The 57,671-nt window shown below is 48.8% G+C and carries 50 protein-coding genes (2 of these 50 only partly in view); 17 read left to right on the top strand and 33 right to left on the bottom strand.

All coding sequences use genetic code 11. From position 1 onward, the window contains the following. The 13 genes from DFR27_RS03140 to DFR27_RS03080 form a co-directional block, all read right to left on the bottom strand. Positions 1–310: the 5' portion of a hypothetical protein gene (locus tag DFR27_RS03140; protein WP_121875990.1), read on the bottom strand. The gene continues 260 nt to the left of window position 1, outside the view; the window shows 310 of its 570 coding nt (coding positions 1–310); it begins with the start codon at positions 308–310; its stop codon lies beyond the left edge, outside the window. A 950-nt stretch (positions 311–1,260) separates the two neighbouring features. Continuing rightward, positions 1,261–2,529 carry a type II toxin-antitoxin system HipA family toxin gene (locus tag DFR27_RS03135; RefSeq protein ID WP_121875989.1) on the bottom strand — a complete coding sequence of 423 codons (1,269 nt, stop codon included), beginning with the start codon at positions 2,527–2,529 and terminating at the stop codon, positions 1,261–1,263. After that, entirely contained in the window at positions 2,526–2,879 is a 354-nt protein-coding gene (locus tag DFR27_RS03130) for a helix-turn-helix domain-containing protein (RefSeq protein WP_121875988.1), read from the bottom strand. The genes DFR27_RS03135 and DFR27_RS03130 overlap by 4 nt, the downstream gene beginning before the upstream one ends. Before the next feature lie 791 nt (positions 2,880–3,670). Then, entirely contained in the window at positions 3,671–4,684 is a 1,014-nt protein-coding gene (locus DFR27_RS03125) for a S41 family peptidase (RefSeq protein WP_121875987.1), read from the bottom strand. Beyond that, the gene (locus DFR27_RS03120; protein ID WP_121875986.1) at positions 4,684–5,118 is read right to left on the bottom strand and encodes a hypothetical protein; all 435 of its coding nucleotides are present in this window, start codon (positions 5,116–5,118) and stop codon (positions 4,684–4,686) included. Before DFR27_RS03120 ends, DFR27_RS03125 begins: the two co-directional genes overlap by 1 nt. 148 nt (positions 5,119–5,266) lie before the next feature. Continuing rightward, a complete protein-coding gene (locus DFR27_RS03115; protein ID WP_121875985.1) occupies positions 5,267–5,908 on the bottom strand; it encodes a glutathione S-transferase family protein in 642 nt (213 codons plus the stop codon). Between the two features lie 92 nt (positions 5,909–6,000). Further along, complete coding sequence (locus DFR27_RS03110) at positions 6,001–6,381, bottom strand: hypothetical protein (protein WP_121875984.1); 381 nt, start codon at positions 6,379–6,381, stop codon at positions 6,001–6,003. Then, complete coding sequence (locus DFR27_RS03105; protein ID WP_121875983.1) at positions 6,381–8,039, bottom strand: S41 family peptidase; 1,659 nt, start codon at positions 8,037–8,039, stop codon at positions 6,381–6,383. Before DFR27_RS03105 ends, DFR27_RS03110 begins: the two co-directional genes overlap by 1 nt. Positions 8,040–8,309: 270 nt before the next feature. Next, positions 8,310–9,194, bottom strand: a complete 885-nt coding sequence (locus DFR27_RS03095) for a DUF2306 domain-containing protein (RefSeq protein WP_121875981.1) — start codon at positions 9,192–9,194, stop codon at positions 8,310–8,312. Positions 9,195–9,280: 86 nt separating this feature from the next. After that, on the bottom strand, positions 9,281–10,438 hold the full coding sequence (locus tag DFR27_RS03090; RefSeq protein WP_245962590.1) for a helix-turn-helix domain-containing protein: 1,158 nt from the start codon (positions 10,436–10,438) through the stop codon (positions 9,281–9,283). Positions 10,439–10,496: 58 nt separating this feature from the next. Next, positions 10,497–10,628 (bottom strand): hypothetical protein, encoded by a 132-nt coding sequence (locus DFR27_RS12715; protein ID WP_281269003.1) that lies wholly within the window; start codon positions 10,626–10,628, stop codon positions 10,497–10,499. Then, positions 10,625–13,537 carry a prolyl oligopeptidase family serine peptidase gene (locus DFR27_RS03085; RefSeq protein ID WP_121875980.1) on the bottom strand — a complete coding sequence of 971 codons (2,913 nt, stop codon included), beginning with the start codon at positions 13,535–13,537 and terminating at the stop codon, positions 10,625–10,627. Before DFR27_RS03085 ends, DFR27_RS12715 begins: the two co-directional genes overlap by 4 nt. Continuing rightward, the gene (locus tag DFR27_RS03080) at positions 13,534–14,199 is read right to left on the bottom strand and encodes a hypothetical protein (RefSeq protein ID WP_121875979.1); all 666 of its coding nucleotides are present in this window, start codon (positions 14,197–14,199) and stop codon (positions 13,534–13,536) included. The genes DFR27_RS03085 and DFR27_RS03080 overlap by 4 nt, the downstream gene beginning before the upstream one ends. A gap of 291 nt (positions 14,200–14,490) precedes the next feature. Between DFR27_RS03080 and DFR27_RS03075 the strand changes: the two genes are divergently transcribed. Then, positions 14,491–19,047, top strand: a complete 4,557-nt coding sequence (locus DFR27_RS03075) for a PKD domain-containing protein (RefSeq protein ID WP_121875978.1) — start codon at positions 14,491–14,493, stop codon at positions 19,045–19,047. 50 nt (positions 19,048–19,097) lie between these two features. On the opposite strand, the gene rsgA is transcribed toward DFR27_RS03075, so the two are convergent. The 3 genes from rsgA to DFR27_RS12485 form a co-directional block, all read right to left on the bottom strand. Then, positions 19,098–20,135, bottom strand: a complete 1,038-nt coding sequence (rsgA, locus tag DFR27_RS03070; protein ID WP_121875977.1) for a ribosome small subunit-dependent GTPase A — start codon at positions 20,133–20,135, stop codon at positions 19,098–19,100. 192 nt (positions 20,136–20,327) lie between these two features. Beyond that, positions 20,328–21,323: an alpha/beta hydrolase gene (locus tag DFR27_RS03065; RefSeq protein ID WP_121875976.1), complete on the bottom strand. Its 996-nt coding sequence runs from the start codon at positions 21,321–21,323 to the stop codon at positions 20,328–20,330. 127 nt (positions 21,324–21,450) lie between these two features. Next, a complete protein-coding gene (locus DFR27_RS12485) occupies positions 21,451–21,648 on the bottom strand; it encodes a hypothetical protein (protein WP_147434505.1) in 198 nt (65 codons plus the stop codon). 113 nt (positions 21,649–21,761) lie between these two features. Here DFR27_RS12485 and DFR27_RS03060 point away from each other — a divergent pair, with 113 nt between their 5' ends. Further along, entirely contained in the window at positions 21,762–22,361 is a 600-nt protein-coding gene (locus DFR27_RS03060; RefSeq protein WP_121875975.1) for a hypothetical protein, read from the top strand. A gap of 34 nt (positions 22,362–22,395) precedes the next feature. Here DFR27_RS03060 and DFR27_RS03055 read toward each other — a convergent pair whose 3' ends face one another. Continuing rightward, positions 22,396–23,232 (bottom strand): sterol desaturase family protein, encoded by an 837-nt coding sequence (locus DFR27_RS03055; RefSeq protein ID WP_121875974.1) that lies wholly within the window; start codon positions 23,230–23,232, stop codon positions 22,396–22,398. An 89-nt stretch (positions 23,233–23,321) separates the two neighbouring features. On the opposite strand from DFR27_RS03055, the gene DFR27_RS03050 reads away from it, so the two are divergent. Beyond that, positions 23,322–23,969, top strand: coding sequence for a Crp/Fnr family transcriptional regulator (locus tag DFR27_RS03050; protein WP_121875973.1), 648 nt, complete (start codon positions 23,322–23,324; stop codon positions 23,967–23,969). Positions 23,970–24,085: 116 nt separating this feature from the next. Here DFR27_RS03050 and DFR27_RS03045 read toward each other — a convergent pair whose 3' ends face one another. The 4 genes from DFR27_RS03045 to katG all read right to left on the bottom strand — a co-directional run bounded on the left by DFR27_RS03045 (position 24,086) and on the right by katG (position 29,757). After that, positions 24,086–26,260 carry a S9 family peptidase gene (locus DFR27_RS03045; RefSeq protein ID WP_121875972.1) on the bottom strand — a complete coding sequence of 725 codons (2,175 nt, stop codon included), beginning with the start codon at positions 26,258–26,260 and terminating at the stop codon, positions 24,086–24,088. 362 nt (positions 26,261–26,622) lie between these two features. Beyond that, a complete protein-coding gene (locus tag DFR27_RS03040) occupies positions 26,623–26,841 on the bottom strand; it encodes a helix-turn-helix transcriptional regulator (RefSeq protein ID WP_121875971.1) in 219 nt (72 codons plus the stop codon). Next, on the bottom strand, positions 26,831–27,232 hold the full coding sequence (locus DFR27_RS03035) for a hypothetical protein (protein WP_121875970.1): 402 nt from the start codon (positions 27,230–27,232) through the stop codon (positions 26,831–26,833). The genes DFR27_RS03040 and DFR27_RS03035 overlap by 11 nt, the downstream gene beginning before the upstream one ends. A 332-nt stretch (positions 27,233–27,564) precedes the next feature. Next, positions 27,565–29,757, bottom strand: a complete 2,193-nt coding sequence (gene katG / locus DFR27_RS03030) for a catalase/peroxidase HPI (protein WP_121875969.1) — start codon at positions 29,755–29,757, stop codon at positions 27,565–27,567. A gap of 494 nt (positions 29,758–30,251) precedes the next feature. Here katG and DFR27_RS03025 point away from each other — a divergent pair, with 494 nt between their 5' ends. Together DFR27_RS03025 and DFR27_RS03020 are read left to right on the top strand one after the other, a co-directional pair. Next, positions 30,252–30,500: an HP1242/YdcH family protein gene (locus DFR27_RS03025; RefSeq protein ID WP_121875968.1), complete on the top strand. Its 249-nt coding sequence runs from the start codon at positions 30,252–30,254 to the stop codon at positions 30,498–30,500. 215 nt (positions 30,501–30,715) lie between these two features. Continuing rightward, positions 30,716–33,571: a M16 family metallopeptidase gene (locus DFR27_RS03020; protein WP_121875967.1), complete on the top strand. Its 2,856-nt coding sequence runs from the start codon at positions 30,716–30,718 to the stop codon at positions 33,569–33,571. An 80-nt stretch (positions 33,572–33,651) separates the two neighbouring features. Here the strand turns inward: DFR27_RS03020 and DFR27_RS03015 are convergent, their stop codons facing one another. The 5 genes from DFR27_RS03015 to DFR27_RS02995 all read right to left on the bottom strand — a co-directional run bounded on the left by DFR27_RS03015 (position 33,652) and on the right by DFR27_RS02995 (position 39,571). Continuing rightward, positions 33,652–34,743, bottom strand: coding sequence for an energy transducer TonB (locus tag DFR27_RS03015; RefSeq protein WP_121875966.1), 1,092 nt, complete (start codon positions 34,741–34,743; stop codon positions 33,652–33,654). Between the two features lie 275 nt (positions 34,744–35,018). Beyond that, entirely contained in the window at positions 35,019–36,092 is a 1,074-nt protein-coding gene (locus DFR27_RS03010; RefSeq protein ID WP_121875965.1) for a type 1 glutamine amidotransferase domain-containing protein, read from the bottom strand. 57 nt (positions 36,093–36,149) lie between these two features. Further along, positions 36,150–37,364 (bottom strand): sensor histidine kinase family protein, encoded by a 1,215-nt coding sequence (locus tag DFR27_RS03005; RefSeq protein WP_121875964.1) that lies wholly within the window; start codon positions 37,362–37,364, stop codon positions 36,150–36,152. Next, positions 37,357–38,034, bottom strand: a complete 678-nt coding sequence (locus tag DFR27_RS03000) for a response regulator transcription factor (RefSeq protein ID WP_121875963.1) — start codon at positions 38,032–38,034, stop codon at positions 37,357–37,359. The genes DFR27_RS03005 and DFR27_RS03000 overlap by 8 nt, the downstream gene beginning before the upstream one ends. A gap of 121 nt (positions 38,035–38,155) precedes the next feature. Continuing rightward, positions 38,156–39,571, bottom strand: coding sequence for a M24 family metallopeptidase (locus DFR27_RS02995; RefSeq protein ID WP_211327544.1), 1,416 nt, complete (start codon positions 39,569–39,571; stop codon positions 38,156–38,158). Positions 39,572–39,716: 145 nt separating this feature from the next. Between DFR27_RS02995 and DFR27_RS02990 the strand changes: the two genes are divergently transcribed. Next, positions 39,717–40,442 carry a pseudouridine synthase gene (locus DFR27_RS02990; protein ID WP_121875962.1) on the top strand — a complete coding sequence of 242 codons (726 nt, stop codon included), beginning with the start codon at positions 39,717–39,719 and terminating at the stop codon, positions 40,440–40,442. Between the two features lie 58 nt (positions 40,443–40,500). On the opposite strand, the gene DFR27_RS02985 is transcribed toward DFR27_RS02990, so the two are convergent. Next, entirely contained in the window at positions 40,501–42,045 is a 1,545-nt protein-coding gene (locus DFR27_RS02985) for an AbgT family transporter (RefSeq protein ID WP_121875961.1), read from the bottom strand. A gap of 311 nt (positions 42,046–42,356) precedes the next feature. Here DFR27_RS02985 and DFR27_RS02980 point away from each other — a divergent pair, with 311 nt between their 5' ends. Continuing rightward, on the top strand, positions 42,357–42,947 hold the full coding sequence (locus DFR27_RS02980; protein WP_121875960.1) for a dienelactone hydrolase family protein: 591 nt from the start codon (positions 42,357–42,359) through the stop codon (positions 42,945–42,947). Positions 42,948–43,090: 143 nt separating this feature from the next. Continuing rightward, the gene (locus DFR27_RS02975) at positions 43,091–43,612 is read left to right on the top strand and encodes a DUF4823 domain-containing protein (RefSeq protein WP_121875959.1); all 522 of its coding nucleotides are present in this window, start codon (positions 43,091–43,093) and stop codon (positions 43,610–43,612) included. A gap of 188 nt (positions 43,613–43,800) precedes the next feature. On the opposite strand, the gene DFR27_RS02970 is transcribed toward DFR27_RS02975, so the two are convergent. Both DFR27_RS02970 and DFR27_RS02965 read right to left on the bottom strand, forming a co-directional pair. After that, positions 43,801–44,346 carry a helix-turn-helix domain-containing protein gene (locus DFR27_RS02970; RefSeq protein ID WP_121875958.1) on the bottom strand — a complete coding sequence of 182 codons (546 nt, stop codon included), beginning with the start codon at positions 44,344–44,346 and terminating at the stop codon, positions 43,801–43,803. A 42-nt stretch (positions 44,347–44,388) separates the two neighbouring features. Beyond that, on the bottom strand, positions 44,389–44,880 hold the full coding sequence (locus DFR27_RS02965; RefSeq protein ID WP_121875957.1) for a hypothetical protein: 492 nt from the start codon (positions 44,878–44,880) through the stop codon (positions 44,389–44,391). A 411-nt stretch (positions 44,881–45,291) separates the two neighbouring features. Between DFR27_RS02965 and DFR27_RS02960 the strand changes: the two genes are divergently transcribed. Next, positions 45,292–46,125 (top strand): DUF2306 domain-containing protein, encoded by an 834-nt coding sequence (locus tag DFR27_RS02960; RefSeq protein WP_121875956.1) that lies wholly within the window; start codon positions 45,292–45,294, stop codon positions 46,123–46,125. Positions 46,126–46,182: 57 nt separating this feature from the next. Here the strand turns inward: DFR27_RS02960 and DFR27_RS02955 are convergent, their stop codons facing one another. Then, positions 46,183–47,070: a glycoside hydrolase family protein gene (locus DFR27_RS02955; RefSeq protein WP_121875955.1), complete on the bottom strand. Its 888-nt coding sequence runs from the start codon at positions 47,068–47,070 to the stop codon at positions 46,183–46,185. Between the two features lie 52 nt (positions 47,071–47,122). After that, positions 47,123–48,271: a sterol desaturase family protein gene (locus DFR27_RS02950; protein ID WP_121875954.1), complete on the bottom strand. Its 1,149-nt coding sequence runs from the start codon at positions 48,269–48,271 to the stop codon at positions 47,123–47,125. 291 nt (positions 48,272–48,562) lie between these two features. Here DFR27_RS02950 and DFR27_RS02945 point away from each other — a divergent pair, with 291 nt between their 5' ends. Next, positions 48,563–49,984, top strand: a complete 1,422-nt coding sequence (locus tag DFR27_RS02945; RefSeq protein WP_211327543.1) for a DUF1254 domain-containing protein — start codon at positions 48,563–48,565, stop codon at positions 49,982–49,984. Between the two features lie 195 nt (positions 49,985–50,179). On the opposite strand, the gene DFR27_RS02940 is transcribed toward DFR27_RS02945, so the two are convergent. Together DFR27_RS02940 and DFR27_RS02930 are read right to left on the bottom strand one after the other, a co-directional pair. Beyond that, positions 50,180–50,728: a hypothetical protein gene (locus DFR27_RS02940; RefSeq protein WP_121875952.1), complete on the bottom strand. Its 549-nt coding sequence runs from the start codon at positions 50,726–50,728 to the stop codon at positions 50,180–50,182. 389 nt (positions 50,729–51,117) lie between these two features. After that, the gene (locus tag DFR27_RS02930) at positions 51,118–51,984 is read right to left on the bottom strand and encodes a restriction endonuclease (RefSeq protein WP_121875950.1); all 867 of its coding nucleotides are present in this window, start codon (positions 51,982–51,984) and stop codon (positions 51,118–51,120) included. 180 nt (positions 51,985–52,164) lie between these two features. Here DFR27_RS02930 and DFR27_RS02920 point away from each other — a divergent pair, with 180 nt between their 5' ends. The 7 genes from DFR27_RS02920 to DFR27_RS12635 all read left to right on the top strand — a co-directional run. Beyond that, positions 52,165–53,169, top strand: coding sequence for an RDD family protein (locus tag DFR27_RS02920; protein ID WP_121875949.1), 1,005 nt, complete (start codon positions 52,165–52,167; stop codon positions 53,167–53,169). A 195-nt stretch (positions 53,170–53,364) separates the two neighbouring features. Beyond that, on the top strand, positions 53,365–53,724 hold the full coding sequence (locus DFR27_RS02915) for a hypothetical protein (RefSeq protein ID WP_121875948.1): 360 nt from the start codon (positions 53,365–53,367) through the stop codon (positions 53,722–53,724). Between the two features lie 114 nt (positions 53,725–53,838). Further along, positions 53,839–54,189 carry a nucleotide pyrophosphohydrolase gene (locus tag DFR27_RS02910; protein ID WP_121875947.1) on the top strand — a complete coding sequence of 117 codons (351 nt, stop codon included), beginning with the start codon at positions 53,839–53,841 and terminating at the stop codon, positions 54,187–54,189. A gap of 3 nt (positions 54,190–54,192) precedes the next feature. After that, complete coding sequence (locus tag DFR27_RS02905; RefSeq protein WP_121875946.1) at positions 54,193–56,223, top strand: DUF2075 domain-containing protein; 2,031 nt, start codon at positions 54,193–54,195, stop codon at positions 56,221–56,223. 165 nt (positions 56,224–56,388) lie between these two features. Further along, complete coding sequence (locus DFR27_RS02900) at positions 56,389–57,405, top strand: hypothetical protein (RefSeq protein WP_147434504.1); 1,017 nt, start codon at positions 56,389–56,391, stop codon at positions 57,403–57,405. Continuing rightward, positions 57,402–57,611: a hypothetical protein gene (locus DFR27_RS02895; protein ID WP_105216139.1), complete on the top strand. Its 210-nt coding sequence runs from the start codon at positions 57,402–57,404 to the stop codon at positions 57,609–57,611. The genes DFR27_RS02900 and DFR27_RS02895 overlap by 4 nt, the downstream gene beginning before the upstream one ends. A 28-nt stretch (positions 57,612–57,639) precedes the next feature. Then, positions 57,640–57,671 carry the 5' end (the start) of a hypothetical protein gene (locus DFR27_RS12635; protein ID WP_211327542.1) on the top strand. The gene runs 199 nt beyond the window's last position, so 32 of the gene's 231 nt are visible here — the first part of the coding sequence; it begins with the start codon at positions 57,640–57,642; the stop codon falls past the right edge of the window.

The following is a 57,671-nucleotide window of genomic DNA, read 5'->3' as shown; positions in this document are numbered from 1 at the left end:
GAGGCTTAAACTTCTTTGCGGGGTTAAAGCGCAGATGAGGGCGGAACGCCAACCTATCCATTTCTTCTCGCCGTTTATTCAAAGCCTTAGCCTGCTGATCTATTGCCAATCGAAATTTACCCTCGTCTTCCCCCAGAATGGAAAGAAGGCGATCTTGAAAACCTAGGTTATCTGTAGGGTCAGAGAAATAGCAACCCAGGCGCTGCAATCCCTTGTTGATATTTCGATACCCCAGTTGCGCTACTAGCTGAGTTTGAGAAATACCAACCTCACGAATTCGACTATAAATGTATGACTTGATAATGCTCATGTTCCCTCCATAGCGAAGTAACAAACATGGCGCTGACTACACAATGATTAGATCATTGACGTTATAAAATAAGGCTGATGAGGTTCCAAAGGTGTCAGCAGGATGCTGACCGGAATTAGTGAGTCTCAACGCTTTAGCCATGTTTATTCACCTGCAAGTTGCTGTTTAAATCGGTGATGGTTTCTTTAAAAACCGTTAGCTAATCTACCTCGATAGCGCATAAATGTAAAGGAGCTAGCCGGCCCAGAGAAACCACATCGGCTCTGGTTACACAGGCTGACCAATAGGCTCCTGTATCAACTATTAGCTACGTCATAGGTTGCCTCTAATGGAGCATTCTTCACATGTGCGGACTGTTTTGACACGTTTTGACAGTGATTAAGAAGGTCGCCGCTTAGCTACACCCCAGTAGAACAGTATTCTCCCATCTTAAATTAATAGAGCGTCTCTTTTCGTCAAGCGGGTACAAAGCGTTGATCTAACTTAAATTTTCGCGGGTAAAGTAATTTGAATTAATGAGGCGAGGTCTCAGCACTGTCGCAACTGAATCAAGATGCTCTATACTTAGAACAACACTAGGAAGAGCGTTTTATTATGGACCCCTACTCATTTCTACTCGGCCTTTCAGTAATGCTTTTATCAGCTTCGGTAGTCGCTTTATCTGTAGAGCATAGCTGCAAAAATATCGGCATCTATCTCGATGAGGAAGACATTAAATTGCTCGAGGGTGAGTCGCGTAGAAAGTAGCCGTTATTATTAGCGCCTTCAATTAAACTACGTTTTGCCAGCTTGCTCTCGACTGATTTTGACTCCTTGGAAGTAGCTAGACTTACTCTCAGAAAACTCCTTTCCTTAATTTTAATGGAATTCTCTACTTAAAACCGCTCTCTTTTCTCGGGGGGATTACAAAACCAGCCTAACGCTAGTTGCCCTATCCATCAACCTACCGTCTACAGTTTAAAATCTTGATTTAGATTTTTCCAATGCTCAATTAACTTTTGTTTGTGCGCCTCATTCATCGGAAGATCCGCAATAGCCGAATGCCACTGTGCTCGAGCCTTATCCATTACATCTTCCAAATGAGGCTTTATTGCTCGCCAAGGTATACCTGACTTTTCTGACCATGCCTTAAAATCTTCGAAAGATACAGCATACCAATCCTTCGTTTTTCCTAAATTCAAAGCAAAGTTGCGTTCCCCATCGATATACACACTTGTTGTTACTATGTCATAGGCTGGGGATAGTCTCGGCGTCACCTTATCTTCGTATAGTAGGCTCCAGTTTTTTAAATGCGCATCACCATTGGCCAACAAGATATTCACTAGCAATCGTCTTGCGAACTGCTGGACGTCAGCTAAAGCATCGCCTGAAAACTCGTACAGGACACGGCCAATCTGCTCATAGTTTGCAGAGTTATATTTTTCATGGGGATACTTCACTAACACTTGGGCGAAGTCTTCCATGTGAACTCTATTGCTCTCCTGTCGATCAAAACGCTTTATTGCAAAAGCAAAGGCTTCGTCTGGCAAATTGATTTGTGGCAGGTTATCCAGCTGGCTCATATCAACCAGCTTAATTTCGGGTATATCTACTCCGACTAATGACGCTAGAGTCATCGCCGAGAACTCATTAACAGGAACGTCTTTATGTTTTGTCGATGGTGTTTTGATTATCCAATCACCTAAATCCCCAGATTTAGAGAGATTATAACGCCCATCCTTTTCCTTCATTGAAAACTTCATCTGGACACCAGCTAACGAAAATTTATTTTCTCGTTCTAATTTCTCGAACTTCACAACTTTAGTGTCTCGATTATGTCCGCCAGAAATAAGCGACATTACATTATCAGGTACATCTTCAGGACCTAAGGGTGTGGCAACAATCGCACCCGGCAAATCTTCCCCTAGATAAGAGAAGATGTGAAACTCGTTATCTACATGTACCTTTAATCCTTGCGCAATAAGCTCTCGTAGCGACCCTTCTGGCAATAGGTTTGATAATGTTGGATGTAAGCGTTGATTTCGTGCCCAAGGCTCTGACAACAATTTGTTAGAGTGAGGGAATGCTGGATGGGTGATCAAGCTAAACGTCGAGCGGTGAGCATTACTGCTAAATTCATCGGCAAAAATAAGTACGTTCCTGCCATTCAGGTAACCAGCCAAATAACCTACCAGTTCTCCATGGAGCGTTAACTGAATAACGTTTACAGCGTTGCTCACGAGTCATCTCCAAGCAAATCTTGCCACGGATCATCAGACAGGCTTTTCTTGCTCGCTGCCTTGGTTGTGCTTCGTTGGCCAGAGCCCGGACCTTCTGAACCTGCTTCCCACTCATCTGCAGATTTACCTTCAAGAACGGCGAAAACAGCCCCGATCTTCTCCTTGGGAATAAGCATTAACTCGCTATTCAAACCTTTCGCTATCAATTCGAGCGTATCCAGCCGTGGGTTCCCTTTAGACTCCAAACGTTGATATTGCTGACGAGACACGCCAACACGCAACATCATGTCGTTTTGTTTGAGACCTAAATCTAAACGCCTCTTTTTGAGCTGCTGAAGTAGAGTATTCATGCCATCCTGTAAACATATGCGTTGCTTTTACCTGTAAAGAAACATATTAGTTTCACCTACCACAAAAAGCAACTAATATATTGCTTTAAGTTCAAGCTGATCCAGAAAGCCCCTAAAGCAACTTATTTATTGCTTTAGCAATTTGCGTAATGGCGTATAGTTATACCCAGGGTTTAACTATGGAGAAAATCCTAAACCAATGATAAAAATAAACACCAACCACTACAGATTGTCGAGTTGGAAAAAAGTTGCCTAGCGATAATGATATCAACTGGATCAGTCCGACACATAGAGCAAGCGCTTTTCTATCCGACTCTCGCATCAAAACAGTCAGGTGGTTAGCAAAAAGCTCGACCCACGAAGATTTACTCCACATGATATTGAGAAACTTCATTTTGCGGAGCTTGACGAAGTTTATATAGCGACCGACGGGTTCTGGGACCAGTCAACGCCTGAGCATAATGATGATGCAAGCTTTATCACACTCGCCTTAAATGATAGGAATGGCACCACTTCGGAAAACACTACTCAATTCAGTTATCAGTCGACCCTATCGACAGCAATATCGACAGACTAATCACTCTCCATTCAATTCCCTTCTGGGAGTTGAATCATGCGTCCCTTGAGGTGGGATACATTGCACAGAATTGAGTTAGTCAACGCCTGAAAGCACTGGAACTAAAGGGCGCCGTATTTTTTGCTCACTGCACAACGGGCCTTGATTGAAAAGGATTTCGGACTTCCAGTCCTAATCACTGCTTACCTTACCAACCGGGTAACCAACGCTTTAGCTAGTTTATTGTACGCAACCAATCCAACACTGCTTTGTCACTACCGCGATCTAGATCGTTTGGAAAATGGATTGTTGGGCTATAACTCCCGCCATCTGGTCTGATACGATCTCGATACACTTTGATTGGTATAACCGCTCTAAAGCGATATCCAGGAAGGAACGTCCGTCTAACCTCGATATAGTTTGTATCGGCACTCGTTTCTTCGCCAACGAAACTAATTCCCTCAAAAGAACTAAGTAAGTCGAGGAAATCTAAGCAGGCACTGACGCATGCTGAATCCATTAGAACGATAACGTTTCCGGTCAAAGGAGCATCAATATCTCTGCTTGGCTGTCGCTGGGGAATATCTTGACGGAGAAGTGCACCACCGTCCGGAATTGAAGCCCGCATCGTTTGCGCTAAGTTCAGTCGCCCGAAGGACTCGACATGCGCTGCGTTATCCTCTGAAACTCTCCACTCAACGGACGAAGCGGAAGAACGTCTATAGGCCTCGACATATTGAGGAGACCAGATAAGCTGCGAAAACTTCACCCCCCACTGGCTGTTGCCGCCGCCGTTACCTCGGACATCTAATATAACTAAGGGGGCTGTTCTTAGCTTATCGAGGTCTGACTCAACCTGAGAATAAAGAGCCTGTAATTGCGTCGCAACGCGATTATTGAAGCTTGGGAGCTTGATCCAAGCCACATCGTTGTGATTGATATATTCAAATTGGCCGCCCCATTTTTGTTGTCCTGGCGCACCGGAACGCCATCCTGAAGAGTCAATCGAAGACCATTCAAGCCTGCGGGCGCTATCATCCCCCACAACCTGGCAGGATATAGGAGCATCAACAAATGGGTTACCGTGCTGAGTAAATAACCAGGGGGCAGCGGCATTTTCTCTCGGTGTAATACCCGAGCCTCTGAATTTAAAAACCGTATCCTCTAACAACGTTGTAATCGATTTATCGTCGCAGGCGAGAATGATATCACCCTCGTTAAATCCTCCACCTGTAGAGACCACCTTCATTACCGATTTACCGATTCACCGTTGTCACGCTGATCGAGCGACGCGTAGAATCCAGTCCATTGATAAGTGGTGAATGTGTTTTCTAGGAACCTGTCAGGAAGTCCAATACTGGCTCCTCCTAAATGTGGGTCATTATATGTCGCCTCGTAACGTTCCATGGCCCAGATATAACCCGCTCGCGAACCAATCTCTTCGGTCAGCGCAATTGCTTCGTCGCGCGCATGCTCCATAAGCGCGATGAATTCAGGGTTTTCTTCGTCAACCGGGCCCGGGTGATGCTGCAAAATCAAGGCATGCCAAGCGTTAATATCTTCGCGGGCAGCCTCTCTCCAATCGGTCAACGCTAAGCGCATCGAGTAAAGTGCAATGAGAATAATAGTGATCGAGAAATAGAGGATAATCAGCCACTTTAATCCCTTGAAAATCGACTTCATTTAATGCTCCGTGAAAAAGTGAGTGAAACCCACAATTAACTGCTAAGACCACTTGGTACGGTCCTGGAAATCTAGACTCTCACTAGCTCACTCGAACCCTGCCACTGGTTGCGGAAGGCGACTAGCAATCTCCTTAATCCTGAAAGGCCTACACCTCATCCTCAACTACAATCTCAGTATTCTCTAGCGCCTGTTTCGTCCACATCTGGTACGAGGGGTGCGCGAGTATCGCTTTCACGTACTCACCGGCGGTGCCAGCTAGCTTCATCTGATAGGTATTCAGCCTCGAGGCAATAGGAGCAAAATAGCAGTCGGCAATACCGAACTCGCCAAATAAACGTAGGTCGCCGTTGGTGTCGGGGCGGGCGTATTGGTTAAAGATCGATTCGATACGGGCAAGGTCGCACTTGGCGTCGTCTGTGATACTAATGGCTTTAGACATGCGGCAGTTCATCGGCATCTCGCTCCGTAACGCGCTAAAACCAGCGTGCATCTCAGCGCAGATCGCGCGGGCCTGTGCACGGTTTTTTAGATCACTTGGCCAGCCTTTGCCTTGCAGATAGACTTCGCTTACGTACTCGCAAATGGCGAGCGAGTCGTGCACATTGATATCGCCATCAATCAGCACCGGCACGCGGCAGCTTTCGCTGTACTTACTGAGGCGTTCGCTAAGTTGGTGCGAGTTCAGTGACTCGTGAACCTCGTCAAACACAATGCCGCTAGCGTGCAATAAAAGCCAAGGACGTAGCGACCAAGAGGAGTAGTTTTTGTTGCCTATAATGAGTTGCATACTGTGGCTCCTAGTTTAACTCGAGGCAGCATAGCAATAATTGCAGGGCTAAGTTAAGTCGCGCGCGCCTAAAACAACAAGCTGATTGTTAGCTACATAGCCGTACAATCAGCCTCCATAAGAAGCACTTCCTCACTGGTCTCTTTATTTCGTAGATAACAGCCTCCCTCTCGGAGCCAGAGCTCTAGAATGAAGGGAGCTTCATCAACTCGACTGTCAATCACCGTGCCATCTGGGGCGCGAATAACCGCTCGCTGGATCAGCAACCGGTTACTCGTGGCAAAGGCGTTGGCGCCAATGGCGATCTCTCGGCCACCGAACAGCATGCTGGCTGACTCCCTCAATTCAGCCAGCGACTCCTCCGATTGAACCGGAATTAGCGCCGCCGACTCCTGACTCGTGGTGCTCAGCTCACAAGCCATCAGCATTTGCGACGCCATCAGCAGCACTAGATTACTAATAATTTTTTTCATTACTGCTCCGTTTGCTTGAATGGATCGGTGTAGTTAGTCATTAGACGTATCATATGCTGTGTTGATCCAAAGCCACCGGTATCAAAGGACTGAAATCCAGAGGCTGGAACCGTAAAGCCCTGTTGCCCACCCAATCCGGAACGTGTGGAGACCTGGGTAACAACGGGGCAGGAACCGCTGACGCGGTAGTCCAGTGCAGCGGCAACCAGTGGATCATTAACATCACCCAATGGGTAGGAAAGGTCATCCACCACATAACAACCATTCTGAAGTATGCCGGGCGCGATAGGCTCGTTCATTGGAGTGAAGCCATCTGAGTAGCCGCCCTGCCCCTTATTATTCACGCCGTCGAACTGGATGCTGAAGTAGGTGGTACCGCAGTTATCCGTGGGGTAGAAGCCATAGGGCTTGCCGCAGGTAGTGCTACCAACCAATACCACTTCAACGTCTATGCCGCTTAAGCCATTAATAATGGCCTCACTGGCGGAGCAAGTACCGCCCGTAGTTAGGATAAATACTCGGTTAAGGTTAAGAGTTGGTAACGGGAAGCCACTACCATATTTATCTGAATACTGACTGGTGGCGTTATAGAAAGGCGTTGGAGTGAGCGTTTCGCCGGTCACTGGATTAGTATTCGGGTATTTGTCGTTAAAACGAAGCTCGTCAAATATTCTGCCGTTCGTTGAGGCTGGTCCGGCAATCATGTAAGACAACTGGCTGGCGATAAATAACAAGCCGCCGCCGTTATAACGCAAATCTAAAACTAGGTCTGATACGTTGTTGCTTTGCAACAGGGTCACGGCATCAACGAGTTTATCTTCCGAGACAAAGTTGTGATCATTGAAGAACACATAACCAACGTTACCGCTCCCGGTGTTAAAAACGTCCACAATGGGAACTGGGTCCGCTTCTACCTCAACGGCTGAAAGCATAACGTCTCGAGTATCACTGCTACCTATGTTTTGTACCGTAAAGGTATGACTCTCTCCAATAGATGACGGAAATAGACCCGCGTTGAGCGCATCAACATCATTACCATTTTCAACATCAACACCATCAATGGCCAAGACTTTTATGCCGCGCGAAAGGTTTGCTGCCGACGTATCAGCCGGTGAGCCTGGCTCAATATAGCGAATATATAGTTCTCTTGGCGGGGACGAGCTCACCAAAGCCCAGTCAATGCCATAGCTAACGGAAATACCCGCTTGGGTTAGCTTTTCATACTCGCTGGTTTCATAGGTAAAGTGAAAGCGATCCTTTGGATTACCTGAGGGAGTGGTAGCATCGGTTCTTAATAACTCAAAATACTCCACAGGGTCATTGTAGCTCCCTGGGTCAATATCCGGTAACTCATTGTACCAGAGGTAGGTATCGTTACTCCAAGAGCGCAGGAAGTGATTTTCATAGAGTATTGAACCCGCCTGATCATTATAGGGATTACCATTAATATCATTAAACGTCCGAGGATTCTCACAACGTGCCACGAAGTTATCAGCGTCTTCAAATACTCCCGGCGTGTAGCTTGGGCCAGTTGAACCGCCGCCACCGCTTGGTGGCACATCAGGTCCACTATCTCTTCCTCCGCCGCCACAACCTGTGAGGGCGTAACTCGCTAGAAGTGCGATGAAGAGAGGCTTTCCGTATCCATGTTTAATCATATTATTATCCGTTTTTATTTACGTCTTAAGCCTAACTCAGGATGGTGCCTGGTTATTAGGTGGCAGACAAAGTCTGTCATCTACTTGGCTGTAAATACAAAGTATAAAGAGGTTCTTGACGCTATAACAGCCTCTCTAGAGTATACGCTTCAAACAGATTTTCACGGCACTAAAGCAATAGCTGTAGTTGCTCGTTTGGCCTAAACCTACAGATGCTCGCAGAGACTTCTTACTGAGGTCAACTACCGCCCCGCTGCCATACCTCCCCCACTAAAAGGCTATTTCACCGCCCGATGCAACCGTCAACAGAAATGGCGTAAAGCCTACCGCCCCAATAATCATCAACAACGTTAACACCACCAGCACAAAACTCGCCACATACTTGGCGCCAAGACTACGTTTCTCTTTCGCGTAGAAATAGAGCTGCAGTGCCGCTAGCGGTATCACATAGCAACCAAAGGTCCACATGAGGAAGAATGGGTCACCGAAAGACGGTTCAAGACCCAAAAGTGTGCCAGATATCAAATAGCTAAACACTCCCACTCGCAAGATCCACTGCGCGTTAGCCACCAAGAATAAACGCAGCGCCCATTTACGATGGCTAGTAATATCTCGTTTAATCGCGAAACGCACCGTTAGGAAGGCGAAGCTTAAAATGAGCAGGCCATTAATACTGGTACCCACGCCCGACATATCAATGGGATCTTGATCACGAATCCAAACCAAATAGAACCCTGAGATTGCCAACGCAAACACAGTGGTTAGATAGGTATAGCCGTTCACCTTATGAAACTTGGGAAAGCGCGAACGAAGCTGAGGTATCAACTGAAGAGCACCACCAAAGGCCACAATACCTCCGCCAATGGCATGCGCAGCGAAGGCAAGATTGCCACCAAAATCCCCCGCCACAAACGGCGTTGATCCCATGGCTTCCCAGCGATTCCAAATTTCCATATTGTTGCTAATCACGGAGAAACCGTAGAAGGTCATAATGTAGTAGAAGAAGAACCACTGACCTGCCATGACGGCAAGAAACCAGAAAATCGTCGAATACTTAAGCGTTCGGTTTGCCAGCGTCATTGCCGATGAATTCTGCGGAGAAGTTTGTTGCGTAGCGGCCGCTGAGGTAGCTGAATCAGTTACTGTGTTTTCCATTGTACGATATCTCATTGAAGCAAATTAGGCGCTTAGAATGAGCTGTAAACTGGCTACTTTCGTCCAAATGGGCCGATTCGAACATTTTAATGGATAAAATTGTCGGAGCTTTGCACTGTTTGGTGCTTTCGATATCCTGTTGGCGTGAAACCCGTGGATTTCTTAAAGGCGGTATTGAACGTTGATTTCGAATTGAAACCCACCTCGTAAGCAATGCTCGTCACTTGATTTTTAGTACTCAAGAGCAGTGACTTGGCCTGTTCAACGCGAAAGCTATTCACGTAATGAAAGAAGTTGGTATTGAGGAACTGCGAGAGTGTTTCTGAAATTTGGTTTTCGCTGACCGAAATAGCATCGGACAAACGCTTCAATGACAAGTCCTCCTCCAGATAGAGCGCATCCTGTTTCATCGCCTGACTGAGTTTATTGGCAATCTGCTGCAACTGCTCGGTGGCCAGTGCATAGGTTTTGGCTGGTTTACGCTGTGGCTCGGCTTTATCGCTTTCTTCGAGGATAGGCTGTTTCAGCGCAAAATGGGTAAATACCATTAGCACTGACATCTCAAAGAGCGGCAGTACCACCCCGGACCCAAACCACCTAACACCCAAGAACCCCATCATGAAGTCCAGCGCAAACAAACCCCACACCGCTCCCCACAACACCAGTAGAACCCTGAACCAATCCATCGAACGCTTCTCGATGGTAGAAAAGCGCTCCATTAATTGTCGCCGATGGCGGGCGTGTAATCGGAAGGTTACAACCAGGTAAGCTGCGGTGAACAAAATAAAGGCAATGGTGGCAAACAAGCAGGTCATAAACGCGATCTGCCAAAGCTCAGGGTCTCGAGTCGCTGGATTAGCCAGCGCTAACTTATCCGCGGAACTGATGCCTAAAGCGAAAGGAAGCATCCCAACAATAACGAGTAGCGGCCCAGTGAGTGCTAACAAATACGCCCTTCCATTAACCTGCCGATCAGGCGACATGGTAGCGATAGCGTAAAAGTACAGAGCAGGACCTAACAACATCCGCAAAGGAAGCTGCATTCCCGCCAAGGCCGGAGCATATTGGTAGGCGCCTGAATAGATAAATAGCTCGCCCAGAATATGCGCTAACAACAGGAGCAGTAGAACACCAAGGTAAATTGATTGCTGCTGACGCTTACGACTTAACACATCAATAAGGGCAAAACAGGTCATTCCCATCATGCTAGCGTAAATCACTGTCGGAACAATATTGATGCCCATTTTCTAGCCCTGTGCTAAACCATTATCACGGATCATATTCAACCTACCCTCAATAGCATCAGCTTAGCTCACGCGAATACATATGGCGATTAGGCAATAGAGACTCAGCCGACACGTCAGTAACGTCGTTGTATTCGGTTGGGTGATCGATAGGCTCCCAGCTTTCACCAAACTTCCAACCTCTTATCATGGTGTAATCTCGTAGCGATACTGATATAAAACCTCGCCATGCAAATTAAGCACTTCTATTTCGTAATCCCCTATGCCTTGAGCCGTCGTCAACTCATGCTGGAGCTTGTACTCGGCATCGCTCCCCCAAAAGAGTGTGGCGGTGGATCTACGATTGCCGTTTTGATCAGGGAAGCGCCAAATTAGAACCATCCCAGTTTTCACATCGTGATCCATTATTGATACTTCAGGTCGCACGGTTAGTCCCATGTATTTGCCTAGGTTCTCGTTTAAGCTGAATGAGTCGGGGCTGCTGTATACATTGAACTTTCGAGAAGTACCAAAGTCTCGCCCATAATCAAGCGTCGCAAGGCCCGCAGCTACCTCATCTATCTGACCGCGCTCCGCTGAGACGCCAATATGTTCCACTAATCGCTCTCGCACCACGCGCATAGCGTCATCGTCAGCATTCAGCTGTTCGTAGATTCTCCCCACCGTTTTACGGAAATCCATCGTCACGTAACGATTATCGGTTCCGCGCCGTTTAAGCTCGCCGGCGCAGCGCGCTAGATCTTGATATGGCGGCGGCGCCACGCAATAGAATTCGGCAAGCAGTAACTTTTGCCTACGCTCTTCGTCATATTGGCGGAAACCGTCTTCAATCAGTTGCTGGGCACGTTCGAAATCCTGATCCACGAAGTTTCCGCGCAGGTAGTGCTTGCCCAGCTCAACTTGCGCCTGCCACTGGTCGTATTCCGCCGCTTCCTCTAATAGCCGCAAACCGCCTTCGGTATCGTGATGCTCATCTTCCGCATCAAGTAACCGCTTCCCTAATTCATACTTTGCTCGCAAACTTCCTAACTCGGCCGCTCGCTCAAAGTAGTAGCTGGTCATTGCTGGATCCGCTTGCGCACCAAAGGCCGTTAAATCTTCATCTAGGGTAAGACGTCCTAACATGAGATAGTCGTCAGCTAGGGTTGAGCGCGCCGTTGCATAAAGCTCTTCAGGCAGCGGGGGCTGGATGCCCATGGACCGGAGAAGAAAGTCATAGCGAAGGGCGAAGTCATGACGACGATCTCGCAATGACGAATGCCCATGGCGAGCGTTGTTATAAATAACTCCCTCCGGTTGGTTACCCTGTAGTGACAACATGGCCTCAAGGCGGTGGGTATGCTCAGGCGGCGTAATGGCGTCCTTCGCCCCGGCTATAAGCATTACGGGGACATTAATATCTTCGGCCAGATATACCGGTGAATTACCCATGAGCGTAGCGGTGTCGTGATCACCCATTATTGCCCTAATTCGCTCCTGAGTAGATTCACTCAAGTGTCGGTTAGACAAGCTCAAGGCAAGTGGTAAGTCGTAAATACCAAACGAGCCAATGGCACAGTCAAATAACTCTGGATGGCGAATCGACAACATCATCGACGAATAGGCACCATAGCTTCCGCCCATCGCACAGACTTTGTCAAAGTTATGAACAGACTGCACGGCATTCACTGTCGCCATGATGTCATCCTCAATGAGCTGCCCTAGCTCACCACGCCCCTGTTCACGAAAAGCTCTGCCATATCCTTCCGAACCACGGAAGTTGGTACGAAGTACCGCAAAACCACGCGAAGCAAAGTACTGCACCTCGGCATTAAACAATCGGTTATCGCTCACCCCAATAGGACCTCCATGGGGCTTCACAATCAAACCCAATGGCTCGCCATGCAAGGGCAGTGTAAGAAACCCTTCAATCCTCTCACCATCTGAGCTGGTAGCCGACATCACGGTTGTTGGTGACAAATTATGAGTATCAATGGCGCTGTACTGAGACTGCAGAAGCTGGAGCGAGTCATTCTCTCCGTGAAACATAAAGAAGCTCGGTTCGAGGAGCGAGCCGGTACCGAGCAGGAGAATATGCTCTCGATCCTCAGACTGACTGATTTGTGAAAACGATGTATCGGGGTAGGCAGCGCTAATTCGGTCATAAAGTAGCTGTTCACCATCATCAATATATTTGGTTACCAAGCTTCCTTGATCAAGATAAGTGACAGCCGAAATTTTGCCATCTGATTCAAGCCTTGCGGAAATAACATCGTGTTCCGTGGATTGATAAAGAATCTCACCAAAGCTGGACTCCACGGGATTGAAATACTGTACCGCTCTGCGGGGAGTCTCCTCGTCAGTGATGACAATCCATTGGCTTGGTGACAACATTGCCAGTGGCAGAATCGTCACCTCGCTATTGAGATTGACACGAGCACTGGTCACCGATCCATCTACCGTTGAGATGGCTTTGAAGGTCACATTTTCCACGGACGTACCGCGCATAAACATCACCCGCTTTGAAATGGGGTCGAATAGCGGCGGCAGAAGCGAACGTTCACGGCGAATAATTGCCGTGGCGTCCTCGATGGCCTCGAAACTAAATTGTTCGGCACTCAACTGGTAAACACTATACAGCCCAGGTCTATCTAAGCGCTGAAACACAAATTCATTATCCGCGGGGGAAATGTGGACGAAACTGCCCTGCATAAACGCAACAACTTGCTCAACGTCGCCAGACGCGCTGACCTTAAAGATGCTTGTTGCGCGCCCACTTACGCCCCGTGTTATTGCGCTAACCGCAAAATATTCATCGGTCAGCCAATCAATATCAATCTGAAAGAAATTCTTCAGTCCAATAATTTGAACCACTTCCGCCGGGTGTGAGGTAATTACACTGACCGCTGTTTTACCGTCGTATCGGTCAACCGCAATAAGCCAATCACCCGATGGCGACAGCTTGATGTCATTGATCGTTGGTTTGCTGACCAGCTGTTCACTCGACATGGGTTCGAACCGCGCCTTGATGAAAACGTCCTGATCGTAGAGGGGTTCGAATGACTGAGCCTGAGACAATACGCTGAAGGCTAAGAGTGTAAAGAAGCTAATAATTCTCATTGCGACACCTCTGCTTGCTCTATTTGCTCTGCTTGCTCTGCTTGCTCTGCTTGCTCTGCTTGCTCTGCTTGCTCTGCTTGCTCTGCTTGCTCTGTTTGGTTGCTGATGGGGGTGGCATTGCTTAGCGTGGCCACATAGCTCATATAGGGATCATCTCCGGGACCACCGTAGGCCACTTCAAACTGACTGAGCAATTTCGGATAATTGGAAGAGAGAAATGCCAGCGCTTCCGATGAGCGATTGTTTAATTGAATGGCTGCACCGGAAAACAAACCGAGCATCGAGACATTAATATGGCCTACATAGGTGAGTTTATTGGGCTCAATTTTGACTTGCCAGTTCTCGCTATCTAAACGCACCTTGAAGGATGAACTCAGGTAGAAGGAGTCAAAATTATAGTTGCCTGCCTCCAAGGGATAGACGATAAAATTGGAGCCTTCGATTAAGCTGTCGGCCGTGATACGAACAGTGTCTTCGCCATGCATTAAGATGGAACGAAAGCGACTTCGCTCATCAATACCAAGCACAAGATAGCCCATATCATCGCGGGCCTCCGTGGGTTGAGCATCATCAACCGAGGTGACATTTGCGGCACAGGCCGTCAGCAGCGCTGATAATAAGATGACGTACATACGCAGCCGCGCAGCAGAATTAAGTTGCATTGATTCGTCCTTGAATTAGGTGTGGGTGCTAGAATTTCTTCGCAGGAATAGACCGTTTTTTATTAATTGTTGTTTAGTCCATTTTGCAGTAAGGCAATCAACTCAGCAATAGAAACTTGTATTTCTAAGCTGGGGTAACCTTCGAACAGGCTTCTAAAAAAAACACATACCACAGGCGGCGAGAATGAATTGAGAGGCAGTTAACAAAACAACTATTTCAAGTAAGAATATTGCGCTAGACTATTCTTTAACCAACAATTAAAACCCCGCCAACTATCGAAGGATTCGAACATGCGTATACTCGCCATTAGTTTAGCGTTGCTGCTAGCCGCTTGTAGTAATGATTCACCAAACCAGCCGGACAACCCAGGCGGCGGAATTACGCCTCCCGTTGGGGTACCGGTAGCCGATGCGGGACAATCAATCCTTTTGCAACGCGGTGCTACGGCAACGTTGAATGGTAGCGGCTCATATGACCCCGATGGTGACTCCCTAACTTACCAGTGGACGGTTGTCAGCCAACCCTCTTCTAGCAGCTCAGTGCTTAGCGATGAAAACAGTGTTTTTCCGAGTATCTACCTCGATGCCGTTGGCGATTACGTGATTGAATTGGTGGTCAACGATGGCGAACAGGACAGTGCGCCAAGTCAGGTCACCATTTCCGACACCGACACCATGCCCGTTGCCTTAGCCGGACCCGATCGATCGGTCGCGGTAGGTCAGCCAGCCGCCCTGAACGGCGCCAGTAGTTTTGATGTGGACGGCGATGCGCTCAGTTTTAGTTGGACAATTGCCAGTGCACCATCCGGAAGCAGTGCCACACTCTCTCGTTCAGACTCTCCCTATCCAATGTTAACGCCCGATGTAGAAGGCGATTATGTAATTGAACTAGTGGTCTCAGATGGCTTCTTAGACAGCAACAGCGATGAGGTTGTGGTTTCAACTGCGAATGTTGCGCCGATTGCCAATGCGGGCATCGATCAATCTTACGTAGTCGGACAAGCCGTTATTCTGGATGGCTCGGCCTCTTCCGATGCGAATGGTGATCCACTGAGCTTTAAGTGGCACATTGTGAGCGCTCCAAGTGGCAGTTCCGCTGTACTGGCCAATGCCGATCAAGGCCGAGCCTCGATTACCCCGGATATCACAGGTCCGTACGTCATCGGCTTGGTGGTTAATGACGGCACCGCTGATAGTCGCCAGAGTAATATCGCACTTCACTCGGGCAACCAAGCTCCCGTAGCTAATGCGGGCAGAGACCTCACTGGCACCATAGGTCAAATTGTTCATTTAGACGGATCGGCCTCTTCAGATCCGAACGGCGATCCGCTGAGCTTTCAATGGTCATTTACCTCGAAGCCTCGCAATTCAAGTGCCGTACTCAGTGACATTCACACTGTTCACCCCACCTTCACACCCGATCTATCTGGCGATTATGTCATTCAGTTGGTTGCCAGTGATGGCACCGCTAATAGCGTCCCAACCTCAATTACCGTATCCACTAATAACACTGCCCCTGTCGCGAATGCAGGCAAATCTAAAAGTGTTGCTACCGGTAGCTTATATAACTTAGATGGCTCGGCATCTTCCGATGCAGAAGGTGCGCAACTAAGCTATCAATGGACCATTCTATCGCTGCCTAGTGGGAGCTCTGTTCAGCTCTCCGATGCGGATATCGTCTCTCCGTCATTTACGCCTGACGCGGCTGGCGATTATGTCTTCCAACTCGTTGTCAACGATGGTCTCCTCGACAGCGCTCCGGCCACAGTGATTATGAGTGACGGTGACTTACCACCTGTCGCTTCGGCTGGCCCTGACCAATCGGCAGCCACCGGCACCGCGGTAACACTTGACGGTTCACTGTCCAGTGATCCTGAAAATCAAACGCTGAACTTTATGTGGTCGTTGATCTCAAGCCCGGCAGGTAGCGGTGCTGTGATTAGCAATGAACGCTCTGCTGTGGCCGGCATAGTCCCCGATCTAGCAGGAGACTTTGTGATTCAACTCAAAGTTAGCGATGAATCAGGACAAAGTGATTTTGACATTATTGTCATCCGTGACCCAGCCACCAATACCCTCCCGGTGGCCAACGCCGGTAGAGACTCTACAACCCTCCTAGGCGACCAGTTTATTCTGGATGGCACAGCTTCGTCCGATGCCGATGGCGACTCGCTGTTTTACAGCTGGTCTATGTTGAGTCGACCTTCAGGGAGTACAGCAGTGCTCAATAATCCGCAGACACCTTACCCTGATTTCACACCAGACGTAGAAGGTGACTTCGTTATCCAACTGGTGGTCAGCGATGGAAAGAGCACCAGCTTCCCTGATGTTGTGGTTATTCACGATGACAAAAAGAACCTAGAGCCAACGGCCATCATAGCTGTAACACCGGACGGTACTACTGGTCAAAGCTATCAATTTGATGGCAGTCAGAGTTCAGACCCAGAGGGTGAAGCGCTAAGCTATAATTGGACACTGCTGTTTAGTAATGGCGAGGCCCTAATTGATCCAACTACCGCCCAGCCATCCTTTACGCCTACCAAAGCCGGTCAGTATTTAATCGCGTTATCCGTTTCGGATGGTGTTAACCAAAGCTCCACGGTTTCACGTTTTGTAGAGGTGAAGGACCCGGTAAAAGGCGCTGCAATCCCTACTCCCGGCACACACAATCTGATGATGCTAAGTTCTCGTGGGGGTGACAGTGGCGTGGGATCACTTATTAGCGTTCCTGAAAGTAACCTAACCCAACCAACGGAAATCATGAGTTTTCATGGCTTGCCGGTTGCGGCACTCACCGATCCACTCCAAGGTTGGACCGTGCACCCCATCACCAACAAAGCCTATCTCACGCTGTCGTTAGGTGGCGAGAATGATGTGGGGAATATTATCGAATTCGAACCTTCAACTCAGACCGCTACCCGCTTCATGACCCTGCCCTACATTATGCACGAAGGTTACAAGGTCAGAGAGATTGGCTCGCGACTGCTGTTCCACCCAGACGGTAAGTCAGCGTACCTCTATAGTACTCGAGGCGGAAAGACCAATGTGGGAGTCTTACTTCATGTTAATTTCGACTCGGCTAGCGCCGACTACCAAAAAGTCACCGTGATTGCCGACTTTGGTTTGGCGTCAGCCAACTTCCCAGGTTATACCAATGCGCCGTCTACTGATCTCTACTGGAATGGCGATCAAATAGCGTTGATTGTGGGTAACACCTTTTCACGCTCTGAAAAACGCCATGTGCTCAAGATTGTTCCAAGCGACCCACAGGATCTGACTAAATCTTGGAACATTGAGGAGTTTGGCAATACGATTGAAGTCGCCGGGCGAAAGATGTACGTAGAGCGTGATACGCAAGTCATTGTCGATGTTCAACCAGGACTTGTTCAAAACGCCCCAAATGGCGCTAACGGTTTCAGATTACTAGACTGTAAAAACCCAATTGGAACTTTCCTATGGGAAAGCCCCGAGGTATTCCTACTGTGTAACGGAGCTGGGTCTAATTATGACCCCGCTCTCTTTGCCAGTAATACCAGCGCTGTTAAGCCATCTCAAGCGGCAACATTCGGCTCGTTGGCTGGCAATGAATTTAAAGGCCTAGCGGTTTCCACAACTCGCTCTAGTGCGTACTTAACAATTTCAGACTCGCTCGCAAAGAACTTTATCTTTAGTACCGCAACCAGCTTCTTGAAAGCACCCACACTTAGCGAGATGACGAAACCCAACTTCAGTATCCGTCCGCTCGTTACCGGGGGGCCAGATTTAGGTTACTACTTCTTCGGAGACCCTGCGGTTGTGAATTCGGTCAATGATGCCATCAATGACCGCTACATTGTGACCTTTAGCATTGACGAAGGGCTCAATGGCAACGGGAATATCATCACCTACGACCGAGAAACCTCCAACACCTTAACAATCCCTATGGGATACCCTCGTGGTGCACTACCCTATGGGCGGATACTTAAGAGCGCTGCGGGTGACTATTTCTTCCCAGTTCGCGAGCATTCAGATGGCCCTGGTTCAGGTGCTGTCACCGCGCGCATTATTCGCTACGATTCCACCACTGGCGATACTGAGAATAGCCTCATTAGCCGTCGAGCTAAGCCTGGACTCTCGATGGCCGAAACCGCTAGCGGTTCGATCTATCTACTGTCCAGCGATCAAACAGGTGTTACTACGATAACCACCGATCTCTATGAGTTGGATCCTAACTCCATGACATCGACCTTCATTACCTCCTATTCGGCACTGAATCATGAAGCGCCCGATACTGAGCTTCGCTTGGACAACAATAACCTATGGTTCTTTGTAGACGACACACTCTACTGCCGAGATCTTAGCTCTAACACCGATGGCTCTCTGGTATTGGCTTCTTCAGCAGCCAATGATCCCGTTTATGCGGTGACCTTCCCAACGGCTGGAGGTGATGGATTCTTCGCTACGCGTGCCGACGGTGCCGCTAACCAAGGCACCATTCAACGCCTCAGTAATAACTGTGCGATGCCAACTATCTCTGGTTCTGTCGCAGGTTTAACTGATCTACCTTCCACAGCACTCATTGCAGCAAGCGACGGTAATATGTACTTTGGCACAGAGGGCGGTAAGCTAATGCGCTACAACGAGTCGACTAATAGTGTTGCTGAAGTAGCAACGGTTCCAAACCGTTCTATGGTTGGCTTTATCGCTGAAGATGCGAATGGCGACTTGGTTGGCTTTGCCTCGAACGGCCGCTCGCTGGATGACCAAACCTATGCCTATAACTTAGGAACGGGGGCAATTGTCATTAGTGATGTGCCGGACGATACGCCAATTGATTCGCTCTACCCTGGCTTTACCGAGATTAACTAGAAGCGTAAATCCAAAACGAAAACGCGCGCCTTAGGGCGCGCGTTTTTTTATCACTTAAATTTTTTCGCGTTTCGCGACTGTTCTTGCACCGAGTTCACCATTTTTGTGAAGGCTCGATCCTTCGCCCTGCGTTGCGCTAGGGTAGCGCTATTGTGCGCCTCTTCGCGCCGAAGTTTTTTATAGTTGTCCAGCCTTCGTGGTGATATCTCATCATTATCTACCGCTTTTAAGACCGCGCAGCCTGGCTCCTTTTCATGTTGGCAGTCACCAAACCGACAGTTCGCTGCTATGGCTTCAATCTCGGCAAAGGTGAGCTGGATACCCTCTTTAACGTCACTTAGCTGTAGCTCTCTCATTCCTGGAGTGTCCATTAGGAGTCCGCCACCAGGAATCCGTTTAAGCGCTCGATGCGTGGTGGTGTGACGTCCCTTGCCATCGGTTTCTCGGATGGCAGCAGTTTGCATGGTTTGCTCACCCACTAAGCTATTTACCAACGTGGACTTGCCAACCCCAGAGGAACCCAGAAAGGCAACGGTCCGCCCTTTCCTGCAGTGCTCCTTTAACACCAACACTTCATCCTGCGCTAGGGCGTTAATACAATGTACTTCTAATAGCGGATCTAGCTGCTGAACTCGGTCCTTTTCACTTTCTGGGTCATCGTGAGTATCTTTTTTCGTCAGCACCACAACGGGTTCAACACCTGCTTCCTTCGCTAACACGAGATATCGCTCAATACGATTAAGACTAAAATCTTCGTTAAGCGAGCTAACAATAAAGACGCTATCGACATTCGCAGCAATAAGCTGACGTTCCTGTGCAGTGCCGGCGGCTTTGCGTTGAAACAAAGACTGCCGCTCAAGTGTGCGGACCAGTCGCTCGCCTGATATCAACACCCAGTCTCCCACACAGACTTGTTCAAAATTCTGCGGCAGGTTAAATCGAGCTGATTCAGTGCCATCGAGCACCGCTACTTCTGACTTATGGTGCGCAACGACTCGGCCCAACGTACAATTCTCCAACTCATCTAGCGAAAGCTGTTGCTGAAAGAAGGGACGCATACCTAATTCGTTTAATAGATGAAAATCCATTGCTGTTCCTAGCGAAGTGCTACTACTCATGTCAGACAACGCAACAAAACGCTCCGTTGACGCTCTGCTGACGCTCTATTGACGCTCTATTGACGCTCCGTTGACGCTCCGTTGATAATGGCTGAAGACGCACGAAGCCGCAAGAATAGCTACCCATTAGGGTAGCATTGCTAGGGGTGGCAACAGGGCAAGCTAATCCATCGGGCGGCTAAACTGCCGTAACCACTCTACCGCCAGCGCTGGCCATTGATGGCTGCCGTCTTCCTGGCGACCCAAGCCGAAACCATGGCCACCCTGTTGAAACAGGTGCATTTCGGCCTTAACACCTTGCTGGGTCAAAGCCGATAAATAGCGAGTACTTTCATGGTAGTGACAGACATCATCGTCCATGGCGTGAACGAGAAAACTCGGCGGCGCGCTTGGCGTAACACGATCTAAGAAGCTAAATTCCCGAACCTCCGCCGCCGTCATTTTTCGATGAAATAGGGACTCCTCTAGCCAGCGAGTGTTTTCCTCGTTCATTTGCGTCACTCCGTAAATGAGCAAAGCGAAATCGGGGTTATGCGCCAACTGTTCACTTTCTTCCAGGCTTAGCCAAGTGGCTAGGTGGCTTCCCGCTGAAAACCCAATTACTCCAATTGCATCCGGGTTCAATTCATACTCACTCGCCAATTCATGGAGCCGAAGCAACCCTTGGCGTGCATCCGCTAGTGGCACTTCCCAGGGCGTATGCGAGTGTGTGGGGCTGGGGATACGATATTTCAAAACGGCTGTATTAATACCGTGACGGCTGAAAAATTCTGCTACCTCATGCCCCTCGTGATAAATAGCCTCCACGGTATACCCCCCTCCGGGAAGGATGATTAGGCTGATGCCAGTATTTTCGCCTTTGGCTGGGTAGAAACTGAGCGTGGGCACGCTGACCTCATAGGCGCATTGCACACCAAAACAATCGGCTTCGTATTCCGTATTCGCCGCCGTTAAGGCCAGTGGCATCTCCGCGGGCCAAAGCGGTTCAGTGAACGCTGCGTAAGTAGTTTTGGGCTCAACGTTAGTCAGATTATGTTCCTCTGGTTGGGCGTAAACAGTACCTACCTCAAACACCACCACACCGGTGACGACAACGCCCCTTAGCAGACTGTTTGATAACAGCCCTGTGAACAAATCCCTTACCAGCTCTAACACCATGATAATCGTCCCTTCCTGTGATTCGATAACGCTATCAGCCCCCAATCAAAGCCGCAAATTGTATGTTTTCAGCCGTCATTGAATGGAATTCAACCATCCCAAATTCATCGCACAACGAGCCCAATCCTTACCAACAGATATCACCGTATAACCCTGTGGGTAACTCAGACTTTGCCCCGAAACACAGCCCTTGAAGCTCATGGTTGGGAAGTAACCACTCCGCGAACGAGTAGGCAATGTGGTGCCAATTTGAAGGTTCTGAAGGACCAGCTGGGACGGCAACTTGTGTAAAACCCGCGGGGACGGCAACTTGTGTAAAACCCACTAAGACGGCAACTTGTGTAAACCCACTAAGACGGCAAGTTGTGAAAAAAACCGCTAGGCTTATCTTTTAGAGTAATGACACAAGATTAACCAACGTTTGGGGGAAGATCCTTAATGAATAATGTTGCTGCAATCTGGCCAGTTATTATTGCCTTAGCAGCCGTAGTCAATGGTATGGGGCTAGTTCGACTCATTGGCGGATTCGGCGAGTTTGTAAAGAAACGCAAGACAATTAAGGTAGAACCCTTCTGGCCATTCTATTTGCTGGTTGCGTCTCAGTTAATGGCACACCTCCTCCTTTGGTGGTCTATTCTCGGGATGCGGTCATTAGCTCAAATTAACTTCTTGATATACCTCTACCTACTGATAGGCCCCACTCTGCTTTATCTATGCACCTCCCTCATGGTTCCCGACATCGAGGACGCTAAGGTTGACCTCAAAGCCACCTTCATGGAGTTCCGAAGTATGTTCTTCGGTATTTCAGCATTATTCTGGGCTTGGGCGTTGGCCTTCATGCCAATTTTCATAGGGCAGATGGCTCCCACCGCACCCATCTTCGCCGGGTTTATTATTTGCTCATTGGTTCTCTGGTGGTCCGATAGCATTACCGCCACAAAGGTTTTCGTTGTTGGCTACGCGGCCTTGTATATTGCCTTTATCGCACTGTTCGGCATGGAATTCGGTGGAGTGGCCGCCAGCGTCAATCCAAGCTAGCGGCTACGCGCGTTTAGCGTTTAGCGTTTAGCGTTTAGGCGTCAGACTCTTTTGGTGACGGACGTGGTTGCTTAGCTCGAGGTGTTGTATACAAGGGCCAAATCAACTGCTCCTTCCAATCTGCGCGCAGCATACCGGACACACCGTAGCGCTCTGGATACTTACGGGTAATCTTCGCCGTGCCAAACAGCACATCCCAAAAGAACAGTAGATTGCCATAGTTACCCTTAAAGGTGGTGATGCCGTCACTTGGATCAAGACCGTGGTGGGCCGAATGGGTTGAGGGAGTGGAAATTGTACGCTCAATCACCCACGTGAACGGATTCAACCAAGGCCGGCTATAGAGAAAGCGATCCCACTTCCATTCCGAGTGTGCCCCATAAATCACCGTCATCTTCACCACCAAATAGACCGCATAAACTTCGCCGAATCCCAAATAGATGAGCACTCCAGAAAGCCACAGCGATGGCATCATGGCGTAGTAGAAGATGTTATTACGATAGACAATCCGGATACTCATGTACTTACCGTTATGATGAGCACGGTGTAATTTATACAAAGGAATAAAGGTGTGAGACATCCTATGCCACCAATATTGCATCATGTCATCAAACACCAGCAGCAACAAAATCTGGAAGATAATAGCGGTGCCGACAAGCGCGTCACGATATTCGGGCAGAATTGAACCCAACACATAACTGACGGTAAAGATGATAGTTGGCTGAGTCACTGCAACCACAAGTAACGTGCTAATTGCTTCAACTCGGGCATCATCACTCACTTCACCGTCGCGACGAAACAACTTACCTCGCCAAGCCTCAAGAATGGCGAACCCCGCAAAGATGAAGAGAATAATTAGTTCAATTTTCATAACAGCCAACTCATTAACTTGGTTTGAGCTGTCATCCTATCCTGAGACTGTGTTATAAAATATATCATTGTATAGTTTTCAGAGTAGCCATGATTTCCCCAAACCTTTCGCCACAACGTCTTCCCAACGAACACCTACTGGCACTCGCCGCGTTTTGCCCCTGTGTTAGCTATTCAAAAGGCGAAGTAATTCATGAACGCGATGAGCAAAAACCTGGTTTTTCAATTATCAGCCATGGCAACGTAAAGGTGGGGAACTATGATAAGCAGGGCAACTACCTGTTAACTCAGGTTTTGGGGGAGTTCGAAATTTTTGGCGAAATCACGCTATTCACCCAGTACGCTAGAAGTCATACCGTAGAAGCCCTCACTGGCTGCGAAATTATTCAGGTCAGTCGCGATAGCTACGAACGCTATGCCAACCAAGTCCCTGCCATAAAGGATGTGATGCTTGCGATGTTGGCCGAAAAATTACGAACCTGTGTGGATTTGATGGACGATCTGCGCCATCTCAACGTGGCTCAACGTCTTGCCAAATTACTGCTCAACTTTTCGGTAGCAAAAGATTCACTTCAGGTAAAGCTTCGCCAAACTGATCTTGCGGACCACTTGGGCCTTACGGTGCTCACCGTTCATCGCGCTTTAAACAAGCTGGCTAACGAAGGGTTAATTAGATTGCAATACGGTAGTATTGAGGTGCTTGACGTTGAAGCGCTAGCACGCTTTGCAACGCGCTAATATAGAAGCTAGCACGCTTTGCAACGCGCTAACCCAGAAGAGGTTCCACTATCCTGCAGTGTTTCACTAATCAAAAGAAGGAAGCAGTGGGCCGTAGACCCACTGTTTAGTTTCTCTTACTCAGTAATACCGTGGGACATCAGAATGAAGGTGTATTCCTCGGCATAATCACGCAGACGGCCATAACGACCGCTGTTAGCGAAGTGCCCAGCACCCATGTTCATCCGCATCATTAACAGATTATCGTCGGTCTTATAGTGACGCATTGCCGCCGTCCATTTGGCCGGTTCCCAATAGGTCACACGTGGATCATTCAAACCGCCGGTGACTAACATCGATGGGTAATCGCGCGCCTCAATATTGTCATAGGGTGAGTAGCTCTGAAGTAATTCAAATGCCGCCTTATCTTCAATAGGATTACCCCACTCGCTCCACTCAGGTGGTGTTAGCGGCAAGGTTGCATCAAGCATAGTATTGAGTACATCTACAAAAGGCACACCTAAAATCACGCTACTCCAAAGTTCGGGAGCTTGAACAACTACCGCCCCCATTAGCTCACCACCAGCAGAACGGCCCGAGCTACTTATATTCCCAGCTGCGGTATAATTCTGAGCAATCAAGCCACGTGCTACGTCAATGAAATCATTAAAGGTGTTAGTTCGCTTTTCAAGCTTGCCATCCAGATACCACTGGTAGCCCATCTCATCTCCACCACGCACATGCGCAATAGCATAGATCACACCGCGATCTACCAAAGATAAGTTAGTGGTTGAAAAACGCGGTGACATGCCCGAGCCATAGGCACCATAACCGTATAGATGAAGCGGATTGCTGCCATCGAGCTCAGTGCCCTTCAAATAAAGCATAGACACCGGTACTTCAGCGCCATCTCTAGCCGTAATCATTAAGCGTTTCGTTTCGTAGCGGCTCTTATCGTAGCCAGACGGAATGTCCGCGACTTTCCGCGTTTCTAGGCTTTGTTCGTCTAGCTGATAGTCAAACACCGTTGACGGAGTGACCATGGAACTGTAGCTAAGGCGAAGGTGGCGCTGATCGAACTCAGGGTTATTGCCAATAGAAGCCGTGAAGACATCTTCAGGAAATACGATCTCATGTGACGAGCCATCGTAGCCATTAACGTGAATTTGCTCTAAACCATTAACGGACTGTTTGATAGCAATGAAGTCATTGAAGGGTTGAAAGCTGCGAAGATAGACCGCGTCACTTCCTGCAATTACAGTTTCCCAGTTTTCATAGCTAGGGTTAGTGTCCGCAACTTTTGCCATACGGAAATTGACGTGTTGGTCGTTCGCTAAAATCCAGAAGTCACCATGAGCGTGATCTACGGTGTACGAGAAACCCTCTGAGCGCGAAGCCAACAGCATTGGTTTGGCCGTTAAGTTGTTCTGTGAAAGTGCATAGTATTCCGACACCGCACCCTGACCAGAGCCCAACAACAAATACTCCCCATCGGAAGACGAACCAAAGCCAAGGAAGAAGCTGTCATCGGATTCCACCAGCAGGACAGTGCTCGCATTTGAATCAAGCTCGTAGCGATTAATAGACTGGGTTCGCCACTTACCCTCTTCTAGGAGGCCATAAACTAACGAGCCATCCTTCATAAACTGCGCGCTACCATTCGTATCGGTGATCACATCATCCAAATACTCGCCACTTACAAGGTCTTTTACTCGAACGGTGTAACGTTCATCACCTGAGGTGTCGAAGGAGTAGGCTAAGTAACGGTTATCATCGGAAACACTATATCCACCCATCACAAAGTATTCATAGGATTCAGCTAGACCTGGTTGATCCAAGAACACTTCGGCCTGCGCTTCGGGATCACTTAAATCTCTACGCAAGTAAGTACGATACTCCTCGCCCTCTTCATAAACCCAAGAATATTCGTAGCCGTTTGACACCCACGGCACCGAGGACTCCGACTCATCTAGGCGACCTTTGAACTCTTCAAAAAGTGTATCGGTTAACGCTGCTTGCGGCTGTAACCAACTTTGAAAATAGGCGTTTTCGGCGTTGAGGTAGTCCAGCACATCTTGGTCATCAACGGTAGGGTAGTCGCTATCGCGAAGCCAATTCCACGGGTCCGATACCGTGATACCGTGATGACTAAACTCGTGCTCACGTTGAGATGCATACGGGGCATTGGGAAGTTCGCTTAACTGACTTTTCGACATCGTTGTTGGCGACGTTTCTGAACCTGGCGTGCAGGCTCCTAGAAAAAACACGGCACCGATACCCAGCGCCAACGGTCGTAATCCAAAATAATTCATAGCAATTCCTTTTTCACGATTCATCGTGTTGTTGCGCAGCTTGCGCGGACACTTTACTCACCTATCATCGCAAGGTGCTACAGGCAAGGTCAATGACTTTGACTGGAGATATCCTCACGCTGTTGGCAGAACCAATAACTATCCAAACGCTCGAAGCTAGCAGGGCGAAGTTAATAACTATCTAAAAGCTCGAAGCTAGCACGGCAAAACCAGCAGCAATAGCTAAACAGACTAGGGAGAAAGATTCTGGAGGTATCACTGTGGCGTAACCTAATGGGGGCAATAGGTGGGGGAATACGCCACGGCGATAAAACTTAGCGGGCTTGTATAGAACCGCTCTCTCACAGCGGTTCTACGATACGTCACTCCTCTGTGACAGGAAGCTCTGATACCTCGGGAATAAAGACATCCGTGATATCGACACTGAATACATGAGCAATATCGAACGCTAGCTGAAGTGATGGACTGTGTTTGCCTCGCTCCAGTGCATTAATTGCCTGCCTTGATACACCCAAGCGTTTCGCTAGGGCTTCCTGGGACCAATCTTGCTCGGCCCGAAGCACCTTGATCTTATTCTTCATGACTATCTCGCTTTACCAATAGCTCTACAACAAGTCCATGACAGCCAAATACCACCGGCAGGATGAAAGCCGGATTGATAGCTGGAATCTCAAACTTATACATCAGCATGCCGTAGGTATAAGAAACAAAGCAGAGCGTGGCCAGTATCCACATAAAAGCTTCACCTATGCGACCGCGCATATATTCATCCTGGCGCAGATAGTAGCGGCGGTATATCGCAAACGCCCAAAACAGCGGCAATATAGGAATCAACGTGATGATTACTTTAGGCACCAGTGATAATTCAAAGGTTGCCATTGTCACTGACTGAATGGCCATCAGGATTAGAAACAATCCCATTGATAGTGCGAACTTCGGCATACAGTTTTTAACTTTACTGATCATATCCATTGATACATCCTCGTTTTAGCTTTGGGGGAGAGTCACACTGACTCACTAAATTTCCCGTTTTTTGTCGGGCATGTGTGACATTATGTCATGAAAACCTTACATGTCAAGCCAGCATTACATAATGTAATGAAATCATGACTAACCCCAATGAGTTAATGGACCGTTTAGGGCGATGTATCGCAATGAATTTATGACGTTTCCTGGCAGTTTCTCTTTGTAGTAACGCAAAAAAGGCCACAGCGAATGCTGTGACCTTTCTAATGGGTGCTACGTGTTGAAGAAGGTTAAGCGCTAACTACTAGCTAGCCCCCGTGATCAACCTAGTCATGATATTAGGCTTTTAGATCAAATCGGTCAGCATCCATCACTTTAGTCCAGGCCGCCACAAAGTCCTCAACGAACTTAGTTTTGGCATCGTCCGCCGCATAAACTTCTGCTAAGGCACGTAACTGAGAGTTAGAGCCAAACACTAAATCCGCACGACTCGCACTCCACTTTTTCTTGCCGGACGTTCTGTTAGTACCGGTGAACGTTTCGGCATCTCTAGACGTTGGGCGCCATTCCACATCCATGTCCGTGATGTTAAGGAAGAAGTCATTACTTAACACACCAGGCTGTTCAGTAAGAACGCCCAATTCTGAGTGATCAAAATTGGCACCTAATACACGCAAACCACCTACGAGAACCGTCATCTCTGGAGCAGAAAGCCCCAACAGCTGCGCTTTGTCTAAGAGTAATTCTTCGGTAGCAACCGTGAATGTCTTCCTACGATAGTTTCGGAAACCATCAGCAGCTGGTTCAAGCAAGGAGAATTGCTCTATATCCGTCTGCTCCTGAGAGGCATCCACTCTTCCTGAAGTGAACGGTACGTCTATCTCAACCCCTGCGTCCGAAGACGCCTTCTCTAAGGCGACAGCGCCACCCAGAACAATGAGGTCCGCCATAGAGACCGCGATTTTACTTGCACTCTGAACACCCTCAAGCGCCGTGAGCACCTTAGCAAGTTGCTCTGGTTGGTTTACTTCCCAGTCCTTCTGAGGAGCCAAACGAATCCGAGCGCCATTTGCGCCGCCTCGATAGTCTGAGCCTCGGAAGGTAGAGGCAGATGACCAAGCGGTATAGACCAATTCAGAAACACTCAAACCGGTCGCCAAAATTGCCAACTTCAACTCGGCTACCTGAGCACTGCTCAGTGTTTCACCCGTTGCGTCAGGAAGCGGGTCTTGCCAAATTAGATCTTCAGCTGGCACTTCATCACCTAAATAACGCGTCTTTGGCCCCATATCACGGTGAGTTAGCTTAAACCAGGCACGTGCAAACGCATCGGCAAATTCAGCCGGATTTTGGTGGAATCGCTCGGCAATGACTCGATAGGCAGGGTCTAACTTCAATGCCATATCCGCGGTGGTCATCATTAAGCCTACACGCTTAGCACTATCTTCAGCATCCGGGGCTTTGTCTTGCTCAGCCAAACCAACAGCGGCCCATTGTTGAGCGCCCGCTGGGCTCTTTACCAGCTCCCATTCATAGCCGAAGAGCACGTCAAAGTAGCCGTTATCCCACTTCGTTGGATTAGCTGTCCAAGCACCTTCAATCCCACTTGTGATGGTGTCTGAACCCTTACCGCTGGCATAGCTATTGCGCCAACCGAACCCCATTTCTTCCATTGCTGCGCCTTCAGGCTCCGGGCCTAGATTGGAGTCGGGTGCGGCGCCGTGTGCCTTACCGAAAGTATGGCCACCTGCCACCAGCGCAACCGTATCGTAGTCGTCCATCCCCATTCGAGCGAAGGTGTCGCGTACATCATGAGCTGAAGCAAGTGGGTCAGGATTACCATCAGGTCCCTCTGGGTTAACGTAGATAAGCCCCATTTGGACTGCTGCCAGCGGAGCTTCTAACTCGCGATCACCCTGATAACGATTGTTGCCCAACCATTCGGCTTCCTTACCCCAATAGACATCTTCTTCTGGTTCATAGATATCGGCACGGCCACCACCAAAACCAAAGGTTGGTAAACCCATTGACTCGATGGCGACATTACCAGCCAAAATGAATAGGTCCGCCCACGATAGCTTGGCGCCGTACTTCTTCTTAACGGGCCACAGTAGTCTACGTGCCTTATCTAAGTTGCCGTTGTCTGGCCAGCTATTTAACGGAGCAAAGCGTTGATTACCCGTATTTGCACCACCACGGCCATCGGCGCTGCGATAAGTGCCCGCTGCATGCCAAGCCATCCTAATCATGAATGGACCATAGTGACCATAGTCGGCTGGCCACCAGTCCTTGGAATCCGTCATGAGCGCCGCAATATCCGCTTTGACTTCACTGAGCGGCAACGAGCTAAAAGCTTCCGCGTAATCAAACTGCTCCCCCATGGGGTTGGACTTGCGGTCATGCTGATGAAGGATCTTCAGGTTCAATTGATTCGGCCACCAGTCTTGATTCTTGGTGCCACTGCCGCCTGCACTCGTATTTCCACCGTGCATGAACGGGCATTTTCCTGCTGTTGTGTTGTCGTTGGACATACTGATCTCCCTGGCAGATTCTACTGCTGTTTAAACATTACCCAGTAAGTGTAGTGGCGGGATGAAAAAACATTAAATCAATTAACATCATTAATCTGATAGCTAAAAACTATAGAAAGAGGGAGCATCACTAAAATCTGTCAGTGAGCATCGCTAAAATCTGTCAGTGAGCGTCGCTAAAATCTGTCAGTGAGCGTCGCTAAAATCTGTCAGTGAGCATCGCTAAGATCTGTCAGGGTGCAGTTCTCAGAGCTAAGCGGTGTAACAGCACAAGATCATCAGAGCTATCGCTATTTGCTGCTGAGTCACCAGCATCAATAGAGCAAGCAAATGGAACGCGGCAAATCCGCTGTACTCAACTACAGTTAAAGGGTGTGGTAGACAATGCGAAGGCTGTGGTTGTTAGCTCGAAAAATGTTAGAGGCAGCGCGCAAGATGCTTAATTTGAGCAAACCACACATATTACATTTACCGAATTTACATAGGGATTGTGCATGAATATTGAGCGCCATAATTTAGTCAACGATGTACCTCAACATAAAGAAGCGATTCACCACTTAAAGATGAATGACCGACACTTTTCGAAACTATTTCACGAGTATCATGACGTGGACGATGAGATCATTCGGATTGAAGACGGGGTCGAAAATACCGCCGATGACTACCTTGAGTCGCTGAAGAAAAAGCGGCTTTATCTAAAAGATGAAATGATCACTATGATCAATAAGTACAAAGCGGCTTAGTTCCGAGGCCAGATAACCTGCTAAGGTCAGAGCGTATTCCGCTCTGATCAATCTGGCGGGCTAGCAGCAAGACTTCGCTAGATACTTCCCTGCGAGTTAACAAATTGCTGGAACTTAGGCTGGCCATGGTACCCCGCCACTAAAAACTAATTTGAGCCCAACCGCCTTTAGCGCTATGTTTAGTCCTTTGCGATTTTTAGAAAGGGACTTTGGATATGAAACACTTGTTTGTTGGATTCATGGCGGTCGCAATAGCCACTGCCTGCTCACCCACCGACACCTCAAATACCGCGGCCAACAGCCAACCAAGTAATGAGCTAACGCTTGACTACGAATACTACCAACTTGATAACGGCTTGAATGTGATTCTCCATCGGGACAATTCTGACCCGATTGTAGCGGCTGCAACCATTATCCACGTGGGTTCCTCGCGCGAAGAGACCGGTCGGACCGGTTTCGCTCACCTGTTCGAGCACATGGCGTTCAATGATTCGGAAAACGTACCCCGCGGCGCCAATAGACAAATGATTGAAGAGTTAGGTGGGTCACGTAATGGCGGCACCTGGAGTGACGGCACCATCTATTACGAAGTCGTTCCCAAGGACGCGTTGGAAAAGCTCATGTGGATTGATTCCGATCGCTTCGGCTACATGATTAACACCGTCACTGAATCCGCGCTTGAACGCGAAAAGCAAGTCGTTAAAAACGAAAAACGTCAGCGCGTAGATAATCAGCCATACGGTCATACCGGAGCCATCATCCGCCGTGCGCTCTATCCGGCCGGCCACCCCTATTCCTGGACCGTGATTGGCGAGCTCGAAGACTTACAAGCAGCTACGCTAGCCGATGTTCGCGAGTTCTATGATCGCTATTACGGTCCTTCGAATGCCACGCTGGTCATTGCTGGCGATATTGATATTGAGGAAACCAAAGCGCTAGTTGAAACTTGGTTTGGTGAAATTCCTGCGGGTCAAGACATTAGTGACTTAGCCCCTATGCCTGTGACGTTGGAGCAATCGGTGCGTCTTTCACACCTCGATAATTTCGCTCGCTTGCCAGAACTACGCATCACCATTCCAACGGTTGAAGAATACCACCCCGACAGCTATGCCCTAGAAGCCTTGGCGCAATTGCTTGCCGATGGCAAACGAGCGCCGCTCTACCGTCACATTGTGGAAGACGATGGTTTAGCACCAAGTGTACGCGCCAGCCAAAATAGCAGTGAACTCGCCGGTGAATTCTCCATTGCTGTCCGCGGTAATGCCGGCGTTGTGCTCGATGATATCAACGCCTCACTTGAGCGCGCCCTTGCCGACTTCGAACAAAATGGTTTTGATGATCGCGATCTTGAGCGTATTAAAGCAGGATTAGAGACGTCCTTTTATCAGGGCGTTTCATCGGTTTTGAACAAAGCATTCCAACTTGCCACTTACGCTGAATACGCGGGTGATCCTGGTTACTTCCAAACGGATATCCAGCGCATTCAAGCCGTGAGTCGTGAAGATGTGCTTCGTGTTTATAACACCTACGTAAAGGGCGCCAATGCTGTTTACACCAGTGTTGTTCCAAAGGCCTCGCCTGAGCTAGTGCTGACAGGTTCGGTAGACGCTGGAATTAAAGAAGAGGCTATTGTCGCCGGAGCCGAGCCAAGCTTTGATGATAGCGAAGCGGACTACGAACGCACGCCTACTGTGCATGATCGAAGCGAGCCACCGCTGGGGCCAATGCCTGAGATCCAGACCCCAACCGTTCATGACGCCATCGCCGACAACGGCGTGAGACTGCTCAGCATTGAATCCAATGAGCTTCCGCTATTTAACTTCGAATTATTTATTCCTGGTGGCGTTTGGCAAGAAGCGGAAGGCCAATACGGTATCAATGCGCTCACGGCAAGTTTGATGAACGAAGGGACCGCAATGCGAACCCCAGCAGAACTTGAAGACGATATCGGTCTACTGGGCTCCTCATTAAGCATCAGCTCGTCCATGGACGGCATGGTAGTTCGAGGAAGTGGTTTGGCCCGTAACTTCGAAGCAACCCTAGCCATTGCTTCCGAAATGCTGCAATCGCCGCGTTTCGACGAAGCCGATTTCAACCGTTTGAAACAGCAAACACTCACGCGTATTCAAGCCAGCGAAACCTCGCCGAATAGCATCGCTTCGCGCGCTACGTTTGCTACCCTCTACCCGGCAGAGTTCCGTGCGGCATCGCCCACTGTGGGTACATTAGACTCGGTTGCTAGTATTGAACTGAATGACGTACAGGCCTTTTACCAGCAAGCTGTCCAGCCGAATAACGCGTCCTTGAGTGTTGCCGGAGACCTTGATAGTAAGCGTATTCAAACAGCCTTTAACCAGCAGTTCAGCAACTGGACTAGGCATAGCGATTCTGCCTCCCACAGTAATATTTTGAACGAGGCAATTAGTGCGCCGCGAACCGAACTACCTAACTGGGTGTTCGTAGACTTACCCGAGGCGAAGCAATCGGTTCTGTTCATGGGTACTCAAGGCCCATCATCTTACTCAACGGACGCCTTTGATTTGGAGGCTGCAATCAACCGCTTAGGCGGCGGTAGTAGTGCCCAGCTATTTCAAACACTGCGTATTCAACTGGGCTACACCTACGGTGCTTACGCCGCCGTTTATGGTGGCCGTTACAATGGGCCTACGCTAGCCTACAGCAGTGTTCGCGCCAACGTTACCTCAGAGGCAATGGATGTATTTAGGGGGCTCATTGAGGGCTATGAGGCTCAGTTTACTGACGCCGACTTAGCCACCACGCAGAATATTCTGATTAAGTCGCAAACACGTGCCTACGAAAGTCTAAGCCAGAAGACGGGGATGTTATCTGAGATGGCCCGCTACCATCGCCCAAGCGATTATGTGGCCGCCCGCCAGACCCGTGTTGCTAACATGACCACAGACCGTGTGAGCGAACTGTTAAATCAGTACTTAGCGAAAGATCAACTGCTGTACGTTATTGTGGGTGATAAGGCTACGCAATACGACGCGCTTGTTGAGCAACTTGGGGAGCCGCTTGTGCTGGATCGCTGGGGACAGCCGATTCAATAGTTGCTACTCGCCATCGTCTTGCAGGCCCTGTTCTCTCTAGGGTCTGCAGGCTCTTGCCTTGCACCCATTGAGTGAAGTGATCAACCGCTAGACTGCCATACACTGACGCGGGCACCCGGCTTACCCTCAAGCCTCAATGTGCAGTCTCCCCAATTACGCGGTATGCTCGTTGAGGTATTAGCTGTGAATGTGTAACGCATATAACGACCGCTACACCACAGTTCGTAAGCGTCAAGGGTTCCCTCTGTCAGGGATAGATCAAATGTTTGCCGCCACAGCTCAAGTGAGCTCCGCCCTTCTTCATCTAAAACCAACTGATTTTCAAGGTAGACCTGCCCCGCGATATGTTGGCGAAGCTGCTCGCTTAGTTCAATCGTGTATTGCAGCTGCGGCAGCGGTGCTAATGTTGGCGGGATTCTATTGGCGAGAGAAACGGCCCCAGGATAATTCTCGCTCTCCACCAATAGTGAGAACGCATGTTGATAGGCAACAACGGCTCGCTCTTCGCTAAGCTGTTCTATGTTCCAGTCAATGGCTTGTTGATACTGCCTTAATGCGCCTTGTCGATCGCCTTGACGCTCTAAGCTCAACCCCACCAGCATGCTGAAGTGAGCTTCCTCCATGAAATTACGGCGTTGCATGTTAGCCAGCGCTTCTAAGCTTTGTTGAAATCTCTCCCAATCACCCTCGCCGTAGGCGCTTAACGCTCTGCTATTGGCGGATCGATAGAACGGCGACAGCCCTTGAACACCATCGTTGAAGTTAAAACGATATTGCTGTTGATTAACACTAGATCTAACCGCCCTACCATACAGCATTGCAGGAGCGAACTTAGCATTCAGGGCTAACTCACGCGCGGCCTCTTCAAGTATAATGTTCCCACTTGAGTTATCGATGATAACTTTAACCACCTGACCCTCGGGATCAATTACCGAGCTCACAACTACCCAGCCTTCGTATTGCAGCCCCAACTCATAACTCGAATACACCAACGAATCTCTATCAAGCCTGCGAGCAGGAATGAGTGGTTCAGTCTCTGAATAATCAAAGCTTGCAGGTGAAGAAGAGGTGGACGAACTGGTAGGTATTGATGGTGACACAAAAGGGTTAGTCTGCGCCTGCGCTACGCACGGTACGATCAAACAAATAGTGACAATAAGCAAGAATGACATAAAAAATCCTTTTTCTATGAAATATGCCAGTAAGCAATGTGCTGTACTAACTACTGCTTCAAAGTAACAATAACCAATTATTACCTGGCCTGCAAGCAATGTGATTGATCACTAACCTACTTTATCACCCAAGCTCGCTATTCAGGGGTGACCTTGAAATCGACAAAGCTGTCTAGGAAGTGGCGCAAGCAGCTAAGTGAATTGAAAGAATAGAAAATGCCCACCGAGTTGTGGGCATTCTTTTGGGGGGGGATACCTTGCGATTAAACGGTAAGTTACGCCGTTTTTGACGCCTCCGCCAATAGCATTAGTTTTACGGTGGAAACCAAATCTAGCTCCATAGCCGCTATGATGGCGTGCATTAGGATAAGCAAAGATTGGTACTCGTACTCATTTTCTTCAATTGACGCTTTAGCCGCCGAATAACCTTGCTCTTGCAGGATTGCTAGCAGATCAACCGAGCGTTCTTCAGCGGTTACTGGTCGTTCAACGGGGTCAACGCCAAGGCTTCGTACCACCTCTTCTGCAAGCGTCCAAACCGACCATGGGTTTTGCCCAGTAATAACATTACCATCCACTACTACGCGGTTTAAGTAATTGTCAGCTGCCGAAAAACTCGCTCCCTGTGCCGTCATTCCATCTTCGAGTAGAAAACCAAAAATCTGCTCAGCGTCAGGGATGAGAAAGATCTCCTCGCTATTGCTAAAGGCGGTCACCTGTGTGCCGCGGAGTAGATTTTCACCCTCTGCAGTCACCACATTTAGCAGTGCGGCTGGGCCATGACAAACGGCCGAAATGATGCCTCCTTCACTGTCCATCTGCGCGATGAACGATTTAATTGCGGCGTTATCAACAAAGTCAAACATTGCGCCTTTGCCGCCAACGAAGTACACGGCGTCATAATCGGCTGGGTTCAACTCATCAATCAACAATGTGTTAGCTAACTGCAACTGTACTTCGGGGTGATTAAGGAAGGCGTAGTCGTAGCGGCCCATATCATCCAAGTCTAGAATCTTCGGGGCATCACCGCCCTGCGTACTGGCAATGTCTACCTCAAAGCCGTTAACATTAAATACCCAGTAAGCTCGTGCCAACTCCGTTAATTCATAGCCGGTTTTTTTACCGCTCTCACCCATCTTATCCACACTGGTGACAACCGCTAGGATACGACCGTTGGTATCGCCCGTTGCAGACATCAGATAGGGAATTTCGTGAGCCTGGCTTTCCTCAAGCTGCTTCATTCCGGATTCGGGTATAAAGCTAAAAAGCCAAAAGATAGCGGCGGCTATCAAGAGTCCAATAACGGCTAGAAAAAGTGAAACGCGAATAGCAATTTTTTTGATGTTCATAGTAGTAGTCTCCAAGTTATTTACCGCTAGGCTATCGCCCAAGCGGTAAAATCGGAGTCAATTAATATGAAAAACGATTTCGAATTGCTCATTGCCCAGATTCAGCTCAACCCTCAGTGCTAGTTTTTCGGCAATGCGACGCACCAAATAGAGCCCCTGACCTACACCCGTACTCGTCTCATCGCGAACCCCAGGTGCCATGAAATCCAGCTGTTTCCTTGACGCGGCGGAATTAGCTAAAACGATTCTATCGGCCGCGATATCAATGTTGAGTTGGGGCGAATCAGCGTGACGAATCGCATTCTGAATCACATTAAGAAACAGTAATTTAGTGAGCACGGGGTTGCCTTGAATCACCACCGAGCGATCGCCCGTGAGCGCTATCGAAAACTCCCCTGCTACCACCTGTGGCTGGTCAATGGCGAGTTGCTCGATACAAGCCATCACGTTAACGGGCTGCTTTGTCAGCGATTCTTCGCGAGCGAGCGCGAGTAACACCTCAACGGTGTTGGCAAGGTCGGCATTGATCCGCCCCAGTTGCTCCACCTCCGCTGAGCTGAGCGGTCGCCCACTGGCGATAACCAGCAGATTATTAAACGCCGTAAGCGGTGTTTTTAGCTCGTGACCCACATCGGTGGTGAAATCTCGCTCGCGCTGTAACATCTGCTCAATCTTACTGAAACTTGCCTCGAAATTACTGGCCAGTTGTTTCAACTCGAAGGGTAAATCTGGCATAGGCTCCGTAACCAACGCGCGCTGTGCCACCGCGGTCGAGAGATCCAACACGGGCTTGGTGACCCGATTAGCAATTTTTAGCGCCACCCCCACCGCCACCAAGACCATCACCGCAAAGACCACGACAAAGATGATGAACGCGCGCGGGGATTCCGTCACCACAAGCACCTCCGATACCTCCACCACCAGTACCGCGAAATCACCAGAGGGGGTGGAAAGATGCTGAAAGTGATAGTGATCTTCGGTGTCCGTAAATAGCTCACCAGACGGATACTTAAGGATGATGGCTTGCCACGCTGAAGGTATGTCCTCGGCCTCTGTATAGAGCCGTTGCTTTGCGTTCAGTTGTGGCGATTCGCCTTGCGCAAGCGATTGTTCAATTTGATCTACTTGCGCGCCTACCAGCCGCATAATAATCGTATCTTCCACAATGTACGCCGTGAGCACACCTACCGCCAGGAACAGGCTAGAAAAGATTAAGGTAAAGGCTACCAACAACCCAGTTGTATACGCTCGCAGTCCCTTTGGCTTAAGCATTGGCTACCTCAAGGCGATAACCTAAGCTCTGAACCGTTGCCAGCATAGGTGTGGAAAAAGGTTTATCGAGCACTTGGCGCAACGCATAGATATGCGCCTTAAGCGGATCGCTATCCGGTACATCGTTTGGCCATAGTTCGGCTACTAACTGTGACTTGGAGACAGGTTTTGGGTAGGCACGGGCCAGCTGTAACAGGATATTAAAGCCAATCTTGGTGAGCTTGAGGGGCTGATCCTGCCGTGTTACCTCGTGCGTGTGTGCATCTAAGCTCAGTTCGCCCAGGCTGAGTTTCTTGGATTGATACAGTTGCTTACGGCGTAGGAGTGCTTGGCAGCGCAGCGGCAGTTCACGCAGATCATAGGGCTTTACCAAGTAGTCGTCAGCGCCATGATTAAAGCCCTCAGCCTTGTCTTCAAAACTGTTACGGGCGGTCACCATGATGATCGCCGGCTCAATGGTCGCGTTGGCCTTGATCTGCGCACACAAGGTCACGCCATCGCCGTCGGGGAGATTAAGATCCAATAGAATGACATCGAAGTTGTCAGCAACCGCCAGTTCGGCACCCTGCGTAGCATTGCGAGCGAAGTCGACGTCCCAACCCAATCCCGTTAAAAAGTCGATAACCTGGGTAGCTATCTCAACATTGTCTTCAACCAGTAGAATTTTCATAGTCACTCTCTCTGTTCAAACACTGTTGTAACATCTTGGGGGTAAAATTACGGTGAAATCGGCATGCCTATGCCATCCTATTGGCATCTTTTCATCCACCGCAACACCTAGTAAAGGTGCTCTAGTTGGCCTCAATCACATGCAGCTGAGTTTGTCGCCCAGATAGGAATTCAATGGACTCACCATCAAAGAAGGCGTCCTCCTCCAGCATAATGCGGATTTCCTGATTGTCCCACTCGGGAATGTTCACGGCCACGTTTAGCTCAATGGAATAGGCGGTATTCGGGTACACGGGGTAGTCGCCCACTACAGGCACACCTTCCTGAGCATCCCACATACCAATGGTTGGCCCTGCTGCGTGGCCATGAAGGCCTAACGGATGGGTATAGATGGTGGGTTTTAAGCCCGCCTCGCTGGCTTGCTCCAGTGATTGAGCCAAGAGCGCATTACCGGTGATCCCCGTTTCAAAACCATCCATCAGAATATCCTGGAGTAGGTTGCCCTGCGCCAAGGCGTTGACCAGTGATTCCGGCACGTTAGTTTCATTGGGTTTAAGCACATAGGCGTGCTGCTGCTGATCCGTGTGCAAGCGTAAGTAGCTCAAACCAAAGTCCACATGCAACAAATCACCGGGGTAAATGACGTTTTCATCAACGGAATTGCTAAAAGCTGTTATTTGATCGAACTCAGTATTATCGAAGCGCTGTAGCGATACCGAGGGGTGAAACCAGTTCCCCATGTTGAGCGCCGCCGATTGTTCCCGCAACCACCAGGCAATGTCATCGGTAGTCGTCACACCGGGTGTAACCACTTCGTTCGAAAAGGCCCGAGCAATCAGTTCATGACCAATGCCAACAAGCTGCCGAAAGATCTTCAGCTCGGATTCGCTTCGCGTTTCTAACCAGCCAATTGCCAGAGCACGAGACGACACCAGTTTTTCCCGTTGCTCGGCGGTGAGTACCGCAATGAACTGTTCATACTCGCTAGCACTCATGCCATCGGCTAGGGCGAAATGGGCATCTTTATTAATGGCAATGACCTCGGGGGAGCGCTCGGCAATGACCTTAGCCAACGCCGCCCACTGATCAGGTTGTTCCTCTTTGTTCCACGCTTGGGTGAATAAGTCACCCACGCCATAACGCGATACCGCCAGCGCTTCAATTGGCGCACCCTCACCCGGGTTATGCATCACCAACATAGTGTGTCGGCGCGCCGACATCCAATCCGCAGGAAGTAGGGTTTTCAGCACTGGGTCTTCATTATATTCGCGGGACATCACCACCCAGAGATCAACGTCTGAGCGCTCCATGATCATAGGTAAAACGTTATTGATTCGCTCTTCGAGCACGGTATCGATGATCTCAGCACGCGCTCTTAAGGAGGGGAGCTCGTGAACAGATGTATTTTCACCAGCTAGCGCTGATCCGTGCACGCTTGCAACCAAGCACAATATTGCCAACACCATGTAGCGCGGAGAAATCCAGCGCGGCAGGCGCTTAGATGAACGAGGGTTAAGCGAACGAGGTAGAAGGGTCATAGTACTTTTCTCAGTGCCGTGTAGGGAAGACTGTAAACTATATCTCATTATTGAGATACTCTACATCTTGTAAGCCAAGGCGCGGTAATTCGCCATTAATCCAAGCTCGCTTTAACGCACTCTACTATGGCGGTAAATACGAAACATGCCCCGGGACACGCAACGCTTAGATAAGTTTCTTCGCCAACAACTCTTACTTAACCAGCGAGATGTCCAGCAATTGTTGGCGCGTAACTTGGTGGAAGTAGATGACGTTATTGCACATGACCGAGCCCAGCGAATCAATCATTTCTCGCGCATTGTGGTAGAGGGCAAAATTCTCCAAGCAAATCGCCCTCGTTACTTTATGCTCAATAAGCCAAATGGCGTAGTTTCGGCCACCGTTGACGCGCAGCACCCAACGGTTGTGGACCTACTCAACACTACCGATAAATCTGAGCTGCATATTGCCGGGCGACTAGATTTGCACTCCACTGGGCTCATACTGCTCACCAATGACAGTAGATGGTCCGAAGCGTTGGCTCACCCTGGCAACAAGGTTGCGAAACTTTATCATGTGACCCTCGCCAACCCTCTGGATGAAGCCTATATCCACGCCTTTGCCGCTGGTATGCACTTCCCCTTTGAGGACATCGTAACGCAACCAGCAAAACTAGAAATCGTTTCAACATACCAAGCCAAGGTTTGGCTCAAGGAAGGTAAATACCACCAGATAAAACGGATGTTCGGGCGCTTTCGCAACCCTGTTTTGTCGCTTCACCGAGTGAGTATTGGGGAGATACTATTAGATCCCGAGTTAGCACCGGGAGAGGCTAGAGCATTAACAACCGAAGAGATACGCAGCGTTAATATGCCAAGCGGTGCACGCTAACTAACTGCAATTTACATTAACTGCAACTAATTAGCCTGCACCAACAAGACCCCGCCACTTAGAAGCCTAACGGAATTCCGAAGGCAAAGAAGCAAACCAACAGCGTGGTCCACACAATCATAAAGGCCACCGAGTACGGCACCATCATAAAGATCATGTCACCGAAACTTAGGTCTGGCTTGTACTTACGCATGAACGCCAAGATAACACCCGCGTAGCTCATCATTGGTGTAATGATGTTGGTGGAGGAATCCGCCACACGATACGCTGCTGCCACAAGATCTGGCGTCATCTCTGGATTTACCGCGTAGAGCATGGGGATAAAGATAGGCCCCAATAGCATCCACTTTGAGGTTAAGCCACCTACGAATAGGTTGATAAGCGCCGTGGTAATCACAAAGCCAATAATCAGCAGAATGGGGAATTCCTGAAGGCCCAGCATTTGTAGGAAGCTTGCACCCAAATAGGTTACATAGGTACCTAAACCAGAATGCGCCAGTAGGCCTAGGAAGTTATAACAGAAGAAGGTGAGTACCAAAATGTAACCCATGGTATTCATCTGTCCCACCATGGCTTGAACCACATCCATCATGGAGCTGAATTTCTTAGCGGCGAAACCAAATGACACACCCACAATGATAAACACCATGGCAATCAATAGGATCACGTTGTTGAGGTACGGCGATACCGTGCGGCCCGTTTCATCGGTGAAGGTAGCCAATGGCCCCAGTGCTAAGAATGCCACCAAGCCCAGTGCAACCACCAATCCAAGTAACGCCGCCTTTAGGCCTCGGCTTTCCTCGGCAGTGGTTTCAAAGTCGGAGATGCTAATATCTTCGGGAACTTGGTAATCCATCTTCTCTAAACGAGGTGCTACAAAGCGGTTGGTTACCCATGCACCCAAGCCTGCCAATAAGAAGGTAGAGGCAAAAATGAAGTAGTAATGCATGGTAGCCGGAGTTAGCGGTGTACCGTCGGCACGTTCGAAGGGAACACCCTGCGCTTCCGCAAACACTTGAGCATTCATACCAATAATCACGTCCACTGGCGTAGCCGGAATAAGGTTGGCACTAAAACCTGCTGAAACCCCGGCAAATGCCGCCGCCATACCAATGAGCGGATTCTTGCCCAGGCCCGCGTACAACAAGCCGGCTAGCGGAATAAGAACCAGATACCCCGCATCCGTAGCAATGGAGCTCATGATGCCTAGGAAGACAATTGCCGGCGCAAGAAAACGGTCCGGCAACTTGGTGCCTAACTTCTTGATGATAGCGGTAAGCAGACCCGAGCTTTCGGCTACGCCCACACCTAGCATCACAATAAGAATCACCCCTAATACGCCGTTACCGAATGCCAGCCAGTTATTCACCAGGGCATTGTCGAACAACCAACGTACGTTCTCCGTTTCCGTCATGTCTTTAATAACGTGCGAAGTGAAGCCTCCACCCGCGTTGGGGGTCTCAAAACTTAAGCCGCCAACCATAGCGGTAAGCACTAGGCAGAATGCCAGCAGGAACATAAAGATGATCACGGGATCAGGAATTTTCTTCCCCACCCGCTCAATAAACGAGATCTTCTCGTTGGCTTCGGCTATTTCGGTCATTGTGTACTAGTCTCCTAAGATACTTCACGCTAAATCAATCTGGCTGAGAGTGCGTTTCTGCCGCCTCGTCATTATTGTTATTCGCCAATTAGCGGAAAAATGGTAGTCGCAGTTGAGCTACTGAATTTAGTAGACTGAATTTTGCACGTTATGGCGGTTTTTTGAAAGGATTTGTTAGCGTTAGATCACGGCAATATATCGGTAAAGCTAAGATTCATGCTTTTCGCGCTTAATCTTAGACACAGATCAACAGTAATTAGCACCCGGTTGATTGACCGATACTTAACTTCAAAGAGGCTCTTTTTTAAAAAATGAAGATTATCCTAGTAAGCGATATCTACGGACGAGACTCACATCTTGATGAATTACGGTTACAGTTGAGCGAACTGTGCGACGACATTCAGATTCTCACTCCCTACTCGTCATCTGAGGATCAACCCGAGCAAGGGTTAGAAGAAAATGCCGTTTATGAGCAGTTCCTTGAAGTGTGTGGCCATGACTATTATAGCTCGCAGGTACAACAGGCGATATCGGCTACCGACGACTTGATCTTGGCCATTGGCTTTAGCGCCGGAGCCAACGCAATTTGGCGTACCCTTTCAGCTACACAAGCTGACGAGGTGATCCATTTCATTGGTTTCTATCCAAACCAAATTAACAACGCAGAAGCGGTTACGCCACCGTGTAAGACAACCATCATTTTCCCCTGCGAAGAGAGTCAATTTGATGTGGTTACCATGGCCGAGACGCTGCGCTCAAAGCCATTCTTTTCGTGCACCATTAGCGAGTATCACCACGGTTTCATGAATCCTCAATCACCACGCTATGATTACATTGGCGCACAGACTTTTACGCGCTCCCTTCTGGATGAGGTGTACCAAGCCCTCAAGCCTACTGACTGAGTTGCAAGGCCCTAACTAGCGCGGCGAAGCTACCGCGAATTTAGTGAAACCCAATAGCAAGAAGGAGCCCCTAAGACCATCCCTAGACTTAGCTAAAAAGTCTAATATAATTGTTAAAACCTCAACCAAACGGAAATAAGATTATGCTAAAAAAACTGTTAATCGTTCTTCTAGGCAGCGCCATAATTGGCTGTTCATCGAGTTATCAGTCCACCGATGTATCAGTGCCAACGAGTAAACTGGACCGTGACCTCGGCGTGCTCATTGCCACTCCAGTAGATGGTAAATTTGAAGATATTGTTTATGAAGGGTCTGGCTCTATGACCGCTAACGCGCTTCGTGATGCTTTTGTTGAACACACCGAGCGAGCTGATATCACGAATAGTTGCCAAGGGGTCAGCTGCTTACAGGGTATTGATGCCAACCAGTATGGCTATTTCGTCAAGGCCGAGATATTTCACTGGGAAGACCGTGCAACCGAGTGGACAGGAAAGCCGGACCGAATTGAAGTACATTTAACCGTTTATGCTGCGGCCACTAAAGAAGAGTTAGCAAAGACCTCATTCGTGAGTAATAGTAAGTGGAGCACGTTGGGCGGCGATCACCCACAAGACCTGCTTGCTGAACCAATCAATGAGTTTGTTAGTCAGCTTTACGCTAACTAACAACGTTTGAACTTTGCGAGTATCGCTATTTTTAATAGTAACGCCGTTGATGGGTAGAAGCTCTGCCCATCCACATCCGGTTCCGGGGCACCGTTCCGCCCCTACTTTCACCCCTACTTTTAGCCCCATTTAAACTTCTGTTGTCGCTAAACGCCTTTCGTTAAGCCGCCAGCGTTCACAACGAAAGCTCAGCGAGATTGGCTATCCCGATAGACCTTCGGGGTGAAGCCCGTGAGTTCTTTAAAGGCGCGATTAAAGGGGCCAATGGAGTTATAACCGCAATCAAAGGCAATGGTAGAAATACTTTGGTGGGCATGCTTCCCATCCACCAGTAAGCGTTTGGCGCGCTCTACCCGATGGTGATTGAGGAACTGATTAAAGTTTCGGTACTGAAGTTGGCCGGTAAGACAGCGGGTAACTTTATATTCCTGCTCATTAATACGCTCAGCAAACTCCGCCACCTTCAAGTTTGGCGTGGTGAGTAAGGCATCGTCATTGAGCGCTTCCTGAATACGCTTCGCCAGCGCCATGGTTTCATCGGCCTCCGCGCTAGCTGACATGACCGCCGTTACCGCGGCCTTCTTAACTAAAAGTGGATGCTTAAGGCGGTACTCCACTGCACAGCGACTACCCACCAATGCAATAAGCCCACAGAGGGACAAAATATGTGCTTTCCATTGTGCCGCAAAGGAATCAGCGGATGCCCCTGCTACCCAGAGTATGGCCAACGCCACCAGCAGCACTATTCCGGCCACAAAAGCTAAACGGAAGCGGCGCTACTGTGTTGAACGAATATTATTAAGGCCCTGCAGGGGTTCACTAAAGGTGAAAGCAATAGCCGTAATACAGATGAATGAGGCGGAATTCGCAATCACCCTAGCGGTCTCTGCACCCACCAAACCGCCGCTTAGCGGCACCACCAGATGCGCTACCGCCTCCACCACAATCACTACCGGCACTAGGGCAATAGCGCCCGTGGTAATGCTCGCCTTACTTCGGAACAGTAAACGGCTAAGAAACCAAATCCACGCACAGGCACCGGAGCCCGCTATGACCGTTAAGGTGTGCAGCACACCGGCTGGCAACGCGAGCGTTCGTGCAAGGGTTGACGCGGTGATGGTAAAGACCAACATCCACCAGATTAATCTGAGCGGTTCCATGCGTTGAAAGCGGGCCTTCAACGAACCATACAGTGACTCGTCATCTGACACCGGCGTGTCAGTGATAGGGAACGCACGAAGATAATGTATAACGCTCTCAGTCCACATGATTGGGTCCTAATTTGGCTCTTTTTTTGACTATTAATCGTCGATTTCCAAAACAGCAAGCATTGTGAACGCCGCTGACGATACTGGTATCACTTGCCTACACACCTAGTTAGCGTGCTAAGCAAATACTAACACACCACGCTTCATTGCATAAGTCAGCGCTCAACCGCTGATACCTTGATGAGTGGTTTTGCGGAGTGAGTTGCTAGCTCAGTTTCCCTGACAGCAGCTGGATACCCTACACAAAAAGGTAGTTCAGTTTGGCGAGTGAGTTGCTAGTTCAGCTTCACTGATAACAGCTGGATACCCTACACAAAAAGGTAGTTCAGTTTGGCGAGCGAGTTGCTAGTTCAGCTTCACTGATAACAGCTGGATATCCTACACAAAAAGGTAGTTAAGGATTTATACATTATGACCATGCCATCTTCTAAGAGCCTAACTTGGCTATCCAATGCGTTCGCCACGCAAGCAATCAACCACGCAGCTAAGTTTTGGTTTTCGGCGGTACTCGTCGGCCAAGCGATATTTTCCTACTACATCATTGCGTTCTATTACACCGCGACCATCAACCGGGATATAGAGCACTTTAATAGCATCATGCCTGCCGGTTACATTGAGGGGGATTTTTGGGGCAACGTAGCCGTGATTGCGCACGTGATTTTCGCCGCCATCATTACCATTGGCGGTTTGATGCAGCTCATCCCCATCATTCGTAAGAAGCTTCCGGCTCTCCACCGCTGGAATGGACGCCTCTATATTCTGATTGCCTTCATCATGAGCTTGAGCGGTTCATTCATGATTCTCACCCGCTGGGATAAGATCTTCGGCAGCACGATAGGCCACACCACACTCATGATTAACGGTTTAATCATCATGGTATGCGCCGTATTAGCGTTTAAAACTGCGCGTAATCGTCAATTCGCCGTGCACCGCCGCTGGGCACTTCGCTTGTTCATTGCGGTGAGTGGTGTGTGGTTTTTCCGCATTGGCCTAATGGCGTGGTTGAGCTTCCATGGCGAACCCGTTGGATTTGATCCGCGCACCTTTACGGGCCCCTTCCTAACGGCGTTATACACCACGGTATATGTGCTGCCGCTGCTGTTTTTAGAGGTGTATCTACGCGCCCAAGCGAATGGCACAGCCGTTCAAAAACTACTGACTGCTACAGGTGTTGTGTTACTGACGTTAGTCATGATCTTGGGTGTGTTTGGCGCAACAATGGGAATGTGGCTGCCGCGGATTTAACGCGGCGCCACAGGAGCGCAGGTGAACACCTAAACCATCACTACGCTAGAAGGCTGCCTAATTCTTCGGCCGAAGCGCTTCAATAAACTGGGCATCAACCCAGTACAGATCAACGTTTGGCAGCCCCTCTCCCACCCCGGGGGAAACCGTCCGGTTGAAGAACAAATACTTGCCGTCAGGCGTTACATAGCCTGCCCCGTCCCAACCCTCGGAGTTGATCTCGGCGCCGAGGTTGATGGCCTCGCCCCAAGAGCCATCTGCCTGGCGGTAACTAATATAGAGGTCCGAATCCCCAAAACCATCCGCTTTAGTGGCGTCCCATATCAGGTAGGATTCATCGGGAGCAATAAACGGGTGGCTAATATAGGTACCGGTATTAATGGCACTGCTGAGTGCTTCGGGTGCTTGGCGCACGCCGTCCACCAATCGTGAAGCGCGGATTGGAAACGCCTCATTGGTCTCGTCGTAGGTGTCAAAGTAATAGGTGCCGTTTTGCGATGATGTGAGGCGCATAATAAAACTCTGGGCGAAGGGTGAGCCCAGTTCCTGACGCTCAGACCAGCCTTCATCGGTACGCGTTAAGTAGCGCCTACCTAAATGCATAGTTTTTCCATCTGGGGAGAAGGTGTGCTGTCCAAGTCTTGGGGACATCACCTCGCCAAACCACTGCTCGCCCACTTGTTTATAGCGAATCAATACTTGGTCTCGGCTGCCCTCTATTCCGCGGATGAAATAGAACTCCTCCATCCCCGGCGCGAACACACCGTTGTACTCATAGCCTTGGGTGGAGATGACGCCTAGGCCAAACGGCTCTGCCACCTTGCCCGCCGGCGTTTGACCTAAGTAGGGCCCGCTGAGGACGGGTAGTTCATCCTGAGCCAACGCAGAAGTGGCTAACGCGGCGCTAGCCGCTAATAACACGCCTGATATAAATCCTTTTTTCATAGAGCCTCCTAGGGCTGAGTGTGACTGGCCTATAGCACCCTGTGCAACGCCGTTATTTCTTCTTAACTAATGCCGTGATTGGGTAGAGCGTTTGCCCTACCACATCCGTTGGTAACGGCACCGTTGTACCGTACTTAGCCGGCCAGTGTTGGTTTGGCATGTGATAGGTGCCGAAGAGACGATCAAACAATACCGTGTGAGCGGAGTAGTTGGTGTCGATGGCCGGCTTTTCGGAACTATGATGCCAGTGGTGAAACTGCGGCGTTACCAGCACATACTTCAGCGGGCCAAGACTGATTGAGGTGTTGCAGTGGATATAGACCGCCTGCAACGCCGCAAAGGTAACGTAGATGTTTAAGGCCTCGGTATCCGCACCAAGCAGATATAGCGGCACCATGACCATGGCTCTCTCCGAGAACACCTGAATAAAGTGGCCGCGTGAACCCGCTAGCCAATCCAGATCTTCTACCGAATGATGCACCGCATGAATAGGCCAAAGCGGCTTCACCTCGTGGTAAAGACGATGCTCCCAATACAGCACAAAGTCCGCACAGATGATAATCATCACCACCTGGGCCCACACGGGGATGGACTGCACCCATGCCTGGAAGGACTGGCTCAAGGCCCAATCAAAATGGCCAACATGGTAGTTAGTGAAAATCAAAATGGCCGATATGGCTAAATGATTAAAACAGAAATAGTAGAGATCAAGCCCCCACTGCGGGCGCAGAATCAACTGATCTTTATATTTAGGAAACAACTTCTCCAACAGCATAAACACAAGCGTGGATAACAGAAATGCCAGAATCAACCAATCCACACCTAGTGACAGCGCCCGCGGTGCAACGTCACCTACGGGAATGGAGTAACCGCCCAGCGCAAAACCCAGTAGTGTAAATCCACCTCCCCAAAAGCCGAGCTTTTTATAGCGCCCGCGATTCAACACCACCGTGAGCAATGCGAAGAATAGCGAGAAATACATTCCATACTTCAGCACCAGCTGCAGCGCTTCAGCGTCATACACGGCGCGCAGTTCTGTAGTGGTTAAGTGCGAAGGGTAGAGGTAGGCAAATACCGCCAGTAAACTCAGTAGTCCCAGCGTAAAGGACAAGTATCCGCTGATGCGCCCTTCACCCAGCCGAAATTCTTTATCGCTGTTCTTGTGAACAACCCGCTCCTGGTACTCATATTCATTGTTCATAACATGCCTTAACGACAAACGTCCCTGTTGAGAAGTAAATTGACCACGCAACTTTACGATGGTTCACGTTAACATCCTTAATGAACGAATCTGTCACGGAGATTTAGGTGGGTACACAATCGCCACTCATGACTTGCTTTATCAGGATTATTTATTTCAAGAGATGTTAACCACGACCAAAGCTTGGGTTCAAGCTGTGCACTACCCTTTTAATTAGCTTTGCGCTAACTTAGTTAACTAATCACCCTACAAAATGCAATTATTGCGATTAAAAGACTGCTGCGGAGAAACATGATGCGAATCTTTAGGAACATTCTTTACATACTTGTAGTGCTATTACCCTTATCCGTTTTAACGGCGTGCTCGCCACCTGCCAAAACTCTGTCTGCACAAGAAGCACAGCAGATTGCAGAGGAAGCTTATATTTTTGGCTACCCATTAGTTACCATGGAAATGACTCGCCGAGTAATGACCAATGTCCCTGAGCCAGACGGCGCGAGGGCGCCCATGGGGCATCTGCTAAAGTACCGGTCCTATCCTACAGCTGAATTCCGCGATGTGACGGCCCCCAATGCAGACACACTTTATACCTCGGCTTGGGTTGACGTAACCAATGAGCCCTGGATTCTAAGTCTACCTGATTCGGATAATCGCTACGCGCTCTTCCCCATGCTTAGTGGTTGGACCGACGTTTTTCAGGTACCGGGTAAACGCACTACCGGAACGGGCCCGCAGAAGTACGCTATTACCGGTCCTGGCTGGGCTGGCGAGCTTCCTGATGGCGTAACTGAATATAAGTCACCTACTAGCATCGTATGGCTTCTTGGGCGTATCTATTGTGATGGCACGCCTGAAGACTACGCCAAGGTCCACAGGATGCAAGATGACATCTCACTCACTCCGCTTAGCTATTATGATCAACCATTTACCCCAGCTGCCGGTAATGTTGATACCAGTGTTGACATGAACACCGCTGTGCGTGATCAGGTCCACGACCTAGACATCGCCAGCTACTTCAACTTGCTGGCAACATTGATGGTTAACAACCCAGCCTCTGCCGCAGACGCGCCAATTATTGAAAAGATGGCCGAACTTGGCATTGAGGCAGGAAAGCCATTTGACGTCACCCAGTTTGATGCTGATGTGCAGGCTGCGATGGAGGGTGTACCTAAATCAGCCGTTGCGAAGATCATGGGACATTTCTCAAGTGCCGGCGAAAATATTAACGGGTGGTTATTTACCACGCAGACGGGTATCTATGAGACAGACTACCTCCAGCGCGCCCTCATTACAGCAATAGGTTTAGGCGCAAATCGCCCTCAGGATGCTATTTATCCAACGTTGGAGCGGGACACTGAAGGAAACCACTATTCGGGCGAAAATAATTACGTCATGCATTTTCCGAAAGGCCAAGTTCCGCCGGTTGAAGGCTTTTGGTCTCTGACGATGTATAACGAGGATTATTTCTTCGTAGATAATCCGCTCAATCGTTATACCATCAGTTCTCGCAATGATTATAAATTGAATGCAGATGGCTCTTTAGACCTCTACCTACAGCATAGCAACCCAGGCCCCGAGAAGGAGTCTAACTGGCTTCCTTCACCATCTGGCCGATTCACCCTTATGCTTCGCCTCTACTGGCCCTCCGAAGAGTCGCCTTCAATACTCGATGGGACATGGGAAATTCCAGCGGTGCAGAAGGTGAGCGAGTAGCTTACTAGCAACCGGTTATCGGGGACGGCCGTAACACGTCGTCCCTGGCTTCGGTGCTTTTTGCTGTGCCGAAGCTACCTCACTTGCTTAGTTTCTTCGTGAATTTCAAGCTAAAGCTGGGGAGCGTTTGTAGGTTATACTAGGGTGAATACATCGCACTGGATTAATCGAAGAACAAGGAACCGTTTTGATCTTTTACTCAATCTTACCCTCAATTAAAATGCCGTAGGCTTTTTCATCCGATACGTTTTGCTTGCTTAAATACACCTCGTTCACACCACTCGATAGAATGGCCTCCCGAAATGCGCGGCTTTCGATATCTGTATAACCGCCTTCGCTTTTACCGTTTAACGTAATCATTACATTAAGTTTCGCCCGTCGCTTCAGCGCTAATTGACCGATAACTTCCTTGAAATCCGCCTCTAGTTCACGGAAGTTACCCGAAAGCATTCTCGGGTGCGGGTTTTTACGCGTGAGGCGAGCGGTTTTAGCGTTATTCAAGTTCTTTGCGATCATTTGATTGGGAGACACAGTAATGACGACTCCCTCGATAAGGCCGAATAGTCGACGTAGATGATTCAAGGCATCTAGCTGAATTACGCCAACGTAAAGAAAGGTTAGTGATAGCGTGAAATACACCGCAACCACAAAAGGATCTTCAAGGATAATTACCGATTGAATAAGCTTGACGGCTAATAGACCGCCAAACAACAGGCCGAATACGCCTTTTAATTTTTCAACCATGTTCTCTCACAGCCTCGATGGATTCAGTACTTTTTTTTCTGTTTATTCAGGAGATAACGGCGATCACTGGTATCACCATCCAATAAAATATGAACGCGACGAAGATGGCGCCAACGATCGCAAACGGCCTGTAAAAAATATAAGCATACTTTGAAAGATTGGCCCGGCGAAGCAGAACAACAAAAACGGATAGCAAAAATACCAACACAAACAAGATGTAAAGTAGAATCGCGTTGTCAGATAAGTCGTCGTTACCGTAATAGTAAGCGAGTAACCCTGTGACCAAACTGATTACGCACGCTATCCCCGCGCCGACGCAAAATTTGTTAACACTAAATCGCCACTTCGACTTCATAAACGCAGACCCTGCATAAAATCACGATGCTCCACTACGCCAAGTTCCTAATATACCGACAACTCGGAAAACTCGAGCAACCGTAAAACTGACGCCCCGCATAGTCGCCCTTCGTTGCCGTGCGTAACACCAATGGGCTATCGCACTTCGGGCACTCCATCGAGTCATCATTTGTACTCGGAGCTTCAGTTGAAATCGGCTTATCTTCAACCTTCGGCGAAGCGGCGGAAGACTCTCCCGCGTTGCTGTACTCGGCATCACCCGCTGCTTTCACAGAGCCCGACTGAGCCTGTTTCATCCAGGCAACCAACGCTGCGCCGTTTATTAGGTCAATGGGCTTATCGCGAGCGAAGTCTTGCGCCTGCTGGGTAAACACGCCCGATGTTACGATGGTGGTACTCAGTGCATGCTCTGCCACCATGACTCCGTACATCTCGCGAATAATGGGCACGCCTACCTTGTACTGCTGCCAATGCTTGCACTGCACTAAATGCAGGGCGCCGTCTTTGCGCAGTTTCATATCGATACCGCCGTCGGCACCTACCCCGTCGTTCTCGATGACCGCATAACCTTTACGACGGAAAACTTCAGCTACCAACAGCTCAAAATCGCGCCAAGACAAACTCCGAATAGTACTAATACCCTGTTGGGTATCTAGCAAACGACGCTTTCGTGCTCGAATAACGGGACCCACTAACGCCGGCATCAACAGTGTGAGACCGAAAACCCAGGCAACTTGAGAAAATGACCGAGCCACCACATCAAAGATTTGATTGTCGAAACTTATTAGCGGCAGCGCGAATTTCAAAAAGCAATACACCAACGAGGCAACAATGACACTTACCCACCACGGGAAGCTCGCGAGAATATCATAGACGCCTAGGTCCTTCCGTTTTGCCATTTCCTACATCCTTATTACTAGTGGCTCCATAAGCTCTTAGCTTTACGAGTTATGGGTGAGTGGTCAACTGTTTTATTGACGCGAACTCCTACCTCAATTTTAGTTTTTGCGATAATGTAACGGCAGAAATTAAAAATATAATAGCAAACAAAAACAACTAAGCAGCAAGGCGTTCAACCCATGACAACAGCTACTACTTCCGATCTAACTCCAAACGCCGCACCAACGACTGAAACAACCACACCTAAACCAACACCAGAATGGATTGCCGGCTTCTGGCGACGAGTTTTAGGGTACGTTATTGATGTGTCGATTTTGGCTTTCGTTGGCTTCTTACTGGGTTCGTTGTTCGAAAGCATTTTTATCGAGCTAGGAGGTTGGGCACGACTGGTCGGCTTTGGCGTTGGCATTGCTTACTTCGGTGTGTTGAACAGTCGAATCGGCGGTGGAAAAACCTTAGGAAAACGTCTACTCGGTATCGTTGTTGTTGATCGAAACAACCAGCTAATCGGGCTCGGCCGCTCGATGGCACGCTACAGCATTCTTGCGGTACCTTTTTTGCTTAATGGCGCCCCGATTTCAATGGAATTATTAATGTCGGTAGCGGTCTACCCACTCTCAATCCTGCTTTTTGGCGGCATTTTCGTTATCACCTATCTGATCATATTTAATCGCCGCACTAGGCAGTCGTTACACGACGTTATTACCGGCACCTACGTGGTAAAATCCGATGCAAAATACGAAGCACCTCGAGCAGTATGGAATGGGCACTGGGTTGTTACGGGGCTACTTGTGGTACTTGCCGCATTAGCACCGGTGTTAAGCGAGAAACTGCTCGAACAACAGCCCTTTCAAGAGTTATTAGCGGCACAGCTCGCCCTTTCTGAAGAAGCTGACGTCATCCAAGTCGGAGTCACCATCGGCACAAACACCATCTGGCGAGACGGGGATTCCCATAACCTCAACTACGTTAGCGCCACAGCTCAAATCGGCCAGGATTCGGTTGACGACCGAGAACGTGCCAAAGAAATCGCTAAATTGGTAATGCAAACCTACCCTAACGCCGTAAACCAAGACGTTATCAACGTAACTTTTGTACACGGATACGACATAGGTATTTGGTCTAAGTCGAGCACTCATTCGCATGATTTCCTATTGAGTGAGCTCTCAGACGGGATGTTGTAACTAAGTTAGCGCTAGCCACGACAACTCCCCCAGCGAGCGCATAGCACGAGTCGTCTGGGGGCTCGACCTGGCAAGGCGAGCCACCACAACCGCCCAACTATTCAACCGAACCTCGGTGTTGTCGAAACTTCGCTGATCTGGCAACCTATTTAACAACAAACCGATCAAACCCAACAGATAATTCAAGGCCCATGAATGAAACATATCTTCTTATGCGCGATGCTATTAGCCATGCCCGCGAAGGCAGAGCCGCCGTCAATTCCACAGTCGCTTTGGGGCACTTGGGACCGTCACTGCAATGAAGGCGAAAGAAGTACCGACGCTCTGGCAGGTATTAAAAAACACGTTATTCACGGCTACGGCGCAAGAAAGCACGTTACCGCAGTAGAGTGGCTAGCCGAAAATGTCATCAAGATCGATTATGAGTTTACCTTCGATGGCAATCACTACACTGGTAGCCATCAATGGGAGATACGAAACGGCATGCTAGTTAGCATTCATCCTCGAACCGGTGAAGAATTTATACTAATCAGATGCTCACTACCGAGCGATTAATTCCTCGTGATTGACATTGATGAGCGATTTCGGCTTCAGCGAGTGAATTAGCACCTACCCAAAAAGGTAGTTTTACGCTACATTAGTTGCCTAATCACCAAGCAAGGATAGCGCGTGAGTACTCCATCAGACATCAGTCTACTTACCGAAAAGCTAAGAGCTTTCCGCGACGAGCGCGATTGGGCTCAGTTCCACGATGCGAAAAACCTCGCCCTTGCGCTCTCCATTGAAGCCGCCGAGCTGAATGAACTGTTCTTGTGGAAGAACTCCGACGACGACATCGCCAGCATTGATCGCGAAAAGCTCAGCGACGAACTCGCCGACGTATTGACCTTCGCCCTACTGCTGGCCGATAAACTCAAGCTAGACCCTAAAACCATCATCGAAAACAAAATCCTTAAGAACGAAGCCAAGTACCCCGCCGAGCTGGTGAAGGGTTCGGCTAAGAAGTACAACGAGTACTAGTCGATGATCGTTTACAGCCAAAGCAAAGCTCAGTTTGTAACCGACGCATCCAGTGATGCCATTGCCAATATCGTTGAAGAGAAGGTTCTGCAGCGATTAGGCACGAAAGTTGCCAAAAATGAGCTACTTTCGTGGAAGAATTCACTCACCCATATGGGCAATGTGTTAAACCATGCCAGCATTCCTGATGATGCCGGCGTGGCCATTGAGTACAACATTCCGCTTACCTCGAAGCGGATTGATTTGGTGCTGACCGGTGAAAACCAAAACCAACAAAGCACCGCCGTTATTATCGAACTAAAACAATGGAGCGAGGTAGAAAGCACCCCGCTCGACGGCATTGTAAAAACCTACTTAGGTGGCGGTTTACGAACAACCAACCACCCGTCGTATCAGGCATGGAGTTACGCCGCGCATATCGAAGACTACAACGCCACCGTGCGCCAAATGAACGCCAAACTCGTGCCCTGTGCGCACCTACACAACTTAACCAACCGCGATGCCATCAACGACCCGTGCTACAGCGATCATGTGCTGAAAGCCCCCGTGTTCATTAAAAGTGATTTCGCGAAGCTACAAAAATTCCTCGCCGAGCATATCCGCTACGGTGACAAAACCGATCTGATGTATCGCATTGAACACGGCAAGATTAAGCCGTCGAAGAATCTAGCCGATTCATTGGCATCGATGATCAGCGGCAATCAAGAGTTCATCTTACTCGACGACCAGAAGGTCTGTTACGAAGAGGTACTGCAAGCCCTAACTACCGCCACCCAAAAACCACACAAACAGGTAGTGGTAATTAAAGGCGGCCCCGGCACCGGAAAGTCAGTACTCGCTATCAATTTACTCGTTGAGGCCACGAAGCGACAAGCCGTGGCGCAATACATTTCTCGTAACTCTGCCCCACGGGAAGTGTTCAAATCCAAACTCACGGGTACTTTGAAGAAAACCAACATCGACAATTTGTTCAAAGGTTCGGGCAGCTACGTTAATTCAGACGAAAACTTCTTCGACCTACTGCTGGTAGACGAAGCCCACCGCTTAAACGAAAAGTCGGGCATGTTCCAAAACCTGGGCGAAAACCAAATTAAAGAAATCATCAGCGCCGCCAAGTGCTCGGTGTTTTTCATTGATGAAGCGCAGCGCATTCACATAAAAGACATCGGCTCGGTAGATGCCATCAAACAATGGGCTAGCCTTCTTAACGCAGAAGTGATTGAGCTCGATCTTAAGTCGCAGTTCCGCTGTAACGGTTCCGACGCCTACTTAGCGTGGCTCGACAACACACTGAATATTCGAGAAACCGCCAATATTAAGCTTGATACAGAAGAGTTCGACCTACAGGTGCTCGACTCACCCGATGAACTAGAGCACATCATTAAAGCCAAGAACCTCATCAACAACAAAGCCCGCATAGTGGCGGGCTACTGCTGGAATTGGACCAGCAAGAAAGACCCAAAAGCCTACGACATTGCATTCGAGGGTTTTGAGTTTAAAGCACGCTGGAACCTAGCCGACTATGGCATGCATTGGATCATTCACGAAGAATCGGTTAGCGAAGTGGGCTGTATTCATACATGTCAGGGCTTAGAGCTCGATTACGTGGGCGTGATTATCGGCCCCGATTTAATCATTCGCGATGGCGAAGTAATCACCAATGGCCTAGCACGATCGAGCCAAGACCAAACCCTAAAGGGCTTTAAAAAGCTGCTCAAAGAAAACCCGACACTGGCACACCAACGCGCCGACGAAATCATTAAGAACACCTACCGCACTCTACTCACGCGAGGTCAAAAAGGCGCGTATGTATACAGCGAAGATGCCGAAACACGCGCGTACTTTAAAACGGCATTAGCGCAGAAGTTTAAGCGCAGTGAGCTGCCGCCCGTGATTAAAAAAGAGATCGTGGATACCGTGCGTGGTGACGCAAGTAAGGTGGCGGAGTGTGCTGCGAAGTATGGCGTTGAAGTGGACGAGATAAGGGGTTGGGTCGCGAAGGCTGAGGCGGCGATGTTGGCGAGTTTGGAGTGATTTTAAAATGACCATGCAGCGTTAGTCGTGGAGTATGTTGTTAAAAGGAAGACTCTTGCAAAGTCTGTTTTACGGATTAGCTAGAAACGCTTCCGTATAATTAATTAGTTAGCTGCTCCATCGTAGCATTGTGCTTAAATTGAATATACAAAAGGAAATATAAGATTGGAAAATGTGTCAAACAACCAGATGATTATCGTAGTTGGGGTGGTTGCCATTTGGTTGCTTAGTTTATTCTTTGAACAGTCTAGGTATTTTCATAGAAAGCTTTTCAGAAAAGTTCTTTATGAAAATACAGTAGTCAGGACTATAAGAAACAGGTTTTTACAAGTATTCTTGCCAGGTTTTACAGGTGCATATTTCATTACATTAGATGTATGGGGAGAGCAATGGGATATAATAAAAAACCACACAGATAAGCATGAAGTCGCATTTTCAATCTTAATTGTTGTTTCATTGCTAGCTTTACTAATCCGAGGCATTGCGGATTGGTATGAAGAGCAATCTGGGGATGCTTACAAAAAGTTTCTTGAAGGCTTTACATTGCTTACCACAAGGGTGGTACAAAAAAAGTTAGATAGATTTAAAGACGAATCTGGGAAGTTAAAGCCAAACGGAAATACTTTCAAACAGATCACTCAACCTAAAGAGCAGATAAACTTAATTTTAGGTGAAATTGAATCGCTATTACTAAATAACTTTTCCCTTAAACGTAATCAAATCTGCATAACAATAATGCACAATGATCCCCAAAGTGACACTTGGTATTACGAATACGAGACTAATCGAAGTTGGAAGCACACAAAAGCGATCAAGCTGATCGAAGGGAAGTCTGCTGCCGCTGAGTGTCTTTCGATTGGAGAGCCTGTTTTCCACGCATGTAAAAGACAAGCCCACAAAAAGGGAAAATACTACTTGTCCGAAAGGGATGGTCGTACCGGAGATGGTAGTGTTTTTTGCTATCCAGCTTTCACTGTTAACAGTGATTATAGAGATAACTACATTATTTCAATTGTAACTTACGGTCGTAGGCTATGTGACCCTTTGGATGAACAGCAATCAGAAGCAATATCAGAAATTTTTTCGGATATTTGCCGAAGAATAGATTTAGAACTTACACTAAACTCAATTAAGAAGTGGCAGTATGAGTTTCACACAAACAAATCTAGGAGTGTGGCATGAATCAAGTCATAAACTTTATTGTAAAAATATTTAATAACGATATAAGTGATAGAGAGTTGCAGTTAAAGAATGACCGAGAATATGTAATTCAATTTGCAACTTCTATCAAGAAAGCTCGCAAAGACATACAGGTACGAGATTACTCAGTTAGTCGAGAAGAGCAGCTAACAAGCAAATCCAGCGGACTAGCTAAAGCTAGCCGCTGATTTGGGCGTTACGTGCACAGGAGAGTTCATGGATTACTTTGAAGGATTAATAAAAACATT

The sequence above is a fragment of the Umboniibacter marinipuniceus genome (genome assembly GCF_003688415.1).
GTDB lineage: Bacteria > Pseudomonadota > Gammaproteobacteria > Pseudomonadales > DSM-25080 > Umboniibacter > Umboniibacter marinipuniceus.
The sequence above is the reverse complement of the archived record's forward strand: the minus strand, read 5'-3'. Positions and strand labels throughout refer to the sequence as shown.

Excerpts from the sequence above, each read along its gene's own strand:
- DFR27_RS02940 (WP_121875952.1), bottom strand. The coding sequence starts at position 50,728 with ATGGTTGAAAAATTAAAAGGCGTATTCGGCCTGTTGTTTGGCGGTCTA.
- katG (WP_121875969.1), bottom strand. The coding sequence starts at position 29,757 with ATGTCCAACGACAACACAACAGCAGGAAAATGCCCGTTCATGCACGGT.
- DFR27_RS02975 (WP_121875959.1), top strand. The coding sequence starts at position 43,091 with ATGCTAAAAAAACTGTTAATCGTTCTTCTAGGCAGCGCCATAATTGGC.
- DFR27_RS02995 (WP_211327544.1), bottom strand. The coding sequence starts at position 39,571 with ATGACCCTTCTACCTCGTTCGCTTAACCCTCGTTCATCTAAGCGCCTG.
- DFR27_RS03065 (WP_121875976.1), bottom strand. The coding sequence starts at position 21,323 with ATGGTGTTAGAGCTGGTAAGGGATTTGTTCACAGGGCTGTTATCAAAC.
- DFR27_RS03020 (WP_121875967.1), top strand. The coding sequence starts at position 30,716 with ATGAAACACTTGTTTGTTGGATTCATGGCGGTCGCAATAGCCACTGCC.
- DFR27_RS02965 (WP_121875957.1), bottom strand. The coding sequence starts at position 44,880 with ATGTGGACTGAGAGCGTTATACATTATCTTCGTGCGTTCCCTATCACT.
- DFR27_RS03120 (WP_121875986.1), bottom strand. The coding sequence starts at position 5,118 with ATGAAGTCGATTTTCAAGGGATTAAAGTGGCTGATTATCCTCTATTTC.
- DFR27_RS02920 (WP_121875949.1), top strand. The coding sequence starts at position 52,165 with ATGACAACAGCTACTACTTCCGATCTAACTCCAAACGCCGCACCAACG.
- DFR27_RS03090 (WP_245962590.1), bottom strand. The coding sequence starts at position 10,438 with ATGGGCATCAATATTGTTCCGACAGTGATTTACGCTAGCATGATGGGA.
- DFR27_RS02945 (WP_211327543.1), top strand. The coding sequence starts at position 48,563 with ATGATGCGAATCTTTAGGAACATTCTTTACATACTTGTAGTGCTATTA.
- DFR27_RS02990 (WP_121875962.1), top strand. The coding sequence starts at position 39,717 with ATGCCCCGGGACACGCAACGCTTAGATAAGTTTCTTCGCCAACAACTC.
- DFR27_RS02895 (WP_105216139.1), top strand. The coding sequence starts at position 57,402 with ATGAATCAAGTCATAAACTTTATTGTAAAAATATTTAATAACGATATA.
- DFR27_RS03055 (WP_121875974.1), bottom strand. The coding sequence starts at position 23,232 with ATGAAAATTGAACTAATTATTCTCTTCATCTTTGCGGGGTTCGCCATT.
- DFR27_RS03015 (WP_121875966.1), bottom strand. The coding sequence starts at position 34,743 with ATGTCATTCTTGCTTATTGTCACTATTTGTTTGATCGTACCGTGCGTA.
- DFR27_RS03060 (WP_121875975.1), top strand. The coding sequence starts at position 21,762 with ATGAATAATGTTGCTGCAATCTGGCCAGTTATTATTGCCTTAGCAGCC.
- DFR27_RS02905 (WP_121875946.1), top strand. The coding sequence starts at position 54,193 with ATGATCGTTTACAGCCAAAGCAAAGCTCAGTTTGTAACCGACGCATCC.
- DFR27_RS03085 (WP_121875980.1), bottom strand. The coding sequence starts at position 13,537 with ATGAGAATTATTAGCTTCTTTACACTCTTAGCCTTCAGCGTATTGTCT.
- DFR27_RS02960 (WP_121875956.1), top strand. The coding sequence starts at position 45,292 with ATGACCATGCCATCTTCTAAGAGCCTAACTTGGCTATCCAATGCGTTC.
- DFR27_RS03045 (WP_121875972.1), bottom strand. The coding sequence starts at position 26,260 with ATGAATTATTTTGGATTACGACCGTTGGCGCTGGGTATCGGTGCCGTG.
- DFR27_RS03130 (WP_121875988.1), bottom strand. The coding sequence starts at position 2,879 with ATGAATACTCTACTTCAGCAGCTCAAAAAGAGGCGTTTAGATTTAGGT.
- rsgA (WP_121875977.1), bottom strand. The coding sequence starts at position 20,135 with ATGGATTTTCATCTATTAAACGAATTAGGTATGCGTCCCTTCTTTCAG.
- DFR27_RS02980 (WP_121875960.1), top strand. The coding sequence starts at position 42,357 with ATGAAGATTATCCTAGTAAGCGATATCTACGGACGAGACTCACATCTT.
- DFR27_RS03105 (WP_121875983.1), bottom strand. The coding sequence starts at position 8,039 with ATGATTAAACATGGATACGGAAAGCCTCTCTTCATCGCACTTCTAGCG.
- DFR27_RS03115 (WP_121875985.1), bottom strand. The coding sequence starts at position 5,908 with ATGCAACTCATTATAGGCAACAAAAACTACTCCTCTTGGTCGCTACGT.
- DFR27_RS03075 (WP_121875978.1), top strand. The coding sequence starts at position 14,491 with ATGCGTATACTCGCCATTAGTTTAGCGTTGCTGCTAGCCGCTTGTAGT.
- DFR27_RS03005 (WP_121875964.1), bottom strand. The coding sequence starts at position 37,364 with ATGCTTAAGCCAAAGGGACTGCGAGCGTATACAACTGGGTTGTTGGTA.
- DFR27_RS02985 (WP_121875961.1), bottom strand. The coding sequence starts at position 42,045 with ATGACCGAAATAGCCGAAGCCAACGAGAAGATCTCGTTTATTGAGCGG.
- DFR27_RS03125 (WP_121875987.1), bottom strand. The coding sequence starts at position 4,684 with ATGAAGGTGGTCTCTACAGGTGGAGGATTTAACGAGGGTGATATCATT.
- DFR27_RS02930 (WP_121875950.1), bottom strand. The coding sequence starts at position 51,984 with ATGGCAAAACGGAAGGACCTAGGCGTCTATGATATTCTCGCGAGCTTC.
- DFR27_RS03095 (WP_121875981.1), bottom strand. The coding sequence starts at position 9,194 with ATGGAAAACACAGTAACTGATTCAGCTACCTCAGCGGCCGCTACGCAA.
- DFR27_RS02950 (WP_121875954.1), bottom strand. The coding sequence starts at position 48,271 with ATGAACAATGAATATGAGTACCAGGAGCGGGTTGTTCACAAGAACAGC.
- DFR27_RS03035 (WP_121875970.1), bottom strand. The coding sequence starts at position 27,232 with ATGGATATGATCAGTAAAGTTAAAAACTGTATGCCGAAGTTCGCACTA.
- DFR27_RS03050 (WP_121875973.1), top strand. The coding sequence starts at position 23,322 with ATGATTTCCCCAAACCTTTCGCCACAACGTCTTCCCAACGAACACCTA.
- DFR27_RS03000 (WP_121875963.1), bottom strand. The coding sequence starts at position 38,034 with ATGAAAATTCTACTGGTTGAAGACAATGTTGAGATAGCTACCCAGGTT.
- DFR27_RS02955 (WP_121875955.1), bottom strand. The coding sequence starts at position 47,070 with ATGAAAAAAGGATTTATATCAGGCGTGTTATTAGCGGCTAGCGCCGCG.
- DFR27_RS02915 (WP_121875948.1), top strand. The coding sequence starts at position 53,365 with ATGAAACATATCTTCTTATGCGCGATGCTATTAGCCATGCCCGCGAAG.
- DFR27_RS03010 (WP_121875965.1), bottom strand. The coding sequence starts at position 36,092 with ATGAACATCAAAAAAATTGCTATTCGCGTTTCACTTTTTCTAGCCGTT.
- DFR27_RS03025 (WP_121875968.1), top strand. The coding sequence starts at position 30,252 with ATGAATATTGAGCGCCATAATTTAGTCAACGATGTACCTCAACATAAA.
- DFR27_RS12715 (WP_281269003.1), bottom strand. The coding sequence starts at position 10,628 with ATGATAAGAGGTTGGAAGTTTGGTGAAAGCTGGGAGCCTATCGATCAC.
- DFR27_RS03040 (WP_121875971.1), bottom strand. The coding sequence starts at position 26,841 with ATGAAGAATAAGATCAAGGTGCTTCGGGCCGAGCAAGATTGGTCCCAG.
- DFR27_RS03080 (WP_121875979.1), bottom strand. The coding sequence starts at position 14,199 with ATGCAACTTAATTCTGCTGCGCGGCTGCGTATGTACGTCATCTTATTA.
- DFR27_RS03110 (WP_121875984.1), bottom strand. The coding sequence starts at position 6,381 with ATGAAAAAAATTATTAGTAATCTAGTGCTGCTGATGGCGTCGCAAATG.